This window comes from Faecalicatena orotica (assembly GCF_003149245.1).
Lineage (GTDB): Bacteria > Bacillota > Clostridia > Lachnospirales > Lachnospiraceae > Faecalicatena_A > Faecalicatena_A orotica.
Genome location: NZ_QGDL01000012.1, coordinates 115,344 through 173,014 on the forward strand (window position 1 = coordinate 115,344; position 57,671 = coordinate 173,014).

Sequence of the window (57,671 nt, forward strand, 5' to 3'; positions counted from 1 at the left end):
CCAACGCCGCAGTAGATCGGGCGCTCGATTCCGCAGTCTCTTAAATGCTTTATACATGATTCCAGTGTCGGGTAGTCCGGGTTGATATTTCCGTTTGGTTTTGCCTGCATATATACGAATCCGTTCGATGCTTTTGCAGACTCAATTTCTTCGGGGAGCATATGGAACTGTACATAACAGGAAACTTTCAGTCCGCCCTCCATAATCTGGTTTTTGATTTTCTCATCTTTCAGGCCGACAAGGAGAACATCCTCGAAATCATTTTCCCGGCAGAACTGTATAAAGCGGTCTGCTCCAATTTCCTCCACAGTATTCTCATACGCAAGAACGAGGAAGTGTACTTCCGGAAGCCGTTCCTTGAGGCGAACCATGCTTTCCATATATTTTTCATAGTCATCACAGACTTCCAGCGCTTTTGCCATTCTGTCTGCTATATAATCGCCTTCCAGATATGGGTCCCTGGACGGAAAGTCGATCTCCATCATGCGGCACCCTGCGTCTGCATATTCGATTGCTGTTGAAAAGCTGCTTTCCAGTGTCGGATAGCCGTTGGATAAGTATAAGATAATCTCCATGTTTATTCTCCTTTATATGCCTTAATAAATAATTCTTTGAATTCTTCAATGGTCGGGATGATCGGGTTTGTTTTGGTGCAGCCGTCAGCCTTTGCCATCTCTGCCATTTCTTCCAGAATGGACATGTATTTATCCTCGTCCGGTATAATTTCTTTGAATGAAGACGGGATGTTTAATTCTTTGTTCAGTTCTTCTACCATGACTGCCAGATCTTCCCCGCCTGCTTTTGCGGCGAATTCCTTATAAATGCCCGCAGCCCTCTCATCGCCTGTATTATAGCGAATGATGTATGGAAGCAGCATCGCATCTCCCAGACCGTGGGCAGTATGGAAATAACTACCCAGTGTATGTGCCATTGAATGTACGATTCCGAGGGATACATTTGTAAATGCGATTCCTGCTGTCATGGATGCGTTCAGCATAATTTCCCTTGCCACCATGTCATTGCCATCTTTGAATGCCTTCGGAAGGTTCTCCATAATATCGAGGGCCGCCTGCGTTGCCAAAATGTTGCCCAGATAGTTTGCACGAGTTGACGCAAGTGCTTCCAGGGCATGTGTCAATGCATCCATTCCTGTCTCTGCCGTGATTCTTGGCGGCATGGAACGAGTCACCTCAGGATCGCAGATTGCGATGTCCGGCATCATTTCCATGTTTCCGACACCATGCTTGATACCGGTTTCTGTATCGGAAATTACAACAGAACGGGATACTTCGCTTGCAGTCCCGGCCGTGGACGGGATACAGCAGAAAAGGGCTTTTTCCCTCAGTTTCGGGAATTCATTCGGAGGAAGGATTGCTTCCAGAGAATCCAGCTCGGGATGCTCGTAATATACCCACATCGTCTTGGCCGCGTCCATGACAGAGCCGCCGCCCAGTGCGATAATCAGGTCCGGCCCAAATGTAAGCATTTCTTTTGCACCGCGCATAACAGTCGCGAAAGACGGGTCCGGTTCTACCCCTTCGATCACCTGTGATTCGGCATTGATTTCTGAGAGGTATCCTTTTACTTTGTCAAGAATTCCGCTTTTTACCATACTGCTTCCGCCGATTACAATAGAAGTTTTCTTTGTGTTTAAAGCTTTTATATGTTCCAGACAGCCTTCACCGAACATAAGCTGGCTTCCTGCTAATTTCATTGGTCTCATCATAATAAATCATCCTCTTTTCTTTTTATTTCAGTCCATCCATAACTTCCTTGACCAGATCGTAGGAAATCGGGTTCGTCAGGATCCCGCCCTCTTTCAGGCTGGAACCAATGATTGCGCCGTCTGCCGTCTCCATCTGTGCCTTAATATTGGAAGCCTTGACGCCGCTTCCTGCGAGTACCGGAACCTTCACAACCTTTTTTACACGAGCAATCATATCGAGAGGTGTTTCCTCACCGATTACACTTCCCGTTACGATAATTCCGTCTGCCCCGTTGTCAGCCGCTTCTTTTGCGGATTGTTCGATTGTGATGTACGGAAGCAGCATATGTGCATGCTTCACCTGAACATCGGCCAGAATCTTAACGTGCTCCAAACCGAGCTGTTTTCTAAAGTCAATACATTCTTTCGCAACCGGATTGATAATTCCGTCCGTAAACACAACCGTATCGACAAATACCGGAATCCTGACAAAATCAGCTCCTGCCATACCCGCGATCGAAAGCGATGCCTTGCAGTCATTGAACGCCGCATCAATCCCAATCGGAATCTTCACACTCTGCCTTACTGCATATGCCGCAGCCGACAGGGCCGCAACCTGAGCAGTTGACAACAGCGCAGTAAACGGAGTATCCCCCATATTTTCCACAATCAGCGCATCAACTCCCGCTTTCTCCAATGTAATGGCATCCCTGACCGCATGATCTATAATCTTATCAAAGTCCCCGTCAAATCCTGCAGTTCCGGGCAACGGAAGGCAATGTACCATACCAATCACTGTCGTGTCCCCAACCCTTAAAATTTCCTGACTACTCATCGTCTGTCACCTTTCCTTCCTTTAACCTTCTTTTAAACAAGGGGTCTGACCCCTATGAACAACTGAACCTATAAATCCCCTCTAATGCTACGCGGCAGAGCAGGTCTTCTGCATCTGTCCGTGCCTGCCCCTGAAGTGTTTCTTTCAGGTTCTCCAGTACGGTTGTCATCGTTACGACGCATGTCCTGACTCCCATGAGTCTTCCGACTGTGAGCATACAGGAGGATTCCATGTCAATCCCTGTTACTTTCAGCTTCTTCAGTTCTTCGAATGTCTCTGTCATGTCGCGTCCCCACTCGAGTGAGAACCGGGAATCATGCATCTTACTGTAGAATCCGTCCATTGTGCAGTTCAGGCCGTTTCGGTATTCGGCTCCCATGTCGGTTACGGTCTGGTTCATGCAGTTTACCAGATCGATATCTGCAACGGCCGGATATGTCATGTCCACGTAGGATGAACTGGTTCCTTCTCTTCTCATTGCGGCAATCGGGATAACGAATTTCCCGAGCATGTCATCCTGAAGCGCCATGACGGTTCCCATACGCACTGCCACTTCCATACCGGATTCGTACATTTCCTCCATCGCGATTGCTGCGGACGGGGCTCCTATCCCAGTACTGGTTACTGTGATCTGCACACCTTTGTATGTTCCGGTGTAGGTATTGAATTCTCTCTTGAATGCCACCTTTTGCGGATCATCCAGATATTGCTTCAGTACTTCTACTCTCCAGGGGTCCCCGGAAAATAATACATATTTTGATATATTAGACTTATCAGCCCCTAAATATAATGTACTCATGACTGTCCTCCCTTTTTCACCTGTCTGTATTTCTCTAAAAATGCGTCTTCCGCCGGCAGGTTTGTACAGCAGCCTTCTTTCTGCAGAACAAACCAGGACAGCACGCTTCCCATAACACAGCATTCCTTCGGTGTCTCACCGTTCAGGTAACCATAGAGAAATCCTGCCATATAGGAATCGCCGGACCCTGTCGCGTCTACGACATGCTCAACCGGGCAGATTCCGATCTGTTCAATCTTTACTCCGTCTTTCGTCCGCTCATAGCAGATGCTGCCGTCCTTGCCCATCGTCGTTACGATGATGTCCACCTCACCGATCTCAAAGAGCTCTGTAATATCTTTAAATCCATACAGTTCCTCAATAATGCCGCGCTCTACTTCGTTTGTAAAAATGATCCTGCTGCCCGTGAGCAGTTCCTTTAAGAATTCCTCCGGAAATGCATCAAAATCGTCTTTCATCCCGAATACCACCGGCACATCGTACTCCCTGCATTTCCTGAAAAACACTTCGTTATCCTGTCTGGAAGCGACCGTTATAACCCCGAGCTTCGCATTCTCAAACAGGGCATCATCCATCTCCCCCGCAAACTTCCCATCCATTGACCCCGGATAGAAAATCGTGATATGGTCGTTATTGTTATCCTGCAGAAGATAGCATATGGAAGTAATCTCATCCTCTAAAACAGAAATCCCATCCAGAGGCACGCCGCCGTCTTCCAGAAACTTTTTAAAACCATTGCTTTCATAGTCGCCGCCCACCCGCAGGACCGGAAGGGACTTCTTCCCCAGCCTGCACAGCGCATAGGCGATATTGACGGAACAGCCGCCGTACTGGATCTGGCTGTTGTTTTTATTTGTAACCAGAGAAGTAAAGCCGATCTTCGCAGGCGAGGCTATTTTAATGATATGGTCCATGCTGACATATCCACTGGTAATCACGTCATACTCTTTCATACTTGTTATTCCTTTCCTGCAGGCATTATAAGGTACCCTCATCCAGCATTTTAAATAATGTCTCACTGTCAATCACATGGCCCAGATATTTATCAATATCCTCCAGATGTACACGGTTGACAGTCTCCGAATTCGTTGCCACACAGTCACTGATTACGTATCCCTCATAATCGAGATAAAATGCATCCGTAACGGTAGCCCTGATGCAGCAGTTCGTTTTCGTGCCGACAATAATCACATTTTTCACATCATTTTCTCTAAGGACAAGGTCAAGGTCTGTTGCAAAAAATCCGCTGTACCGCCTTTTTTTAATCACATAGTCGGACTCCTCTACAGGAAGCATCGGGTCGATCTCCTCCCCGCCGCTGCCTTCGATGCAGTTCGGACGCATGGCTGCCGCTTTTCTGTCGAATTTCCCCTTCCGGTTGCAATGCTGGAGATATACAACAAGTACATCCTTTTCCCTGCACTTATCTAAAACCCGTTTGATCTTCGGCAGGATTTCCCGGTTCTGCGGGTAAAATACAAGTCCGTCCGGGTCCGTAAAATCCTTTACCATATCCACGATCAGCAGTGCTGTCTTTCCCATACATGCCCCTCCATTCTTTTTACATTTAAAGTTCATTCTTAAATCCGCGCACCTTGACATTTTTATATTTCACAATCGAAACTACCGCAAGCACTGTTACCATGATGATATATGGAATGATATCGAACAGTCCTGCTGCCGGTCCTGCATAGATACTTAAGTTTACGGCCAGTGACCTCGCAACACCAAACAAAATCGCATAGAGTGACGATAATACCGGTTTCCCCTGTCCGCAGTAGATTGCCGCGATTGCGATAAACCCACGGCCCGCCGTCATATCATTGGTATAAAGGCCGAGGCGCTCTACCGAGAGGTTCACACCTGCCAGAGCACAGCAGAAGGCACCGATCAGGACTGCTGCATATTTATAAAAGTTTGTTTTGATACCAAGGCTCTTCGCAGAATCTTCATTCTCACCGACAACCCGTACATAGATTCCAAACTTCGTCTTATACATCAGAACTGCAAACGCGGCTATTCCGATAAATGCCAGATACGTGATCGGCGGATGGCCGCTTAAGATTGCCCCAATGATTGGGATATCTTTAATCAACGGAATATTAATCTTAAACTTCGCAATATTCACATTCGTCAGGTTGATGTTTGCCGTCTCCATCATCTTCATGACAAAACCTGCAATCGCAGGGGCAATCAGGTTGATGGCAAGACCTACGACGATGACATTTCCTTTATAAGTAATGCCCATAACAGAGAATACCAGTCCGTAAACCAGTGTACTTAAAATCGCCAGAATAACTGCCAGGGCCAGATTCCCGGTAAAGAACATCACCAGTGTGGAAATGAATGCACCGTTTAGCATCATACCTTCCAGTGCGATATTCAGCACGTTCGCCTTATATGCGAACATACCACCTATTACGCAGAGGATAATCGGCGTACTGTGATACACAGTATCATACAAAATGTTGTTAATCAGTTCCATTATGCAGCCTCCTCCCTTTTCTTTGCACTCTTCTTACGGAAAGAAAAATTCGTCCGCTCGGAGATGAATTTCACCGCCAGGAAGAGGATGATCAGTCCCTGGATCAGTGCCACAATTTCTTTCGGAACACTCGTGTACATGTTGATATTATCGCTTCCTGTCTTTAATGCTGCATAGAAGATGGCCGCAATCAGGATTCCCCCCGGGGAATGTCCGCCCAGAAGCGCAATCAGCATACCATCCCAGCCAAGTCCCGGTGTTCCGGAAAAACTTAATGTATACTTGAACTGTTCACTCATCATATAGCCTGATCCGGCAAGTCCTGCCAAAGCCCCGCTGATCAGCATCAGAATAATCGTCTTCTTAGCTACATTCATGCCGGCCGCCTCAGCAAATTCAGGATTCTTTCCGATTGCTGTCAGCTCATACCCAAGCTTTGATTTCTTCATCACAATATACATAATAATTAATACAATAATCGCTATCACAAAAAACATTGTCAGACGGGAGCGCCCGAATCTGGAAAACATCGCGCTCTCCTGAATGGTCGGTGTCGCAACATAACCGGAACTCAAGTCACGGAAAACGCCTGTGGAAAGGTATTCCAGTGCTTTTGCCATTGCGTAGTTCAGCATCAGCGTTACTACCATCTCATTTACCTTGCACTTCGCCTTCAAAAGCGCCGGGATCAGGGCAAACGCCATACCGCAGAGGATACCGACTGCGAAACAGATGACTTTATGTACCAGCGGATTCATTCCGGTAATATACGCACCCGCGATTCCTGCAAAGAAACCACCCAGCAGCATCTGGCCTTCCACACCCATGTTATAGAGATTTGCTTTGAACGTCACTGCGATTGCCAGACCTGTAAGGATCAGCGGTGATGCATAGTGGAGCGTATTCATAAATCCCGTGGAAGATAAAAATGACTTTTTCAGAAGTATCCAGTAAGTTTCCAGCGGATTCTCCCCGATGCATGCAATGACAATTCCTCCGATAATAAAGGCCAGCAGAATCGGCAGGACTGAATTGATTATATTCCTTAAAATATTTCCTTTTTTATTCATGAGCTGCCCCCTTTTCCCCCGGCTGGATACCTGCCATCAGAAGTCCGATACTTGCCGTCGTCACTTCATCCTGACAAACACGTCCGGAGATTTTCCCTTTATACATAACGATCATGTTGTCTGAAAGGCTTAAGATTTCTGAAAGTTCACTGGATACCAGAATTACAGCGTTTCCCTCATCCCTGAACTTTAAAATCTGTTTGTGGATAAATTCGATAGAACCGATATCTACACCACGGGTAGGCTGACAGGCAATCAGAAGCTTCGGGCCCGCAGACAGTTCTCTGGCAACAATGATCTTCTGCGCATTTCCCCCTGACAGGCTGGATACATTCCCATTCAGGTCGCCGATACGGATATCAAATTCCTCGATGTATTTGTCCCTCTTTGCCCGGATGGCCTTCTGGTCAAAGATCCCCCTTTTGCAGACATCCGGACTCCCGTGGTATCCTGCAATACAGTTCTCCGATATATTCATATCCCCGCAGAGTCCCTGCGCATAACGGTCCTCCGGAATGATGCCAACCCCGGATTTCCGGAGCTGTGCCGGCCAGTCATTGGTCACATCTTTTCCAAGAAATGTTACCGTTCCCTTTGTGGACTCCATCAGTCCGGTCATCAGCTTTACAAGCTCCGACTGTCCGTTTCCTTCCACACCGGCTACTCCCAGTATTTCTCCTTTATGGACTTTGAAGGAAATCTCAGATACGACTTCTTTTCCGTAGTCATTGATCGTAGACAGGTCCTTCACTTCATATATGACTTCATCCGCTATTGGTTCTTTTCTCTCATTATTTACGGTCAGTACAACATTTCTTCCGACCATCATCTGTGCAAGCTCCGACTCGTTGGTATCTTTCGTCTTCACATGTCCGATGACCTTCCCCTGCTTGATGACGGTAATGCTGTCGCTTAATTCCATGACCTCGCGCAGCTTATGTGTGATTACAATAATCGTCTTTCCCTGTTTCTTCATGTTCTTCAGGCTGACCATGAGGTCATCTACTTCCTGCGGTGTCAGCACTGCCGTAGGCTCATCTAATATCAGGATGTCGACATTACGGTAAAGCATCTTCAGAATCTCTACCCTCTGTCTTCCGCCTACTGAGATATCCTCGATCTTATCGAGGGGATTTAACTCAAAATGATATTCGTCTATTAACTTCTGTACCTTTTCAATCTCTGTCTTTGAATCTACAAAAGGGGATTTTCCCTTCTTTATCTCAACACCAAGCAAAATATTCTCATACACGGTGAGGCTGGGCACCAGCTTAAAATGCTGATGCACCATACCGATCCCATTTGCTATTGCATCAATGGGGCTGTTCATCTGAACCTCTTTGCCGCGGATCAGGATTTTCCCACTGGTTGGCTGCAATAAGCCGTAGAGCATATTCATAAGTGTCGACTTTCCGGCGCCGTTCTCACCGACGATACATTTGATTTCCTGTTCTTCCACACTCAGGCTTATCTTGTCATTAGCCGTGAAATCGCCGAACTTTTTTGTCAGATCAACCACTTCTATCATGCTCATTTATGTACCCTCATTTCTTATTTACTTAATTGTTACATTCTTGCATGTGCCCGGGTCGAATTCTTCGCCAACCTGTGCATTTGTTACCTTGATTGTCCCATCAGCAATCTGTGCCTTCAGGTCATCAATGTATGTCATGATCTCATCCCATTTTGCCTGTGCCTCATCTGTATCAGCCAGAGCATTTTTGATCTGGGTCAGGTCTGTGATATCTGTTGCGCCTGATGCAAGTGAGAATGTCTGAAGTCTGTCAATGTCATTGATTTTTCCGTCCACATATGCCTTTGTGATATCAAATACCGGAACAGATGTATTCTTAATAACACTTGTCAGGATATATCCCGGCTGCATATCGTCTTTGTCTGCATCTACGTGGATTGCCAGCTTGCCGTCTTCTTTTGCCTTAGATGCAACACCGTCTCCAACGCTTCCTGCTACTGCGTATACGAGGTTTGCCCCCTGGTTATAATAAGTTCCTGCCACTGTGCTTCCTGTTGCCGGATCAGCGAATCCTGCATCATATTTTGCATAGTAGTCATAATTTACTCCGAGGTCTTCAGCTGCCTTGTTGATTCCTTCAACAAATCCATAAGAAAATACTGTGATACCGTTTGAATTTGTTCCGCCTACGAATCCGATTGCACGTCCGCCTTTGTCAAGGTCCGTGAATTTATAATTTTCAGCCGGGAACAGTACATCTTTGTTCTCAAGCACCTGTACGCCGAGTGCCCCTGCTATGTAAGAAGCCTCATGCACATCAAACAGTGCACAAATGACATTATCATGGATTACATTGCCGCTCTCATCTACGTTCGGGTTGTCATTGACACAGACAAATGTTGTATCCGGATACATCTCTGCAATTGGTTCTGAACCGCCGACTCCTTTAATCAAAGCATCGAAATCGTATTCCAGGTTAAAGATAACATTGTATCCATCTTCAGCCAGTGTCTCAAGTGCAGCCGGGATTCCGTTCGTAGGCTCAACTACCTTGTACTCTACTCCCAGTTCATCAGCCGCTTTCTTAGCGCCTTCTACTGCAGTCTGATTGTAACCGTTGTCATTCTGTCCTGCGGAATCACAGACGATTGCAATCTTCACATCACTTTTCTTTCCGGAGTCCGCGCTCTTTTCGTCCTTGCTTCCCCCGCCGCAGGCTGTCAGACAGCCTACTGTCATAGCCGCTGCTAATAACACACTCAACACTTTTCTGCTTTTTTTCATAATGTTCCTCCTTTTTCTTTCACATCTTGAATTTATTTGACCTGCTCAATATAAAACTTATATTGATCTGTCCGATAGTAACATTTGAAGCTTTCAATCGGCAGCTCCTTGCCCTGGACGACTCCGTATGTCGTGCTTCCGAATAATATGACGGGCATCTGTTCATCAATATCCAGATATTCTGCAATTTCTTCTTCCGTCAGGACCGCCTCAATCGTCCTTCTTGACTTCGCAAATCTGACTCCGTACTGCTCTCTGAGAAGATCATATAATGACTGGGTGCTGAAATCATACTTCTCAATCCCCGGAAATAACTTGCGCGGGAGATAGGTGATCGTATAATTCAAAGGCTCCCCGTCTGCCATCGTGATTCTCTCCAGGCGGAACAGCTCATCTCCTACCGCTGTGTTCAGCAGCCTTGCCCGCTTGGCATCCGCCGGAACAATTTCACTGACTGTCACCTTCTTAGAAGGATTCCTTCCCAGCCTGATCACATCATCCGTACAGCTGGTGATCGCGAACAGGTTCTGGCTGTAATCATCGCTTTTTACATATGTTCCTTTCCCCTGCACTTTGTAAAGATAGCCACTTGTCACCAGTTCGTCAATAGCCCTCCTGACTGTGATGCGGCTGACCTGGTACTGCTCCATCAGCTCTCTTTCACTTGGAATTGGGCATTCTGGTTCAAACTCCTCTTCCTCGATCTTCTGGATCAGTTCCTTTTTTAGGACAAAATACTTTGGTACGCGTTCCTCTTCCATTCACTTCCTCCCTTGCTGACGTTATGTCATCATGTCGTTATGTCGTCATAACCAGTTGTAATTATATAATAATCCTATTTTCAAAAAAGTCAACACTTTAACCATTTTTTTATTTACTGCCGATTCATTTTTGTTTATTTTCACATATTTTAAGTGTTTATTTTGTGAAAAGTGCTCAGTAAAAAAGTAAAAAAAGACAGCCTTCTTTATCCGCTTTAGAAAAGCTGAATAAAAATGCTGTCCTTTTTCATAACCAGTCGGGATGTTTCTGAGGAAAATCATCATTTCCTGCCTACAGGGCCACCTGGTCTATATAAAACTTATATTTATCCGTCCGGTAATAGCACTTGAAATTCTCAACCGGCTGTTCCTGTCCGTTGACCTCCCCGTAAGTGGTGCATCCGAACAGTATGACCGGCATCCCCGGTTCAATATCCAGATACTCGGCAATCTCGTCTTTCACGAGCACAGCCTCAACCGTTCTGCGTGCCTTGGTAATATTGACATGGTACTCTTCCCCGAGCACCTGATACAGAGACTCTTTCCCAAAATCATGCTTTTCAAGCCCCGGAAACAGCTTCATCGGCAGATATGTAAGCGTATAGTTCAACGGCTCTTCATTGGCATATAAGACCCTCCCCAGCTGGAAAACCTGATCCGCAGCTGTCAGATTCAGCGCCTTTGCCCTCTTTTTATCTGTCGTAAGAACCTGCGATACAATCACCTGCTTGGTCGGTGTCATCCCCATATTGCGTACAGCCTGGGTACAACTGACTAAAGAGAACAGATCATTGCTCTTCTCATCAGTCTTTACATAAGTCCCTTTCCCCTGTACTTTATACAGGTATCCCTCGACAACCAGCTCATCAATCGCCTTGCGTACGGTAATCCTGCTGACCTGATGCTGCTCCATCAGTTCACGCTCGCTTGGTATCGGCCCGTCCGGAGTATATTCCTCCATCTCGATCTTGCGGATGATCTCCTTCTTTAACTGATAATATTTTGGCACACGTTCCTCGTTCATAACATACCTTCCTGTTCCTTGACTGCTGCTGATAAATTCAACCGGCAATACTCCGCTTTTGTGCAGACAGTTCTTTATATAGATTATAGCAAATCTTTCCGGGCTTTAAAAGGGGCTTTCATTGGGATCACTTAATACTTCATATATTCCCCCTGAAAAAATTTAGCCAGATTCCATATAATCTTCTCCATATCAAGAACAGTATATATCTCTTCATCCGCCAGAATCATCTTCTTCTCTATCCAGATCTCATTGCAGGCACTCTCACTTTCCGGTCTCTGAATCTCAGTATACTTTCCCGGGTCAAGTATATATGGCTCTCCCGAATATAAGATTCCCAGCTGGTAATTCTGGTACTCAAAGATAAAAACAAGCGTCCTCTCCTCCTCCGGCTCTGTCTCTTCTATACACAAAACCGGCACAATCCCGCCTTTGTAATTACAGACCCCGGTAAAATGTTCGGGGAGGCAGGGCATTCTGGATATCTTCAGCTCACGGCATATTTCCCTGATGTCCCTGAACTCAAACGCATAATTTTTCTTCTTCCCGCGTATGCATAGCAGTTCGCGGTCATTCTCTATCTCCATATGTTCCCTCTTTCATATAAATCAAACAGTATTTCCAGGTCAAGTGCCGTACAGATCTTCCCGCTTCCCATAATGCTCATTCCGCTTGCCCCTGTTTTACGCCGGAAGTCGACTCCAAACAGGGCCGGGAGCTGTTTTATAACAATGCGCTTCTGTTCATACATGCTGTCCACAAGCAGACACCCTTCCTTTTCTGTTCCCTTCGCATATACGATGGCAGCTGTATCCGGTGTCTCCCCTCCCAGACTATAGAATTTTCTCAGGTCAACGAGCGGCACCATACGTTCTTCGAACAAAATATAATTACGCCCATTGATTTCTTGTATATTCTGCCTGTTCTTACCATATTCCAAAAACCGGAACACATAACGTGCAGGAATAGAAAACCGGTACTCTCCAACTCTGAAGCGGATACACTCCATCGTTGCCAGTGTAAGCGGAACGACTAGCGTAAAGGTACTGCCTTTTCCTGTCTCGCTCTCAATATACAGGTTTCCTCCGGCATTTTCCAAAACATTCTTTACAACATCCAGACCCACACCCCTGCCGGAATATTCCGTCACTACATCCTTCGTCGTAAATCCCGGGTGGAGAAGCAGGTCCATAATTTCCTGTCTGCTGTACTCTTCTTCTGGTTTGGAGAGGATACCCATACTTCTTGACTTTTCCAGAATCTTGTCCTGGCTTATTCCTCTTCCGTCATCTGAAATCGTAATCAGCACCTCTCCTACTGTGCTTTCCACATTAAACTCTATCTTCCCTTTCGGGTCTTTTCCCGCTGCGATCCGCTCTTCAGGAGGTTCTATCCCGTGATCGACCGCATTTCTTATCAGATGCAGAAGAGCCTCTGAAATATATTCAACAACACTTTTATCCGCTTCTATATCTCCACAGCTAGCCTTAAAATCGACCTCTTTCTTTTCATCCCGGCAGATATCTCTAAGAATCCTGCGAACCTTCGGGACGATCCGTTCAACCGGTACCATGCGCATCTCCATGACTGTACGTTCAACTTCACTGATGAGCCGATTGATCTGGTGGGCGGTGCCTTCTTTCAGGTCACTCATCCCGTTCTCCTCAAGCTGGGCCTCCAGGGACATCATCTGTATGATCATCTCACGGGCAAGGTTCTGCAGACGGTCAAGCCTGTCGCTGCGTACGTTCAAAAAGTCATTCTCGGGATTTGATGCTGCTGCCGCAGGCGCGGCAGGCTCCGGTTCCTTCTTCCCAGCCGCCGTGTTTTCCTTCAGTATCTCACACTGGGCAACAAACAGGCCTCCCCTTAATATATCCATAACCTGTTCTTTGTGTTCGCTCTGGAAACGGATAAAGACTCCGTGTTCAGCAATTTGCTCCGCTTCACTCTGTGCACTTTCCAGATTCGCAGGGAGGGTCTCCAACTCCGTGCACAGACCTGTAATCTGGCGCACAACCATAAATGCGCGGATATTTTCCATCCGGCATCCTTCCTCCAGCCTGATCCTTACGATAACCCCGGGCTTCTCCAACATCTCCCGGGGTCTGTCATCCTCCTCCCCGGCAGATTTCTGTTCTTTTATTTCCCCGCACACCTGCTCACTGCTGATTTTCTTCAGGTAATCTTTTGCCCCTGCTTCCAGTACGGACGTATCTCCCGGTTCGTAACCAGCCAGCACCATGCACTTCATTTCATCTTCAATATAATCTGAAAATGCATACAGCAAATCAAACAACTCCGTTTCCGCCTGTTCGATTCCTTCCTGCTGTTCTCTGAACCAGGAAAATAAATCCTCCATCGTATGTGCCAGCGAAGATAATCCTTTCAGCCCCATCATTGCAGAAGAACTCTTTAGTGTATGCATGATCCGAAATATGTTATGAATATCTTCCCCTGTGAAAGCATTCTTCTTTTCAGTCTCCAGAAGAACCGCACCGAGCTGTTCCGTCAGCTGTTTTGCCTCCATCAGATATACTTCCAGCATCTCCTGTGCATCTTCATCAAAGTATCCCATATTCTCACTCCGCCTGTTCTATGCTTTCATACCATACGCTGCGGTTTTTCCCGTTTCTCTTGCCATAATACAGTGCCTTGTCCGCACACGCGATACATTCCTCGATTCCTTCCTGTTGTCCGTAAACATGGAGCCCCAATGTAATCGTACAGAAAAACTTATCTTCCTTGTTCCAGATTCCAAATTGTTCTATGTCTTTACGGATCGTTTCACTAATCTCAAATGCTTCCTGCTCCGTCACATTGAAAAGCACAATCAGGAATTCTTCCCCGCCCCATCTCACAACTTTATGCTGGCGGCAGTGCGCCTCCATTATATTAGCAATACAAACGAGAGCCGCATCTCCGGCATCATGTCCATATGTATCATTCACTTTTTTAAAATCGTCGATATCGCACAGAATCACAACATTTTTCTTTTCCTCTACCCTGCTGCCTTTGATGTCATCTAACAGATCCCCCACAACATATCTCCTGTTGTAGAGTCCCGTCAGACCATCCTTGAATGCAAGCTCATTCAGCTTGCTCATGGTCGTCTTCAGTTCTGTGTTCATCCTGTTCAAATCGTCTTTCTGGCACTTCATTTTCAAATGCGCTACTACGCGTGACTGAAGCTCACCTTTGACAAAAGGTTTTTTAATGTAATCACATGCCCCAAGCGTAAATCCCTTCACTACATCATCATCTTTATCTTTCGATGTCAGATAGACAATGGAAGCGTTATTCTGATCCCTCATTTTCAGCTTGTCAAAGAGCTGATATCCATCCGTATCCGGCAATACGACGTCCAAAAGAATCAGATCCGGCTGGTACTGTTCTATCATATCCAGCGCCTCTGCCCCGGTATGTGCCTCACAAAGAAATATATCTGTATCCCGAAGCGCTGCTTTAATCTGCTGGCAGATCATAAGACTGTCGTCCACCACCATTACAATTTGTTTCCTTTCCGTTTCCATCATAGTCCCTCCATCTATTGTATCTGCATACTATATCTCATAAATATATCATTTCATGTCTGACTGTACTTATTTCCAGCACACCGTCTTCTGACCGGAAAGTAATCGTCCTTCCATAGCTTCCCCCGGTATCTTCCCCGGCAATCCGGACGCCCTCTTCCTGCAGTGTTTTCTTCACACTCTGTATATTCCAGTACCCGATATCCCAGCCCTTTTCTACGCCGCGGAACATCCTGGCACCGCCTGCAATCTTCGCTGTCAGAGTTCTCCTGCTGGCTCCCTGACTGCAAATCTCACTGATCAGCTCACGAGTCCCTTCCACTGCAAACTTATATACATTCTCCTGATTTACCGCGCGGCTCTTGTCAGGTAAAATCACATGGGCCATTGCAGCTACTTTCGTCTTCGTGTCATATAGACATACTCCTACGCACGATCCCAGTGCGTAAGAAACCAATGCCTGGCCGTTTCTGGCCGTTTTTCCTTCAGCAATTCCCACCACGATTTTTTCCATAGTATTACTCCCTGAGCTTATCCAGTATGGCAGTCATTGCTGTCATCTCCGGCCAGAACAGTATCCGTCCGACATAAGCATGGCCTCCCATACGGAATACATTCTCGATCAACAGCACGTCATCACTGACCTGCAGATGTCTTGCAAGCGGAACACCCAGGATCGCACCTCCCATATCAATGCACATATCGGGTACAGACACATCTGTCTCCATCCCGGTAACCTGTGACAAGGCGCGTATATAGGAACCGCACATAATGTTTCCAAGCTCACTTAACACAGACAGCTCCATTTCATCCAAAGCCGTCAGGTCCCTCTCTTTCTCTTCCAGCATCGCATCCATAACTGCACGCGTAAACGCCTCATCCATCAGGAAGAGGAACATCCCCTTGAGTTCACCAAATACTTGAATCAGAATGCCCGCCTGCAGTTCTTCCTGTATGTCAAGCTCATCAAAAATGTCCTGGTATTTCACGAATCTGAGAGTCGGCACCCCTACTTCAAGCGGATGCTCCATCATCATTGAAAGAGATGCGACCGCATTTCCCGTCCCGATGTTTCCCAGTTCCTTTAATATATCCTTTGCTATATCATCCAAAGCTAAATAATTTTCCATCTGTATCCTTCTTTCCTGTCCCAGTACCGCGTATCATTAATACTTTGCCGGTGCTGTATTAAAGTTCAAACTGTTCTACCAGTTCTCTCAGCATCTGGGCCTGGGCTGACAACTCCTCGCTTGCTGCTGCACTCTCTTCCGATGTGGCAGAGTTACCCTGCACAATATCCGAGATCAGCTCAACACTCTTTCTGATCTGGGCGATTGCATCTGCCTGCTGTTCGGAGAGCCTGGATATGTCCCCGACCATCTCGTTAACGGTCTCGGCACCTTCTACAGATGTCTTTAATGTACGGGCTGTCATACTGGCAGCCTCATAGCCTTCTCTGACAGCCTCTGAGTTCTTCTCCGCAAGGTCTGCAGTCAGCTTGGACGCACTTGCGGTCTTGGCCGCAAGCCGGCGCACCTCTCCTGCCACAACTGCAAAGCCTTTGCCAGCATCACCTGCCCTTGCTGCCTCTACAGACGCATTCAGGGCCAGTATATTCGTCTGAAATGCGATGTCTTCTATCTCCTTGACAATGCCTGTAATTTCTTTCGAGTTTTCCTGAATCTCTTTTATGCTGCCCTGCAGCTTCTCCATCTGCTGGTTGTTCTCCAGAATGCGGTCTCTTACTTCAGACGCATAGTCTCTGGACTTCACAGCTTTCTCTGCGTTGATGCCTACGCTTTCAGCAATTTCATTGATGCTTACGGCAAGCTCTTCGATCGAGCTCGCCTGTTCAGACGCCCCCTGTGCCAGCACCTGGGCCCCGTCAGATACCTGCTCTGCCCCTCCTGACACCAGCTCCGAACTGCTGCTGATCTGCCTCATGGAATTTCTGAGCATCTTTCCAATCTCTTCCATCGATTCACCGAGAGCGATAAAATCCCCCTTGAACTTTATATCACATGTATAGTTCAGCCGTCCGGCCCCCAGAGCGAGCAGGCCTTTTCTCAGTTCCGAAACATAGAGGCTTAAGGACCGTGCTGTGGAACGGATATCATCAGCCAGTTCACCAAATTCATTGGCGGATTCGTAATCCAGTTTCACATCCAGCTGGCCATTTGCAATCTGGCTGGCTGCCCCCTTCACTGCTATAATAGGCTGCACTGTGCTTCTGGTAATCGCAATCCATAAAAAGATGGTAATCAGGACACAAAAGGCCGCAAGCATACTCAAGAATGTAATGACACTGACATTCTGTTTTTTAACGGTTTCCAGACTGGCTTCTGCATCTGCTTTGGAGGCTTCCTCGACCTCATCTACAACACTGATTACAGTTTCCGCCTGTGGCTCGTATTCCTTAAAATAGACATCAAATGCCGCCTGGTCATTATTCTGCTCAAGATATGTATAAACGCGCTGGCGGGCCTCTTTTAATTTTCCATATTCATCAGCAAGCTGGTCTACTTTTTCTCCGCCGCTGATATATCCCGAATTAAGCTCTGTTATCCCTGCATCAACATTGTTCGCTGTTTCCTGAATAATCTGCATGTACTCTTCTTCATCAACCACATTATCCGTTGTAGATATGATTGCAAGATTTTTTACAATCTGTAAAATATTCGTGCTCACTTCATGTGAAGTCTCAACATTTGCAAACGGGCCGCTGTACAGCGCCTCCATTCTTTGTCCGAGATCACGAATGCTCAGAACCGATAATATAACCGTCAGGATATACAGTGCTATGACCGTGGCAAATGCTGCCATCAGCTTTCGCCCCACTCTCAGATTCTTAAAAAGTCCCTTCATAGCTTTTTCCTCTCCTATGTATTAGCTTTCCAGAATATATGCAACTACCTTTTGTAGTTCTTCTTTTTTAAATGGTTTCACTATAAATTCCAGAGCACCGCAGCCAATCGCCTTCTGGATCATCATCTCCTGTCCGATTGCAGAACACATAACGACTTTAGCCTTCGGGTCATATTCAATAATCTCACCCAGTACTTCGATCCCTGACTTTCCGGGCATAGTAATATCGAGCAGAACAAGGTCCGGGCTTTCCCTGCGGTAGATGGCAACCGCCTCATCCCCGTCAGCCGCCTCCAGAATATTATTATATCCTGCCTTTTCCAGTGTTTTTCGTATGGTCGTCCTCATAAACACAGCATCATCTACTATCATTATTTTATTTTCCATATCTTTTCCTCCATCCTTTTTAAAGCCCCTGATCTCTTATGCATTCTCTGACTTTCTGTATACTGCCGGATACACCTGCTCCAGACTTGTCTCTTCCCTGGAGAGCAGTTCCGCGTGACCTATGAACAGATACCCTCCGGGATTCAGGTTTTCCTCAAGCCGTGAAACAAGCTGCTTTCTTGACACCTTGTCAAAATAAATCATGACATTCCGGCAGAATATAACGTCAAACTTTCCATTCTGTCTCATCGGCTCCATCAGATTATGCTTCTGAAACCTTATGTTATACCTGAGGTTTTCATTTACCCGGAAATTATTTTTATCAATATCCTGACAATACTTCTCCCGCCAGGACAACGGGATATTTTCACGTTCCCGTTCCGGATAGATGCCCTGTTCTGCCTTCTTAAGTACTTCCTCCGAAATATCCGTGGCAAGGATTCTCACATTCGGCAGTTGTCCTCCCTGGTCCTGATATTCCTGAAGACACATCTTAAGTGTATAGCATTCCTCACCTGTGGCACAGCCGGCGCACCATATTTGGCAGGATCCATACCTTTTCTTTAGAGCCAGCTCCGGCAGGACCCTCTCTTTGAGTATAGTAAAATGTTCCGGTTCCCGAAGGAAATACGTAAAGTTTGTCGTCAGCCGGTTTACCATTCCGCCTGCAATCTCACCGGTCCGGTCCTTCTGAAGCATTTTCAGATACTCCGCAAACGTTTCTGCACCGCACCGTTCAAGCTCTTTTACCATTCTGCATTCGATTAATATCTTTTTATTTTTAAGATTAATTCCGTATTGTGTACGGAAATATTCCACAATATCCAAAAACTCCTGATCTGTAAGCCTAATCACTTCTTTTCCCCCACACGCCGTCCCCCAACGGCAGTATTGAATCAGTTAATCCACTCCCGGCACTTGCTTCTCCTGTAGAATCACCTGCCATACCTGCAAGATGTCCTTGTTCTGTCCTGAATATGATACCACAGGCAAAACCTCTCGCGCCTTCCGGTAAACACTCTTTATCGCTTTCCACAGACTGGCCATAATACACCACCAGCTCCTCTTCATAAAAAGAAATCCCCATTACCCGGTCAGAGGCCAGCGGCACTCTCAAAATTTGGGGCCGCATCACTACAGCCACTATCTTATCCCTGTCTATATATATGGTCTGCCCTTCCCGCTCCAGTATAAGGTACTGTGCCGCCTCTTCTGCCGGCGTTTTCCATACTTCTGTCCCTTGTTCCTCTGCCGCCTGTATGGGCGTGTCCATCTCTGCTGCCTTTTTCAGCAGCTTTGCGTCCAGCATATAGCCCCAGCGTTCGCCGTCAGCCAGCTGTATTTTCGCCACCGATTTCAGAAAATGGTTCTGACTGTTGATAACCGGCTCCGTCAGCGGGAATTCTCTCAGATAGCTGCTTTCTACAATCCCGTCTATTCTGCTGGCTAAGATTCCTGCCGCCTCCCGGTCAATACAAAAATCATCCGGGCAGGTACTTTGTATATCGTCTGCCTTCAGTAGTATACAATACCTGTGTACAGTATTTCCGCTGTCCGTATGACCTCCTGCGGTATGCAAAAAATCAACAAAAGACAGCTCTGTCACCTGGTCCGCATCCATGATTCTTTCTACACAGGAAAGAGTAAGCAGATAAAAAACCGCATCCACCTCAAACACCAGATAAGAACTGTCCATCTTTTCCATACATAACCGCCCCCTCAAATTCAAGCTAATTTAATCATACTTTATTCCTGACGTAAACACAAGATAACCGTTAGTTTTTGTTAAATATTTTTATATTACAAGTGTTTCCCCTGTGATTTTCCGTCTGTTTTGTTCACCTCTGCAGGTAAAAAAAGAGCCGGCGGCTAAATAGCCGTCAGCTCCTTTTTCTATTCTTCTTCTGCAAGTACCAGTTCTTCCTCAATATCTAGTTCTTCGTCAAAGTCTATCTCGTCATCCATTTCAAATTCCGTGCTCAGTTTAACATCACGGTACTTTCTCATACCTGTACCAGCCGGAATATGCTTACCGATGATTACATTTTCTTTCAGTCCGACCAGATGGTCAACTTTACCCTTGATTGCAGCTTCCGTCAGAACCTTTGTTGTCTCCTGGAAGGATGCTGCCGACAGGAAGGAATCTGTTGCAAGGGATGCTTTTGTGATACCAAGCATAATCTGCTCGCCCGTTGCCGGCTCTTTGCCTTCTGCTTCAAGCTGTTCATTCACTTCATTGAATTCCAGCACATCTGCCATTGTACCCGGCAGGAATTCGGAATCACCGCGCTCCTCGATACGAATCTTCTTCAGCATCTGGCGCACAATAACCTCGATATGCTTATCGTTGATCTCAACACCCTGCAGGCGGTATACACGCTGTACTTCCTGAATCATATAATCCTGAACGGCACGTAAGCCTTTGATCTTCAGGATATCATGAGGATTCACGCTACCTTCTGTCAGTTCGTCTCCGGCCTCTAATACCGCGCCGTCCTGTATCTTGATACGGGAACCATACGGGATCAGGTATGCCTTGGACTCTCCTGTCTCACTATTTGTTACGATGATCTCACGCTTCTTCTTTGTATCGCTGATCACTGCAGTACCTGCAAACTCTGTGATAATGGCAAGACCTTTCGGCTTTCTTGCCTCAAAAAGCTCCTCGACACGAGGAAGACCCTGTGTGATATCGTCACCGGCAACACCACCCGTATGGAATGTACGCATGGTCAGCTGTGTACCCGGCTCACCGATGGACTGTGCAGCAATAATGCCGACAGCTTCGCCGACCTGTACTGCTTCTCCCGTTGCCATGTTCGCTCCGTAACACTTGGAGCATACACCATTCTTGCACTTACATGTAAGCATGGTACGGATCTTAACGCTTTCTAAGTGGTTGCCCTTTGCATCCACACCCTTTTTCATGACTTTCTCCGCACGTCTCGGAGTAATCATGTGGTTTGCTTTTACAAGGACATTTCCATCTTTATCTTTAATATCCTCACAGGAGAAACGTCCTGTAATACGCTCCTGAAGGCTCTCAATCTCTTCATTTCCATCCATGAATGCTTTGACATACATTCCCGGAATTTCTTTTCCTTCTTCCACACAGTCGCTGTCATGAATGATCAGTTCCTGGGAAACGTCGACAAGACGTCTTGTCAGGTATCCTGAATCGGCTGTACGCAGGGCTGTATCAGACAGACCTTTACGGGCACCATGTGCAGACATAAAGTACTCCAATACGTCCAGACCTTCACGGAAGTTAGACTTGATAGGCAGCTCGATTGTACGGCCCGTTGTATCGGCCATAAGCCCGCGCATACCTGCCAGCTGCTTGATCTGTTTATCGGAACCACGGGCTCCGGAATCAGCCATCATGAAGATGTTGTTATATTTATCAAGACCGGACAGCAGCGCCTCTGTCAGCTTATCATCGGTTGCCTTCCATGTCTCAACGACTTCTTTGTAACGCTCTTCCTCGGTGATCAGACCACGCTTGTAGTTCTTTGTGATCCTGTCAACGGTATTCTGTGCTTCCTCGATCATCTGAGGCTTCTCCGGCGGCACAGTCATATCGGAAATAGATACGGTCATAGCCGCTCTTGTAGAGAACTTGTAGCCGATCGCTTTTACGTTATCAAGCACTTCTGCTGTCTGTGTAGAACCGTGTGTATTAATAACCTTCTCAAGGATCTGTTTGAGCTGTTTCTTACCTACATGGAAATCAACCTCAAGTATCAGGTCATTGCCCTCCACTTCACGATCCACGAATCCGAGGTCCTGAGGAATGATTTCATTGAACAGGAGCCTTCCTACTGTTGCCTCTATCACACCCGTCTTCTCGGTTCCGTCAGGCATCATCTTTGACACACGGACTTTGATTCTGGAATGCAGTGTTACATAACCATTTTCGTATGCCAGTATCGCTTCATTCGTACTCTTGAAGAACATACCTTCACCTTTGGCACCAGGTCTTTCCTGTGTCAGATAGTAGATACCAAGTACCATATCCTGTGAAGGAACGGCAACCGGACCACCATCGGATGGTTTCAGCAGGTTGTTCGGTGAGAGCAGTAAGAAACGGCACTCAGCCTGTGCTTCTACAGACAGCGGTACATGGACGGCCATCTGGTCTCCATCGAAATCGGCATTGTAGGCAGCACATACGAGCGGGTGCAGCTTGATCGCTTTACCTTCTACAAGGATCGGCTCAAATGCCTGAATACCAAGTCTGTGAAGTGTGGGGGCACGGTTCAGCATAACCGGATGCTCTTTGATAACTTCCTCGAGTACATCCCATACTTCCGTCTGAAGTCTTTCCACCATCTTCTTTGCATTTTTGATGTTATGCGCGGTTCCGTTTGCAACCAGCTCTTTCATAACAAAAGGCTTGAACAGCTCGATCGCCATCTCTTTCGGCAGACCGCACTGGTAGATCTTCAGTTCCGGCCCTACGACGATAACGGAACGTCCTGAATAGTCAACACGTTTTCCGAGCAGGTTCTGGCGGAAACGTCCGGATTTACCTTTCAGCATGTCAGATAAGGATTTCAGCGCCCTGTTTCCGGGGCCTGTAACCGGGCGGCCGCGGCGGCCGTTGTCAATGAGCGCATCAACAGCTTCCTGCAGCATACGTTTCTCGTTACGCACGATAATGTCCGGGGCTCCCAGTTCAAGGAGTCTCTTAAGACGGTTATTTCTATTAATAATTCTTCTGTATAAATCATTTAAGTCAGATGTTGCGAAACGTCCGCCGTCCAGCTGTACCATCGGACGTAAATCCGGCGGGATAACCGGAATAGCTGTCAGAATCATCCACTCCGGTTTGTTGCCGGATTCACGGAATGCTTCTACTACTTCCAGACGTTTTACGATTCTTGCACGCTTCTGTCCTGTTGCGTTGGTCAGGCCAGCCTGCAGTTCTGCATATTCCTTTTCCAGATCAATAGACTGGAGCAGTTCCTGAATGGACTCAGCCCCCATTCCGACACGGAATGAGCCATAGCCCCATTTTTCTTTTGCTTCCTGATACTCTGCCTCGGATAAGATCTGTTTGTACTGTAAGTCAGTTTCTCCTTTATCGAGTACGATATAAGAAGCAAAATACAGCACTCTCTCCAGTGTTCTCGGAGAAATATCCAGAATCAGTCCCATACGGCTCGGGATTCCTTTAAAGTACCAGATATGGGAAACCGGCGCTGCCAGTGCGATGTGCCCCATACGCTCACGGCGTACGGAGGCTTTTGTTACTTCGACACCACATCTGTCGCAGACAACACCCTTGTAACGAATCTTCTTGTACTTACCGCAGTGGCACTCCCAGTCCTTGCTTGGTCCGAAAATACGCTCACAGAAAAGTCCGTCTTTCTCAGGTTTCAGTGTTCTATAGTTAATGGTCTCCGGCTTGGTTACCTCACCTCTTGACCAGTCCATAATTTTTTCCGGTGAAGCCAGCCCGATTTTGATTGCATCAAAAGTCAATGGTTGGTATTGTTGTTCATTGTTACTTGTTGGCATATAAATGGCTCCTCCTATTCTTCGTCATCTATAAATTCATCAAAGTCGAGCTCTGCATCGTCTTCGAATTCATCGTCCTCAGGTTCCACATCCTCAAGTTCTTCCCCAACAAATTCCTGTTCTGTGAATCCATGTTCCCCGAGAGGTTCATCTTCATCACGGTATCTTCTGTCACCTTCGATAATAGAGTGCAGATCGGTCTCGCCGAAATCTACAGTTTCCATAATCTCTACTTCTGTATTGTCATCACGCAGCACTCGTACATCCAGTGCCAGTGACTGAAGCTCTTTTAAAAGTACCTTGAAGGACTCCGGAATTCCCGGTTCAGGGATGTTCTCGCCTTTAATGATTGCTTCATAGGTCTTCACACGTCCGACAACGTCATCTGACTTCACAGTCAGGATTTCCTGCAGAGTATAGGATGCACCATATGCTTCCAGTGCCCAAACCTCCATCTCTCCGAAACGCTGTCCGCCGAACTGTGCCTTACCGCCCAATGGCTGCTGTGTAACCAGTGAGTAAGGACCTGTAGAACGGGCGTGGATCTTATCATCTACCAGATGATGAAGCTTCAGGTAGTGCATGTGTCCGATTGTAACCGGGCTGTCGAAATACTCTCCGGTACGGCCGTCCCTTAAGCGGACCTTTCCGTCGCGTGACAGTGGGACTCCCTTCCACAGTTTTCTGTGTTCTCTGTTGTCAGACAAATATTCCAGAACTTCCGGAAGGAGCTCTTCGCCGTGTTTCTCCACGAATTCTTCCCATTCCAGATTCACGTAATCGTTTGCCAGATCCAGGGTATCCATAATATCAATCTCGTTCGCACCGTCGAAGACTGGCGTAGAGATATTAAATCCTAATGCTCTTGCCGCGAGGCTTAAGTGAATCTCAAGTACCTGTCCGATATTCATACGGGAAGGCACACCCAGCGGGTTCAGAACGATGTCCAGAGGACGCCCGTTCGGAAGATACGGCATATCTTCTACCGGAAGTACACGGGAAACAACACCCTTGTTACCATGACGGCCGGCCATCTTGTCACCTACAGAAATCTTTCTCTTCTGCGCAATATAGATGCGGACTGCCTGATTCACTCCCGGAGACAGCTCGTCGCCGTTCTCTCTTGTAAATACTTTGGCGTCTACGACAATACCGTATTCACCATGAGGCACTTTCAGGGAAGTATCTCTTACTTCACGCGCCTTTTCACCGAAGATTGCACGAAGCAGTCTCTCTTCGGCTGTCAGTTCTGTCTCTCCCTTCGGAGTTACTTTACCGACCAGGATATCTCCTGCGCGGACCTCGGCCCCGATGCGGATGATACCTCTTTCATCCAGGTCTTTCAGCGCGTCATCGCCGACACCCGGTATATCTCTTGTGATCTCTTCAGGCCCGAGCTTTGTATCACGTGCCTCTGCCTCATATTCCTCAATATGCACAGATGTGTATACATCATCCTGAACCATTCTTTCGCTCAGCAGAACGGCATCCTCGTAGTTGTAACCTTCCCATGTCATGAAACCGATCAGAGGGTTCTTTCCGAGCGCCATCTCCCCATTGGACGTGGACGGACCGTCAGCAATTACTTGTCCTTCCTCTACCCTTTCGCCTTTATCGACGATTGGTCTCTGGTTGTAACAGTTGCTCTGGTTACTTCTTAAGAACTTCGTCAGTTTGTAAGTCTTCTTCGTTCCGTCATCATGTCTGATTGTGATATCTGTAGATGTGGAGCGCTCAATCACACCGGCTCTCTCTGCAACGATGCAGACACCAGAGTCAACTGCAGACTTCACTTCCATACCTGTTCCGACAACCGGGGCTTCTGTTGTAAGAAGCGGAACCGCCTGACGCTGCATGTTGGATCCCATCAGCGCACGGTTGGCATCATCGTTCTCCAGGAAAGGAATCAGGGCTGTAGCCACAGAGAATACCATCTTAGGCGAAACGTCCATGTAATCGAACTTGCTTCTCTCATATTCCTGTGTCTCTTCACGGTAACGGCCAGATACATTCTTATGGATGAAATGTCCTTCCTCATCCAGCGGCTCATTCGCCTGTGCCACGTGATAATTATCTTCTTCATCAGCTGTCATGTAGACAACTTCTTCTGTAACAATCGGGTTCTCCGGATCTGTTTTGTCAATCTTACGGTATGGGGCTTCCACAAAACCGTACTGGTTGATTCTTGCATAGGTTGCAAGTGAGTTAATCAGACCGATGTTAGGACCTTCAGGAGTCTCGATCGGGCACATTCTTCCGTAATGGGAATAATGAACGTCACGAACCTCGAATCCGGCACGGTCTCTTGACAGACCTCCTGGTCCCAGTGCGGAAAGACGTCTCTTGTGGGTCAGCTCACCAAGCGGGTTGTTCTGGTCCATGAACTGTGACAGCTGGGAAGAACCAAAGAACTCCTTAACTGCCGCTGTTACCGGCTTGATGTTGATCAGGGACTGCGGGGAAATGCCTTCCTGATCCTGTGTTGTCATTCTTTCACGGACAACTCTTTCCAGTCTGGACAGACCAATTCTGTACTGGTTCTGGAGAAGTTCTCCGACAGCACGGATACGTCTGTTACCCAGATGGTCGATATCGTCGTCATTACCCATTCTGTATTCCAGATGGATGTTATAGTTAATGGAAGCTAAAATATCTTCCTTTGTAATATGCTTCGGAATCAGATCATGAATATCCCTGCGGATCATGGATTTCAGTTCGTCGATGTCCCCTGCTGATTCTTCCAGAAGTCCTGCGAGTACCGGATAATATACCTGTTCTGTCACTCCCACTTCCTTCGGGTCGATATCTACAACTGCCTGCAGGTCAACCATCATGTTGGAAAGAATCTTAATATTGCGTGATTCATCCTCTCCCTCTACCCACAGGTAAGGCACTGCTGCGTTCTGAATCTCATCTGCAAGTGTTCTTGAAATCACGGTTCCTTTTTCCGCCAGAATCTCTCCTGTCAGCGGGCTTGCAACGTCCTCTGCCAGTCTCTGTCCTGTTACGCGGTTCTTTAAAGCCAGCTTTTTGTTGAACTTATATCGTCCGACTTTCGCCAGGTCATAGCGCCTCGGATCGAAGAACATACTCGTAATCAGGCTCTCTGCGCTGTCTACCGCAAGCGGTTCGCCCGGCCGTATCTTCTTATATAATTCAAGCAGACCTTCCTGATAATTCTCGGCTGTATCTTTGCCGAAACTTGCAAGGATTTTTGGCTCCTCACCAAAGAGGTCGATGATTTCTGCATTCGTTCCGATACCAAGTGCACGGATCAATACTGTAATCGGCACTTTTCTCGTTCTATCTACACGTACATAAAAAACGTCATTGGAGTCTGTTTCATATTCCAGCCATGCACCACGGTTTGGGATGACTGTTGCTGAGTAAAGTTCTTTACCTAACTTATCATGGGCTATCCCATAGTAGATACCAGGGGAACGAACCAACTGGCTTACGATGACACGCTCAGCACCGTTGATTACAAAGGTACCTGTCTTCGTCATAAGCGGCAGGTCTCCCATAAATATTTCATGTTCGTTAATCTCATCGTTGTCTTTGTTGTAAAGTCTGACCCTTACTTTCAAAGGCGCAGCGTATGTTGCATCACGCTCTTTACACTCTTCGATTGTGTACTTTACGTCGTCTTCGCAAAGTGTAAAATCGACAAATTCCAGACTTAAGTGTCCACTGAAGTCAGTGATCGGGGAAATATCATCAAATACCTCTTTCAGTCCGTCATCCAGAAACCACTGGTAAGAGTCTTTCTGGACTTCGATTAGATTCGGCATCTCTAATACTTCTTTTTGTCTGGAATAGCTCATGCGTGAACTTTTTCCGTTTGTGATGGGACGAATTCTGTTTTTCTCCATTGACGTTTCACTCCTCATATATTTTTTGGCGGGCTACGAGTCGCCCTTCGTTAATTCCAGTAATATCGGGAAAGAGCCCTGTGACAGTAAATCGTCACTATAATGGCATACCTTTCCACAATAGTGCATTTTTTACTATATCACAAAGCTCTTCCTGCTGTCAACATATTTCTTACTAATTTCCGAAAAACCTCTTGACATCTGTCGATTTCTGTGGTATTAACGAACTCATCCGGCTTATGGGCCTGCTGTAAACTGCCCGGCCCGTAGGACATACAGTTCCTGTTTCCAAGCTTTCCGGCAATAACCGCCGTGTCCGTATAACCAGGAAATACAGTGATCCCGGGGGGCGTTTTCGTCGTTTCCTCCACTGCCTTTTCCAGCTCTTTCAAGAGGACTGAATCTTCATGTGTCTCCAAGCTCGGCCTGTCACCAGTGATTCTATAGCTTCCATGTACACCGGGCACCTGTTCTTCTCCGTAGCGGATGGCCGACTGTACCAGGTCTGCCGCTTTTTCCGTGTTCATCGGCGGGACCAGCCGCATATCAATCGTTGCCCTGCAGCTGTCTGGAACAACGTAGGGGCTGTACCCGCCGCCAATCTGCCCGAAGGTGACGGTAGAAGGCCCGAGTTCTTCGTGTACAGGGCATTTTTTTATTTTACTTCTTATATAAGTAAGTACAGCTGCCATTCCCGCAATGGCGTCCGCCCCCTTTTCCGGCATACTTGCATGTGCGGTCACGCCCTTTACTTCCACTTCAAACCATGTCCGACCCTTGTGGGACATCTGGATGTTCCCGTCAGTGGGCTCCATATCCACGATCCAGTCATTCTTTGTCACCCACTGTTCAGCAACCACTCTTTCCACCCCCGTCATGTCCCCTTCCTCATCGGATGTTCCGATAAACATGAGCGGGTATTCAGGCACGACAGCGCCCTCTTTTACCACCCGTGCCATTTCCGCAAAAACCGTGAGCGCACACGCCAGACCAGATTTCATGTCGCATGCACCTCTTCCATAAATCCTGCCGTCCTGAATCTCCCCGGAAAATGGATTTTTTTTCCATCCATCTCCTGTGACTACTGTATCCATATGACAGATAAAAACAAGCGCCGGTGTTTTCTTACGCCCTTTTATTACCGCCCTGATATTAAAGCGGCCGTCTTCTCCTTCAGAACGCTCTGGTTCAACGCCTGCTCCCTTCAGATAATCAGATATGAAGGTGCCTATTTCCCCCTCATAGGTCCCTGGATTGGTGCTCTCTATGCGAATCAGCTGCTGTGTTAATGTTACTGCGTCAAAGATGGTTGTATTCATTTTATATCACTCTCCTGATAATCAACTGTTTCTATAGTATAACACGGCCGCCCCTGCAATGAAAGGCGGGCCTTTGCAGTAAAAAACAGACAGGGTTTTACTCCTGCCTGCTTTCTGCCGGGATCCCGGCTGCTATATAGCTTTATCTTCTGAATGCTGCTGCATTCCAGAACAATTCATTCTTAAACTGACGGATGGTTGTGTCTTTATCAATATAAACAGCCTCGATACCCATTGCTGCCGCCCAGTCTCCCATCTGTTCTGCTGTCAGGTCATAGGAGAATGCCGTATGGTGTGCCCCGCCTGCCAGTATCCATGCCTGTGCACCTGTCTTCAGATTCGGCTGCGGCGTCCAGAACGCTGTCGCTACCGGTAATTTCGGCATTGGTTTCTCTGTCTTTTTACAGTCTACGTCGTTAATGATGAGACGGAATCTGTCCCCAAGATCGATCAGTGAAGTTGCAATCGCAGGTCCTTCTTTTGCAGTAAACACAAGGCGGGCAGGATCTTCTCTGTCACCCATGCTAAGAGGCTGTGCCTTGATGCTGACAGGGCCGTCTGCGATCGTCGGGCACACTTCCAGCATGTGTGCCTGGAGGATTCCTTCCTTGCCCGGTACCAGATTATATGTATAGTCTTCCATAAAGGAGGTACCCTTTGCGTCCTTCATTCCCTCTGTCATGATCTTCATGACACGTACCATAGCAGCTGTCTTCCAGTCACCTTCTCCTCCGAAGCCGTAGCCTTTTTCCATCAGCCGCTGGATTGCAAGTCCCGGAAGCTGTTTCAGGCTTCCAAGGTCACCAAAATGTGTAACGATTGCCTGATAGTTTTTCTCCGTCAGGAACCTTTCGAATCCGATTTCAATACCTGCCTGTACGGCTACATGCTCTCTGAATTCCTTTTCGTCTCTTCCTTCCAGAAGAATTTCGTATTTATCATAGTACTCTTCTACAAGTGCATTAATGTCTGCCTGAGATACCTGCGCCACAGCTTCGGCAATCTCATTAACCGGGTATGCATCGACTTCCCAGCCGAACTTAATCTGGGCCTCCACTTTGTCACCTTCTGTAACAGCAACATTTCTCATGTTATCCGCAATACGCATCACGCGGATATGGCTGCTCTCGATCACACCAACCGCAGTACGCATCCAGGAACCGATCTCTGCCTGCACTGCCTTGTCACCCCAGAATCCTACGATCACTTTTCTCTCCATTTGGAGTCGGCTGAAGATATGGCCATACTCCCTGTCACCATGTGCTGACTGGTTTTCATTCATAAAATCCATATCAATCGTATCATACGGGATTTCCTGATTGAACTGCGTATGCAGATGGAGCAGAGGTTTCCTGTACTCCTGAAGTCCGAGAATCCATGACTTCGCAGGCGAGAACGTGTGCATCCATGTAATCACACCCGCACAGCTTTCATCTGTATTCGCCTCGTTGAATGTCTTCCTAATCAGCTCATTCGTAATGAGAGTCGGTCTCCATACTACCTCATACGGAAGCATCCCGGAATCATTCAGCGATTCCACAATCTGTTTAGAATGTTCCGCAACATGTGCAAGACACTCATCCCCATATAAATCCTGTGATCCTGTGCAAAACCAAAATTTGTACTGTTTCTGCTGCATTTCTTTCATCCTCCTAAATTTCTGAATATTCAGACTTTCGGGAGCAAGGGGGTCAGACCCCTCTGAAGAGGGGTCTGACCCCCTTGCCCTCCGTTTTCAGAATTGTCTGTATTTATTGTCCGTAGTATGCGTTCGCCCCGTGTTTTCTATAATAGTGTTTATCCTGAAGTTCCTGTGGAGCCGGCTTCACATCCGGATTGATCATTTCGGTGCGGGCCGCCATTTTAGCCACTTCTTCCAATACAACCGCATTATGCACCGCCTCATGTGCATCCCTGCCCCATGTAAACGGACCGTGGTTCTTGCACAGTACGGCGGGAACGGCGATATAATCTTTGTCCTTAAAGTAATCTACTATTAGAACTCCCGTGTTTTTTTCGTATGCTTCGTCAATTTCTTCTTTTGTCAGATTCCTTACACACGGAACCTCTCCGTACATATAATCCGCCTGTGTAGTCCCGTAGCAGGGGATTCCTCTTCCGGCCTGGGCCCAGCTTGTCGCCCATGCGGAGTGTGTATGTACGATTCCCCCAATCCCGGGAAATGCTTTGTAAAGCTCGATATGGGTCTCGGTATCGGATGACGGGTTGTACTTTCCTTCCACCTTGTTCCCGCCAAGGTCCATGACTACCATATCGTCAGGGGTTAGCCTGTCATATTCGACGCCGCTCGGCTTGATTACGAAAAGTTTGGATTCCGCATCCAGCCCGCTGACATTGCCCCACGTGAATGTTACCAGTCCGTATTTCGGGAGCAGCATGTTCGCCTCGTATACTTCCTGTTTTAATTTTTCCAGCATCTTTGTCTCCTCCTGCTATTTCATGTTAAGAACTGCGGAACGTTCAATGTCAAGCCCGTTTTTATATCTTTCAATAAAGGTCTCAAATCCTTCCACGTCTTTTGCATCCGGCTCCATCTTTGTACCTTCGTTGCCGCCAAATACTTTTTCGGACAGGTAGTGGTCCAGTGTCTCCTTATCCTCTTTCCACACGCTATAAGCTGCCAAAAGGGCAATCCCCCATGCTCCGCCTTCCCCGGCCGTCTCCATGACGGAAACAGGTGCGTTCATCGCAGCCGCCATGATTCTCTGTCCGACGCCTTTTGTCTTAAACAGGCCGCCATGACCTAATATCTTGTCAATCTTGATATACTCTTCCTTTGTCAGAATATCCATTCCCACTTTCAGGGCACCAAGCGCTGCAAACAGGTGCACTCTCATGAAGTTTGCAAGGTTAAATCTGCTGTCAGGCATACGGACAAACAATGGGCGACCCTCATCTAATTCAATGATATTCTCTCCCGAATAATATCCGTAGGATAACAAACCGCCGCATTCCGGGTCTCCTTCCAGTGCCTTGTTGTAGAGAACTGAGAATAACTGGTTCATGTCAACTTCCATGCCGAATGCTTCTGCAAATTCTTTGAATAACCCGACCCACGCATTCAGGTCTGAAGTACAGTTGTTCGCATGTGACATCGCAACCAGATCGCCTGACGGCGTGGTAACCATATCAATCTCTGTGTATACTTTAGAAAGCTCTTTTTCTAATACGATCATTGCAAATACGGATGTTCCAGCGGATACATTTCCTGTGCGGACCGCCACACTGTTCGTAGCTGCCATGCCTGTTCCCGCATCCCCCTCCGGCGGGCATACTGGTATCCCTGCCTCCAGGTCCCCGTCCGGGTCGAGAAGTTTCACGCCTTCCTCTGTGAGGCATCCTGCATCTTCCCCTGCCACAAGAACTTCTGGTAGCAGTTCTTTCACTTTCCACGGATATCCTTTCTCAGATACAAGGGTGTCAAATTTCTCCAGCATGTCTGCCTGGAAGTCCTTTTTCTGTGTATCAATCGGGAACATTCCGGAGGCGTCGCCGACACCCAAAACCTTCTTCCCTGTCAGGCGCCAGTGAACATATCCAGACAGTGTTGTGATAAAATCAAGATCTTTCACGTGCTCTTCCCCGTTTAAAACCGCCTGATACAGATGTGCAATGCTCCAGCGCTGCGGAATGTTATACTGGAAGAGTTCTGTCAGCTTCGCTGCCGCCTCACCTGTAATCGTGTTTCTCCATGTTCTGAACGGGACAAGCTGTTTTCCGTTTTTATCAAATGCGAGATAACCATGCATCATGGCACTGAATCCCATTGATTTCGTACGTTTTAATGTAACACCATACTTCTCCTTAACGTCTTCCTTCATCTTCCTGTAGCAGTCCTGAAGACCTTCCCATACATCCTCCATTGTGTAGGTCCAGACACCATTGTCATAGCGGTTCTCCCAGTCATGACTCCCGGATGCGATCGGTGTAAAGTCCGTACCGATCAGAACAGCCTTGATCCTTGTTGATCCAAATTCAATACCGAGCGTTGTGCTGCCCTCCAGAATTTCATTTTTCACATTGTTTAAATCACTCATATGCTTTCCTCCTGCTTAAATTATTTAAATTTGTTATTTGCTTCCTATTATTCACTGCGGGCTGCCGTACCCAGTTCTTCAGGTTCTGTGAGAATACGGACTGACTTACGGATTACCAGTTCCGGCTTTAGTTCCACACTCTCTTCCCCGCACGATCCCTGCAGCATTTCCAGCATCCTGGCTGCTGCAATCCCCGCCAGTTCCTTCACCGGGTTCCGGGCCGAGGTCAGCGGAATCTCACATCTTCCCGCCAGATCGGAATTATCGATTCCTACGATAGAAAGATCCTCCGGAATTCGAACCCCCGCCTCTTTACAGATGCCTACCAGCTGGCTGGCCACTTCATCGTTGTAACAGACACAGGCCGTACAATTCGAAATCCTTCTTAAATATCTTGCGGCATCTTCCTTCATTTCTTTCAGTTCACATGTATCGAACCATGCAATCCGTGTGCCTTTCACTTTAATCTCCTGCTCCATCAGCGCGTCCATATAACCGGCATAGCGCTTATGCCCCTGGCCGTCGTCTGATTTGAAAATGCCGGCTATCTTCCGGTGACCGCACTGCAGCAGGTGTTCCGTCACCATCTTCCCCGCCAGATAATCATCCAGACTCACATGTACCGCATCCAGCTCCGGATAAGAACTATTCAAAAACAGCACCGGAATATTCTTCCGCTCCAGTTCCCGGTAAATCTCCAGATTTGGATTCGGCAGGCCGCTTTTCGTCGGCTCTGCGATAATCCCGTCGACTGTACCTTCTTTCAGGAAACCTTTCAGTATCATGCGTTCTTTCTCAACCGTGTTATGGGTAAACGCGATCTGCAGTGCATATCCTGCCAGGGAAAGCCGTCCCTCCATCTCTTTAAGCATACTCGGGAAAATGTACTCATCCACGTAGGTTGTCATGATTGCGATCCGCATCGTCCTGCCGGACCTGCCCGTTTTTTCTCCCCCGCTGATGTAAGTCCCACTTCCACGCTTCCGTCTCACAATCCCCCGTTGTTCCAGTACGGATACCGCATGCCGGGCTGTCTGACGGCTCACGCCAAACATGGCAACCAGTTCATTTTCAGAATAGATCTTCTCCCCGGGCTGCAAGGTCCCTGCCCTTACCTCTTCCATGATACAGTCGGCGATCTCTTCATATTTTGCTTTTTCTTCCGCCATAAAAACTGCTCCTTGCGTCTTTTGAATGGTATTTCATCCAAACTTCTTTACTACTACTGTACTATACAGCCCTGCCAAATTCAAGACGGATTGTTCGACAAATGTACATACAACTTTTTGCTCATTTTTTGTAATTCGTGAACAAAATGTCATAAGTTGTGTATATACAACTTTGTTTCTATCCCACAAACACAAAGAGAACCTTTCCTGCAGAGATAACATAAAATCTGCTAAAAAGGCTCTCTTCCAAGGGCTTTTTAATTCCATATTCGCTTTTTCAATTGCCACGCCTCTTAATACTCTCCGACCAGCGTCGTCTTCAGCAGATTTGTATTCCCGGACTTTCCAAGCGGTACCCCGGCAGTCAGCACAACAACCTCGCCGTTTTCTACATAACCTTTCTTCTCCGCCGCCTCCGTGGCATGCAAAAACAAAATCTCCATACTATATTCTTCCCGGATCCTGACCGGCAGGACCCCCCATGACAGATTCAGCTGCCTGTAAGTATGTTCATCCGGTGTACAGCCCACGATCATACAGCCCGGACGGTATTTTGAAATCATGCGCGCGGTATGTCCTGATTTGCTCACTGTGATGATTGCCTTTGCTTTCAGGTCAATCGCAGTCATGCACGTGGCATGGGATATTGCAGTCGTCATATCAGACCGGCTCTCCTTGCTGCGGATGCTGAACAACTGGTTGTAATCAATATCGCTTTCGGTGCGGACCGCTATCTTCACCATCGTGCGCAGCGCCTCCACTGGATATTTTCCCGCTGCCGTTTCTCCGGAAAGCATGATGGCACTTGTACCCTGATAAATGGCATTCGCCACGTCCGTCGTCTCTGCCCTTGTTGGCCGGGGATTCTTCATCATGGAATCCAGCATCTGCGTCGCTGTTATCACCTGTTTCCCGGAATTGTAGACCTTTCCTATGATGGATTTCTGAATGACCGGTACATCCTCCAGCGGGACCTCCACACCCATATCCCCTCTGGCAATCATGATTCCGTCAGCCGCCCCGATGATGCTTTCTATGTTGTCAACGCCCTGCTGGTTCTCTATTTTTGCAATAATATTAATGGAATCCCCGCCATTCTCTTTAAGAATCTTCCGTATCTGCCGTATATCCTCTGCACTGCGGGTAAAGGATGCAGCGATAAAATCAAACCCCTCCTGAATGCCAAACAAGATATCTTCCCTGTCCTTCTGGCTGATAAACGGCATATTCACCTCCACCCCCGGGAGATTCACCCCTTTATGGTCAGACACCATTCCCCCGTTGATTACCCGGCAGTGCACCTCTTCTCCTTCTATTTTTTCTACGCACAGGCCTACCAGGCCGTCATCTATCAAAATACTGTCGCCGGGTTTCACATCCCGGTACAGCCCGGAATAAGTGACGGAAACAATATGGTCCGTCCCTTCTGTTTCTTTTGATGTTAAAATGAACTCCTGCCCCTCGGTCAGTTCTTCCTTCCCATTCCGAAACGTACACAGACGTATTTCCGGCCCCTTAGTGTCCAAAAGCGCGGCAATCGGCCTGTCTAGGCGTTCCCTGATTTCCTTGAGCTTGTCAAGGCGCACCTTCTGTTCCTGATGTGTTCCGTGTGAGAAGTTGAATCTGGCTACATCCATACCGCCTTCCGCCAGCTGTTCCAGCACACCCTCACCATCTGTCGCTGGTCCCAGTGTACAAATAATTTTTGTTCTGCGCATCACAATTCCTCCTTTCTCCTTCTCGCCTTATGCGAGGAGGATTCCCTCAAACTTACTTACGTTTTCTGACTTTCCTATGACTACGAGTACATCACCCTTATTAAAAACGTACTCCGGCTCAACCTCTGTTTCCGTTTTCCCCGCATGCTCAACCGCTATGATATTCAATCCATATCTCTGGCGGAAACGAAGCTCCTGCAGGCTTTTCCCGATCATCCTGACTGGTACCATCACTTCCGAAATCTCTACATTATTATTCAGGGAAATGGAGTCCATCACACTGCTGACGAGCATTTTCTTCGCAAGCCTTAACGCCATATCTTTTTCCGGATAAACAACTTCTGCCCCGATCTTCTCCAACACCTCCCCCTGGTCCTTGCTGATTGCCTTGGCAATCACCCTCTTTACACCCAGATTCACCACGTTCAGCGTTACAAGAATGCTTGTGTCGATCTTCTCTCCGATACAGACAATCACCGTATCACAATTCTGGATCCCGATTTCCTCCAGAACTTCTTTCGTCAATTCATCCGCGACATAAGCAAAATCCGTATAGTTCCGAAGTTCCTTTACTTTATTCTCATTGCGGTCTACTACAATCACCTCACGGCCCGCCTCCGCCAGTTTTTCTGCAAGTGCTGTGCCAAACCTTCCTAAACCTATAATACCATAACTTTCTGATAATTCCTCTTTCAACATGATCTCCATCTCCTAACCAATTGTTATATTTTCCTCCGTATACACCGCATTAGCCGGCTGCTTAAAGCTCCACATCGTAATAATCGTGAGAGTCCCGAGCCGCCCGATGAACATTGTCAGAATTATGACCAGTTTCCCGGCGGTGCCTAAATCCGGTGTAATCCCCGTCGAAAGCCCTACAGTTCCAAATGCAGATGTGCATTCAAAAAGAAGCTGCAGGAATGAATATTCCGGCTCCAGCACACACATCACGAGTGTGGAAATACTGACAACCATGAGTGATAAAAAAGTAATCATAAATGCTTTAAATACCACTTTATCAGGAATCTTCCTCCTGAATGCAGTACAGTGCTGGTTCGTTGCTGTACTTTTCACACTATTGAGCAGTACAAACAGTGTACTCGTTTTGATACCTCCTCCTGTAGACCCGGGCGAAGCGCCGATAAACATCAGGATCGTCAGGATAAAAAGCCCGGCCGAAGTAAAATTTCCGATTGGGTATGTGGAGAACCCGGCTGTTCTGGCCGAAACACTCTGGAAAAAGGCACCCAGCCATGTTATATTTTCCGTACATTTCAGAAGTACCGTACCGGTTACAATCAGGGCAATGCTTGTCACGATTACGGCTTTCGAATGGAGGCACAGTTTCTTAAAACACCGGTTCCGGATAATGTCCAGAATAACCAGGAACCCAAGGCCTCCAAATATAATCAGACCGCATGTTGTCAGATTCAAAAGTACATTATCCTGATACGGAATCAGGTTCTTAAGACCGCCCAGAATATCAAACCCGGAATTATTAAACGCCGCTACAGAATGAAACATGCTGATCCCCAGCGCATCCAACGGCGAATACTTCTGCACGAACACAAGATAGCTCAGAATAGTCCCTGCCGTTTCAAAACACAATGTCATGATGAGAACATACTTTACAAGGACGACCATCCCTTTAAACCCGTTCACATTCAGGGCCTCTTTTACCAGAAGCCGTTCTTTGAAACCAATCCGTTTCCCTGCCGCAAGAATAATGCCGACACCCACAGATGTCACACCCAGTCCGCCTATCTGTATCAGCACGGCAACAACCGTACGCCCGAACACCGTAAAATGCTCTGCCGTGTCTATGGCAATCAGGCCAGTTACGCAAACAGCACTTGTTGATGTAAACAGCGCATCAATCCAGCTCACCCCGGCCCCGTCCCTGACAGACACTGGCAGTTTCAAAAGTATTGTTCCCGCAAGGATAACAAATGCAAACCCAAGCGTAATGAGTCTGGCCGGTGACTGATTTTTAAAAAAGTTTTTCCCACCCTGCAATATTACATTCAAAATAATAACGCTCCCTTTCATATCTATATTATAAAATCAAATGGAAAGGGCCATCCTTTTCTTTCCATCCTGCCGGTGGATAAATCCGCAGTTAATCCGACGCAGGAACATATACACGTTTTTCGCAAAATGGCATAAAAGAAAAATTACGCATGGGATAACAGCTATTTTGAATAAAACAGACAAAAAAGAGTCAATGTAGAGTCTTGCGTCCCAAAACACAGAATCTTGTTTACGGAGCGCTGAAAAAACAGAGATCCCTGATCTCTGCTCTGAAATGAAATTATCTGAAGAATGGCCCGCAGCACACAGTACCTGTGCCCCCGCTTCCTGTATTGCATCCGCACTGACTCCGGCATGCACACCAGCTTCGGAACAACCACCCTGTCGCATGCTGATTCCAGCCTCGATCAGCGTAACCGAATGATATAAACCATTCATAATAAAAACTGTGAAAAATAAAACTAAAACCAACCGGCCCACGCTATAAGCCGTCCTGTTTTCTGCCTTATTCTTCATTTGATTCACCTCTGCCCGGATACACATACTTCAGGTCCATACCTCTCGCTCTTAATAGTTATATGCATTATAGGGCGGAAGGTGACAGGCGTCAATTTTATATCCAAAATCTGAGCGAAACCTTAACACGGCTTTTTAGATAGGAATTTCCTGTATAAAAAAAGTACCACAGAAGGTTCATCCCTCTGCAGTACTATGTTTTTGCGCTTTATACAAAAGTGCCTGAATTATTTCAGGTTAACTTCTGCTCCCTGCTCTACAAGTTTAGCTTTCAGTTCTTCAGCTTCTGCCTTAGAAACGCCTTCCTTAATTACCTTAGGAGCTCCGTCTACTAAGTCTTTAGCTTCTTTTAATCCAAGTCCTGTTACTTCACGAACAACTTTGATAACTTTAACCTTAGAAGCACCTGCTGATACTAACTCTACGTCAAACTCATCTTTCTCTTCTGCTGCGCCTGCTCCGTCTCCAGCTGCTGCTGCAACTACAACACCTGCTGCTGCAGATACACCAAATTCTTCTTCACAAGCTTTTACTAATTCATTTAATTCTAATACTGATAACTCTTTGATCGCTTCGATCATTTCAGCTGTTGTCAATTTAGCCATTTTTATATCCTCCATTTTAGATTATTTCAGGATTATTCTCATCCTCTTATTTTAGTTTCTTATTACTTATTGTACCTTGACGGTTCAATGAGGTAAACCTTAATCCCTCAGGCTTATGCCCCTGGAATTCTGTCCCGGCTTACTCAGCCGGTGTCTCTGCTGCTTCTACAGCCGGAGCTTCCTCTGCTGCTTCTGCAGGAGCTGCTTCACCGCCCTGCTCTGCAATCTGCTTAATAACACGAGCAAAATTGGTGATAGGTGACTGCATACTTCCAAGTAATCTGGAAAGTAATTCTTCTCTTGAAGGGATCTTTGACACTTCTGTTAATCCAGCAACATCATAGACTGTTCCTTCAACGACACCGCCCTTTAATTCAAGCTTGTCTGCTGTCTTAGCAAACTTGCAGATAATTCTTGCCGGTGCTGTTGCGTCATCTTTGGAAATAGCGATTGCGCTTGGTCCTTCAAGACAATCAGTAAGTCCTTCGAATTCAGTTCCTTCAAAAGCTCTCTTCATCATGGTGTTCTTGTAAACTTTGTAAACGACACCTGCTTCTCTAAGTTGTTTACGAAGTTCTGTGTCCTGAGCTACTGTTAATCCACGGTAGTCAACAAGAACAACTGACTGAGCGTCTTTGATCTCTTCTGAAATTGCCTCAACGATTGGTTGTTTTAATTCAACTTTTGCCACGTTCTGGTACACCTCCTTATTTTATTTGTGCGTGTACTGCCAAAAATAAAAAAGCTTCCATGCCCGAAAACACGAAAGCTCACAAATTCATATTAAGAATTCTGATCTTCCTCGGCAGGCGTTCATAACTTATGCCTTACGGCACCTGCTGTCTTCGGCAGTTAATTGCTTTAATAGATTAACACTAATCTATACACTTGTCAATAAGTTTCCACCAATTTATTGATAATTAATTGATGTTTTAAAATAATTATTTCCCATATTCCCTATTTCAGTTTATCTGGTCAAACGAATTGTATAATTATATATATCAGCCCGATTATACATTTTCGAAAATTCAAGTACGTCACCATCCGACGTATATGTCTTACGTTCCAGATACAGTAAAGGATCATCCACAGAAATCTCTAACCGTTCTGCTATCTCAGGAGGACACGATATTGCTTTCAAAGATTCATCTGCACAATCAATGATAATATGATGTTCCTTCTCCAAAATACTATATAATGAAATTGACTGATTATCCAATTGCTCCTGCAAAGAGCCTGAAGTAATGCTTTTAATCATGATATTACTGTCAAGGATATTCAAATTATAGTAGCTGTCATGCATACTCATTACAATGCTATTGACAGTACGCAGCCTTACAATATGCATCAGTGGAGTTACATCAGGCACTTCCATTTGTGCAGCTATTGCAGGATTAGACAAAACTTCCAATGTGATTGTCTTTGAACCCGGTATGCAATTTTTCTGTATAATATCTTCTGAAAAACTAGTAAGCTTAGGCAGATGATATGAGAATTTTGGGGGAGCGACAAAGGTCCCCTTTGCACGTTTTTTTACAACATAGCCTTCATTCTCCAGCAATTCAAATGCATGTCTCACCGTAATCCGGGAAATCCCCAGTAACTCCTGTAACTCCGTTTCTGTAGGAAGTTTTTCTCCAACTGTCCATTCGTTATTTTTAATCTTCTCTAAAATATATTCTTTTAGCTGTAGGTACAATGGAACTTTTGAATCAGGATTAATATTCATTTTCACATTCCTTTCATGCTGCCTAAATGTAAAAACCAATCGATTCGAGACTAAGTTATCACATTATCAGGAAAATCAACATACGATATAACTTAAAATATTATAACAAAGTTTATTTTAAAATGATAGACTGATTTTACAAATATTGGCAGCCTTACGGGTTCTAAAACATTATCAGGTGGCGTTACTGTCTACAGACCTGACCATAGACAGCTACTGCCTTTCCTTTGTTATTCTGTACAACAATAGTTTGGTGCTTCTTTTGTAATATTAATATCATGTGGGTGGCTTTCCTTTAATGATGCCGGAGATATCTTTACAAATCTTCCCTTTACTTTTAATTCCTGGATTGTCTTAGTTCCACAGTATCCCATACCTGACTTGATTCCTCCCAGCAATTGGTAAACTGTATCTTCCAGCATTCCGCGATATGCAACTCGCCCTTCTACTCCCTCCGGAACCAGTTTTTTTGCATCCTGCTGAAAATAACGATCTTTTCCCCCGTTCTCCATTCCTGCTATTGAGCCCATACCACGATAGACTTTATATTTCCTTCCTTGATACAGTTCAAATTCTCCCGGACTTTCATCACACCCCGCTAACAGACTTCCCATCATACACACATTAGCCCCGGCAGCAATTGCCTTCACAATATCCCCGGAATACTTAATACCGCCGTCTGCAATTAATGGCACCTGATATTTTTTTGCCATTTCATAGCAATCCATTATAGCAGTAATTTGGGGAACACCTATGCCGGCCACTATTCTGGTTGTACAAATAGACCCCGGCCCTATCCCTACCTTTACAGCATCTGCTCCTGCCTCAACCAGCATTTTAACAGCTTCCGAAGTCACTACATTTCCTGCAATAACCGGGACGTTTGGAAATGCACCTTTTATCATACTGATACATTTAATTACATTTGCTGTATGTCCATGAGCTGAATCTACCACCACAACATCGGCCTGTGCCTGTACCAATGCTTCAACCCGTTCCAGAACATTTGCGGTAACACCAACTGCCGCCCCGCAAAGCAAACGGCCCGTTTTATCCCTTGCAGAATTGGGGTATCGAATTGCCTTTTCAATATCTTTTATAGTTATCAATCCCTTTAACCGGAATTTATCATCCACTATCGGTAGTTTTTCTTTTCTTGCTTCCCCTAAAATACGTTTGGCCTCTTCAAGTGTGATTCCTTCCCGTGCAGTAATCAGCCCGTCCTTAGTCATGCACTGGGAAATTTTTTTTGAATAATCTGTCTCAAATTTCAAATCCCGGTTTGTTATGATGCCTACTAATTTATCTCCCTGTGTGATTGGGACACCTGAAATCTTATACTTACTCATAAGTTGTTCAGCATCTTTCAGTGTATGCGCGGGAGACAGGTAAAAAGGATCTGCAATTACCCCGTTTTCCGAACGCTTTACCTTGTCAATTTCTTCTGCCTGTCTTTGGATGTCCATATTTTTATGAATAATCCCAATGCCGCCCTGTCTGGCCATAGCAATCGCCATGCGGTGTTCAGTTACCGTATCCATTCCAGAACTCATCAGAGGGATATTCAACATGATATCCTTAGTCAAATATGTTGACAGTTCAACCTGTGACGGCAGTATTTCCGAATATTCCGGTACCAGCAGGACATCATCAAATGTGATTGCTTCTTTTAGTATTTTTCCCATAACCACTCCTTATTTTTACAAATTCTCACGAATCTCAAAAACTTTATTCATAAAGCGCATTGTCCGGTCGCGGTCAACCGTATTCGTCCAGATTCCATCCTTTTTAAAATAGCTTGCCACAATACCGCCGTCCGCCACACGCATAATCCGTTCTGCGTTCTCAGGGGTAATCCCGCTTCCTACAATGACCGGAACATCCGGATTTACTTTTATGCTTAACATTTCTTCATCCGTAGGTGCATCCCCTGTTCTGTTGCCAGTACAAATCAATACATCCGCACAGAAGAACAACGAATCCTTAGCCTGCTCTTCAATCGAACGGTCCGCAACGATTGCATGACTCCCATGCTTAACATGTGCGTCCGCAAATATTGTAATATCATCGCCTTTAATAGCTGAGCGATAACGCAGTACTTCTCCCGCCATCCCTTCCACAAATCCTTCGTTTGCAATATAGGCATTCACAAATTGATTTATCCTTACAAATTGTGCGCCAATTGCCTTTGCTATTGCCAGTGCAGGTATTGCTGCATTAGCGAGACAATTAACGCCGAGCGGCAGTCCATGTGCCTTGACCTTTTTTCCTATCTCTGCCCCGAGATAGGACATCGCGGCTACTGTTTCATACCCAAATTTATCCGGCTTTACAAAAGGTATATCTCCATGATTTTCAATAATAAAACCGTCCACTCCACATTCAATAAGAGTATCAACCTCTTTCATGGTATATTCCAAAATCTTATCCATAGATTCTCCTTTGTAGAACGGAGCTCCCGGCAAAGACATCAGATGCAGAGTCGGAATAATTGGTTTTTTTACATGGAACATTTCTTCCAGTTTGTTACTTTTGCTGTAAACTAACTCATTCCCCAACGAATCCACCTCCTATAAAAGTTTCCGCAAATACGAAGCAATCTTAGGCACATCTCTTGCAGCCGGCTCATTACTGTCATATTCGATAGAAATATATCCATCATAACACTTCTTTTGCAATATCATTTTGATTTTTTCATAATCCAGAATTTTATCGCTGCCATCTTCTCTTATATCAAAAAATTTAGCATGAACTACAGCCGCATCTGGAAGAGCCTCTTCCAGAAATGCATATGAATCTTCTTTATCCAGGAAACTACCATTGTCTAATATTACTTTCAGTTTTCCATCGCTTATTTCCTTCATCTTCTTCACATCTGCCACGTTCTGGACTACCCCTGGTTCCTGATTTTCAATTCCCACTGTAATCTCTGGATACTCCCCTTCACATATCACCTCTGTAATGCTGTCAAATACCTTAATTTGCCGTTCTGCATCTCTTAATCTCTCCCCTCCTACTGATATCCTCATAATAGAAGCGCCAAGATAATCGGTGGCCTTCAGCCAATCACGCATTGTACTTTTAGCTGCATTAATTTCATCATCACTAAATCCTCCAAATACGCATTTAGTGGCAACAGAATATACAGGCAGGTTTAGTTCTGCAGCTTTTTCTTTTATTTTCTGCAGATAACTCTCATCGAGACTCTCGAAATGATTATTCCAAATTTCGGCCCCATCGAGCAGGCAATCATTTTTGCAATGCTCCATCCATTTAAATATATCCATTTCCCCGTTTGCAAAACTATTTCTGTGGGACCAGGAAATACATCCTATTTTCATTCAAACCACACTACCTTTCTAATAATAAACTTATTATGCTTTTCTACACCCCTGTTCCATCTTCCCCTTGAATATGCTCTTAGGTATAATGTTCCTGATAAATGCCCTCTACGCCTGCAGGTGTATGCATTGAGGCCTGCGCCCCTACGGAGGAAACTGTAAGCGCACCGGCAATGCATCCGTAACATAGTGCCTTATAGCTCTCCATCCCCATTTCATGGTTTACTACAAAAGCTCCGGTAAAAGCATCTCCCGCACCAACCGGATCTACAGGATTAACCTTTAAGCCTTCTGCATAATAAATATTTTCACCTTCTTTTAGCACCGCCCCATGTTCGCCAAGAGAAATCAAACATAAACCACACTTGCCAAACTCCCTTTTTTCTAACTCTTCCATAATTTCTTTTGGACTGTCTCCCTGTATACCAAGCAGCATCCGGGCCTCTCTTTGATTTGCAATCAATGCATCTGCTTGATTAATCAGTTCCGGGAGACACTTTTCGGCAGGTGATAAGCTAAGATATGTATAAATACCATGAACTTTTGCATATTCCATCACCTTTTTGACGGTATCAATATTCATTTCCAATGAAATGAGCAGAGCATCCAGCCCATCAAGCTTTTTAATTATTCTTTCGGCCACCTCTGCCTCGTTTGCACCGAAGCTCACAACACTAAAATAATCGTTGTTACCATCCACCAAAAACATGTAAGTCTGCCCTGTTGGCGCATTTGGATTTTTCATTAATAATTCTATATTGCAGCCTTTTTCTGTTAAATAGCTGGAAATCCGCTGTCCTACATCATCCGCCCCTACAGATCCCATTATATATATCCCTCCGCTGTACCGCGCCGCTTCCACAGCCTGATTAGCGGCCATCCCGCCTATACAGCTACCCATAAAATTCCCCAGGACCCTCTCTCCTTTTTGAGGAATGGATTCTGCATGGAATATGTTATCTAAAGCGATACTGCCTAAAACACCAATCTTCTTTTTCTTGTACATAACCGTTTATTTCCCTTTTAAACACTGGACAATCTGATCACATAAGGCCATCGTTTTCACGTTGTCCCTCGCATCACATATAGGATTTTGATCTTTTTCTATACAATCAAAGAAATGTTCCAGCTCCCCTACATAACCATTCAGGTATAAATCACGCCATCCTCCGGAACTTGAAGTATTAACCGGTGCCAGCACCGTGTCTTCCTCATCTAATGTTTTCCAGCGTGCCCCGGCTGTTTTGACAGGTTTATCAAAGTGGTACCGGACCTGCATCATATTATCCACTTTAACAAAACCATTCGTCCCAGTTACACAAATCTCTTCCCAATGTCTCTTCCACGCCGGGATACCCCCAAAAAACATGCTCCCTATCATGCCGCTGTCAAAACGCATGGTAAAGATATTATCAACCTCTACATCAACGCTGTTCGTATATCCATGTATGTCCTGAACCTCCCCAAACAAGTCTCTCATCAAATCTACATAATGTATCCCCCCTACTTTTGTAAATACATTATTATCCCATCCAGGCCTTCCTGACGTAATTGCAAACATTCCCATAAATGAGAGAGCGGTTCCGAAGTCCTCCTTGTTATTCATAATTCTTTTCATAGCTATATATGAAGGAGAGAAACGTTTCATAAAACCTACCATAACTTTTTTATTCATCTCATCCGCCAAATCAGCTATCTCCAAAGCTTCCTGTTCGTTCATACCGAGGGGTTTCTCAACAAATACATGCAGTCCCCTTTGCAGGCATTCTTTTACGATATCTGCCTGACTTGCCGCTTCTGTTATTACAAAAACTGCATCTAATTCTTCCTGATCCAGCATTTCCTTATAATTCCCAAAAGCCTTATCAATTCCAAAGCGTGCTGCAGCCTCCTGCGCCCTTTCTAAATGTCTTGCACACACAGCCTTCATTGGATATCCCATCATGTGAAGACTGGAAAATATATTTGCTTTTGCGTGAACACCACAGCCAATCATTCCTAATTTTAATCCTTGCATTTTTCTTCTCCTTATAATTTGAATTCACTTTTTATATTTTTACTAAACAGAATCTTATCTGCTTTTATTTTTTTCTAAACTGTTCAAGCAGAACTGCTAATATAATAACCACACCTAAGAGTAACTGCTGGTAATAAGATACGATGTTAAGGATTGAAAGCCCATTATTAATCGTCCCTATCAGTATGGCTCCAAATACAGTCCCTACCAGAGAGCCAACACCTCCCAGAAGGCTGGTCCCGCCTATTGCAGTCACAGCTGTTGCATTTAGTTCAAGCCCCTGTCCAACTGTAGGCTCACTTGCACCCAGGGTACAGACATACAGTACGCCCACCACCGCTGCACAAAACCCACATATGGAGTATGTTATAGTTTTCATTTTTCTTGTATTAATACCTGACAATCTGGTTGCCTCTTCATTGCCGCCCAGACAGTAAACGCACCTTCCCAGAAAAGTATAGTTTAAAATTATATAACCAATTATAAACATAAGCAGCGCAATAATTGTGATAATCGGAACACCTAGCATTCTTCCATTCCCTATTTTTATTAATAGTGAGTCCGTCACAAAAATAGAGCGGCCGGATGTCAATATGTATGTCAGCCCCCTTGCTATACTCATAATACCTAAAGTACAAATCATAGGCTGTAGTTTGAAGTAGCTGATGAGTATACCGTTAAACATTCCAAATAAAGTCCCTGTCAGAAGTCCGATAGCCAATGCTAAGTATACCGGCATCCCCCACTTGGTAATCGCAATTCCTAACATCACACTGGACAATGCCGCTACCGACCCAATAGACAAGTCAATTCCACTGGTTAATATAGCAAAGGTCATTCCAATTCCGGCAACCATTACGATGGATGACTGCTGTAACAAAAGAAGAAGATTGCTTATTTTGATAAAATGCGGAGACAAAAAAGTCAATACTCCCCACAAAACGGCTATAAAACCTACTAACAGAAAATTCCTTGCTTTCATTCTCCTAAATCTATCTTTCATTGTATCCATACTTCAGCATCACCTTTCTCCCTATCTCCTTTAACTAAATCCCATACATTGTATCCAGCATACTTTTTTTAACGCAGTCTTTGGAAAGCAGCTCGCCCTTAATTCTTCCATCATACAGAATAATCACACGGTCACATGTATCAATAATTTCCTCTACTTCGGATGAAACTACCAGAACAGCCTTCCCTTCCTCTGCTAAATTCCTAATCATTTTGTGTATCTCCCGCTTTGCCCCTATATCAATACCTCTGGTAGGCTCGCACATGACAAAAACCTCAGCATTTTTAAGCAGCCATTTCGCCAAAACTATCTTTTGTTGGTTCCCTCCGCTCAAGGTGTTTACAAGCTGTCCTAAATCAGATATCTTTATGTCCAGCTTTTTAACCATTTCTTCCGCACTTTTCTTTTCCATTTTTTGATTAAGAAAGCCAAATCTCGACCATTGTCTGCTCATTGTTAATACAATATTATTCTGAACATCCCCTTTCAGATTCAGCCCCTCTACCTTCCGGTCTTCCGAAATAAAAGCAATTCCTTTTTGTGCGGCGATCTCCGGGGAGAAAGGCTCTGCCTTCTCACCTTTAATATAAACCTCACCTCCGCTAAGTTTCTGAACTGCAAATAGGGTCTTTGCTATTTCAGTGGCACCACAACCAATCAATCCTGTAATGCCCAGCACTTCTCCCCTGTATAAATCAAATGAAATATCCTGGAATATCTTTCCCGACGAAATATGATTGCATGAAATTAGCTTTTCTTCAGTTTTATTACTAATATTTACTGACGATATCTGCTCCTCTTCTGTTACACCGGTTAGCTCCGTTACAATCTCCTTCATTGTTATCTGGTCAATTGCCTTTGTGGTTACTCTTCTTCCTTCCCGCATTAACGTAACCCTGTCTGCTGTCTCAAGGATTTCGTCCAAGCGATGCGTAATCCAGATAATAGAGACACCCTGACCCGCCAGCATCTTCATAATACCAAAGAGACGATCCGCCTCCGCATTATTTAATGCAGCCGTTGGTTCATCAAAAATTAATACCTTTGTTTTCCTGCTGATAGCCTTTGCGATCGCTATAAGCTGTTGTTTGGAAACCCCCAGTTTACGAACAGGTACAGTCAGATCGATATCTATCCCAAACCCACTTATAATCTTTTCTGCTTCTTTTCTTCTCTTCTGCGCATCTATTAACCCCAGTCTGTTTCTAAATCTGTTTTGCCCTAAAAAAATATTTTCATCCCCACACAGGTCTGGAATCAAATCGAGCTCCTGATATACCATACCGATACCTTTTTTAATTCCCTCCTGAGGTGATGTCAGATTTATTTCCTCCGAATCCAGAGTTATTGTTCCTGAATCTTTCCTGTATGCCCCAGATATAATCTTAACTAAAGTAGATTTTCCTGCACCGTTATGGCCTAACAGGGCATGTATTTCTCCTGTCTTCACTTCAAAGGATACATCGTCTACAGCTCTTACCCCCGGAAATTGTTTAACAACATGCTCTAAACTAAGCATCACTTCATCCCGCAAATGCTTTCACCTCCTAGTGTTCCCGCGGCAGCAAGCCAAAGCCATGCTAAACAGCTCTGGCGGCTGCCTCAATGAACCTTATTCCTTTATTCCTTCAATTGGTAAATAAATGTTTTTGTTAATATCAAACATCTCTTTCACGGGCTTAGGAGCTTCTTTCATTGCCTCTGACACATTATCAGATGTAATCAGTCCGGGAGTTAAATCGTAATCTTCCAGAGTATCTTTACCTTCTGCAACTGCTTTCACTGCCGCATGAACACTAAAATATGCTATCTGCCAGGCAACACCGTCAATCGTGGCAGCCATTTCATTATTCTGGATTGATTCATATGCTTCATTTGTTCCGTCATCTCCTATTACAAGGACATCCTGCAATTTTTCCGCCTGATTCAGTGCTGCCACACACCCTAACGCCATCGTATCATTTAAAGCATATATTGCCTTAATATCAGGATTTGCCTGAAGAATTCCTAATGTAACATCCTTCGCTTCTTCTCTCAGCCAATCCGCCGGCTGTGATGCAACTATTTCAATCCCGCTTCCTTCCAGAGCCTCCTTGAATCCAGCTATTCTATCATTCGTTGCCGTAGTACCCGTCAACCCTTCAATAATGGCAACTTCTCCTTCGCCCCCGAGTTTATCAACAACATACTCTCCGGCAATGACTCCTTCATCATGAAAGCTTAGCCGACAGTTACATGTAACCTTCGCATCGTATTCCTTAAGGACTTCTTCATCCTGAAGTTCACTCACCACAATCCACGGGATGCCCTTTTTGTTTGCATCAGCAATTGCCGGTATTAGATTCGTGTTCGTTATTGAAGCCGCAACAATGGCATCATAGTCCTGATTAACCATTCCACGCGCTACGTCCAATTGTCCGACATAGTCATCCTCCGACTTAACATCCCTTATATCAATCTGTACCCCTAATTCCTCAGCAGCAGCTTCCGCTCCCTCCTGATAAGTTTGCCAAAACGTGTTGCTCAGACATTTGACTATATACCCAATCTTAATGTCTTCTGCCTTAACAGTTTTTTCCGTTTCTTTCTTATCCGTTTTCTTACTGTCTGTTCCCTTCGCACCTTGTGCACAGCCACACATAAGTAATACCGCTGTTAAACTGACAGCTATAACAGATTGTATCGCTTTTCTTTTCATACACTTCTCCTTCCAACTCATAGTATCCCGTTTCATATTGTAATGACTTTTAAAGATATAACGTTATAACCTTTATGGTTATACCATATCACAGCAATTATATATTGTCAACAAATTTCTCTTTCAATTTTACTTTTTAGTTTCACTTCTCTTTCTTTATTCATTATAATACAAAAATTATGTAAACTAAACCCTGTCCTAAACTTCAACAGGGCAGGGATAATTCAAAAATATTAGCTTTTTAGATTTAATATTTACACTTTTACCAACATCAAAAAAACTGCTGCAGTATCGCTGATTCCTCAGAAATACTACAGCAGTTCTCTATTTATCACACTATTTCATCAAATCTATATACAAATTAAGCAAGCTTCATTGGGTTGATTTTCACACCAGGTCCCATTGTTGATGTCAGTGTAACACTCTTCAGGTACTGACCTTTTACAGCTGCCGGTTTTGCTTTGATGATTGCATCGATAAGCGTCTGGAAGTTGTCCGCTAACTGTTCTTCGGTAAATGATGCTTTACCGATCGGCACATGGATAATGTTTGTTTTGTCCAATCTGTACTCAATCTTACCAGCTTTGATGTCGTTGATAGCTTTTGTTACATCCATTGTAACTGTTCCTGCCTTCGGGTTTGGCATCAGACCTTTTGGTCCGAGTACACGTCCGAGACGTCCAACAACGCCCATCATGTCAGGTGTAGCAACAACAACGTCGAATTCGAACCATCCTTCGTTCTGGATCTTCGGAATCAGTTCATCTCCACCTACGTAATCTGCTCCTGCCGCCTTTGCTTCTTCAGCTTTAGCATCCTTAGCAAATACAAGGATACGAACCTTCTTACCTGTTCCGTGCGGCAGTACAACTGCACCACGGATCTGCTGGTCTGCATGACGTCCGTCACAACCTGTTCTGATATGAGCTTCGATTGTTTCGTCAAATTTAGCTACTGCTGCTTTTTTTACTAATGATACTGCTTCTGCCTTCTCGTAAAGATTTCCTCTCTCGATCAGTTTCGCAGCTTCGATATATTTTTTTCCTCGTTTCATTTCAAATAACCTCCTTGTGGTATTGGCGGGATCTTGCCCCTCCCACTTATTTCAACTTCGTTTAGTCTTCAACAACAACGCCCATAGAACGGCAGGTTCCAGCTACCATGCTCATAGCTGCCTCTACTGTTGCAGCGTTTAAGTCAGGCATCTTAGTCTTTGCGATCTCTTCTAACTGAGCCTTTGTAATCTTAGCAACTTTGTTCTTGTTCGGAACGCCTGAACCTGATTTGATGTTGCAGGCTTTCTTGATCAGAACTGCTGCCGGTGGTGTCTTTGTCACGAAGCTGAAGCTTCTGTCACTGTATACTGTGATAACAACAGGGATGATCAGGTCGCCCTGGTCTGCTGTTCTTGCGTTGAACTGCTTTGTAAATTCAACGATGTTAACACCGTGCTGTCCAAGTGCAGGACCTACCGGTGGTGCTGGTGTAGCTTTACCAGCTGGAATCTGTAATTTAATATAACCTTGTACTTTTTTTGCCATTTTTAATTACCTCCTTGTGGTATTGGCGGGACATGTATCCCTCCCACGGTTTTTAATCCATCTTTCTTACTTCTGCGAAACCTAGCTCTACGGGCGTCTCACGACCGAACAGCTCTACATTGATAGACAGGCTCTGCTTCTGCTCATTCAGTGACTGAATGACTCCGACAGTTCCTTCCCATGCTCCGCTTAACACGGTCACGGTGTCGCCAACCTCAAAGCCTACTATGACGTTCTCCTGCCTGATTCCGAGTCTGTTCATTTCCTCTTCCTCAAGCGGCACCGGCTTGGATCCAGGACCAACAAATCCTGTCACGCCTCTGGTATTACGAACTACATACCAAGTGTCATCATTCATAAACATATGAATCATAACATATCCCGGGAACATCTTTTTCTGGCTTGCTTTCTGGACACCATTCTTCAGCTCAATAACTTCCTGCATGGGAACCCGAACCTCCAGAATCTGATCTTCCAGATGACGATTCTCAATTGCCTTATCAATATTAGCTTTCACTTTGTTTTCATACCCGGAATAGGTATGAACTACATACCATTTTGCCTCTGACATAAAATCACCTTTCTGCTACGGCTGTTATTTAACCAGTAAATCAATTCCATACTTTAGGATTGTATCGATTATCGTAATCAATGCACCTAACAGTAAAGAAACTGAAACGACTGCCGTGGTCTGTTTTGCAAGTGTTTTCTTGTCTGGCCAAATGACTTTCTTAAACTCTGCCTGAAGCCCTTTGAACCAGCTCTTCTTCTGAGTTTTGGCTGTTTTTTCACCCATGACATCCACTTCCTTCCAACGACTATTTCGTCTCTTTGTGCAGTGTGTGTGATTTACAGAACTTGCAGTACTTCTTAGTCTCCATGCGCTCCGGATGTGTTTTCTTATCCTTGGTCATGTTGTAGTTACGATGTTTGCATTCTGTACATTCCAATGTGATTCTTGTGCGCACAACTTCCACCTCGCTTTTTTCTTATTCACTACGTGTTACATGATGGTTGCGAAGCCATCTAATTTTAGGCATAAAAAAAAGACCTACTTCCATTCGCTAGAGCATTGTACCATAGAGAACATATAGAAGTCAAGCCTTTTTCTTTAATTGGGGACGTAGACTTTTGCAATTATACTACGTCCCCAACTGACTTTAGTGGTGTACCAAAACGGCTTTTTTACTCTGTTATATACTATCCCACAGTTTCCATATACCCGATCTCCTCCAGAACCCGATCTATGACTTCCGCTGTCTTAACGGAAAATTCATTTGATACAAGAGGATCCTCTCCGTCCAGAATGCACCGGCCGAACTGTTCTGTCTCCAGCTGGTAATTGCTTTTGACTGATACGTGGCATGTCTCGGTCATGCCATCTTTATGGATATAATATGTAACATCACCTTCCTGATTATACCTTACAGGTGCTTCGATGGTTCCTTCCGTTCCATATATGAAATAGCGGTCTGCACGCTGCGGGGAGCACATTCCCTGAAGAGCGCTTGCCTTTGCCCCGGATGGGAATGTGAAATATGCGGCAGAAAAATCGTCCACTCCCGTTCCCATAAAACTGCCCAATGCCTTAATCTGGCTGGGCATTTCCCCAAACACTTTCAGAATCAGGCTGATATTGTAACAGCCCAGATCATAGGTTCCGCCCCCATACGTTTCTTTTCTCATGCGTATGTTGTCATTTGTATAGTCTGTTGTAAAGAAACAGGACTCCATAAACCTCGGCTCCCCGATTACTTTGTCGTGTACCTTCTGCAATATTTCCTGCGTCACATCACTGTGCAGATAAGCAAACGCCTCCATCAGGAGTACCCCTTCTTCTTTACATACCTTCACAAGTTCTTTTACATCCTGTGCCGTAACTGCAAGCGGTTTTTCACAAAGAATATGCTTTTTCTTCTTCGCCGCTTTCTCTGCCCATTCCCTGTGAAGCTGGTTCGGAAGCGGTATGTAGACGGCATCCACTTGATCGTCATCAAGAAGTTCCTCGTAGGAATCGTACGCTTTTTCGAATCCAAACTCTTCCTGAAACTTTTTTACCTTTTCAGGATTTCTTCCTGCAATTGCGTATAATTCACAGTTATATGCTTTCTTCATTCCCGGCAGGGTCTGCTCCCATGCAATATTTGCAGTGCCTAGAACACCCCATTTCACACATGCTTTTTCCATTCTTCTACCTCCACATTTTTTTGTCTAAAGCTATCTGCCATTGTCTATTATAAAATATCTTGAATAAATTACCTGAATCTGTTATTATAAGAATACAAAGAGAAACAACCGCCCACAAGGGGTTGGCCAGATATGAAGATAGAAAACCACCCGCAACTGCCAAGTATCAGGGTGGTTTTTCTATGTAGTTACTTACAAAACGTAAAAACGAATGTAAGCAATGCCAAAAGGAATAGACCAAAGGTCATAATATCCTTAAAATCAAAATGATTTTTCATAGGCATCACCCCCATTCTAAATAGAATGAGGCCAACACACCCTATAACACGATTGTTTCTTGAAATCAATATAGCATAATTTACCAAGGGTGTCAATTGAAGCAGTTCTTTCTATTTAAAATATTATTGAATATTAGAAAGATATACGTTATAATTTATTTGTCAGGAAAATTCCTGAGGATTGAAATAATAATATTTTAAATAGAGAAGAGACTGCCCCAAAAACAATGGCAGACTCTTCTTTATTTTTCATAAAAATAACTAATTTTGTTACCGTACTATTGTTGATTGCAATATGTTTGCTTACACAAAGAATTAAACCGCAATCTTACTTGGAATTAACAGAAATATTTATATTGCAAAGATTTTACTCTCTCAGTACTAACCCGCTACACCTTGCCATGCGGGCGTTCCACCCGCCAAGCTATCTGCCCTTTTCTAGGTGCACCTACCCCTTAACGGCTCCTGCTGTTACTCCCGCCACCATATATTTTTCCAAGAAGATAAATACTAATGCAATCGGTATAATAGAAATTGCCGCTGCTGCCATGACCTCCCCCCAGATAATCGTATACTCGCCCATGAGGGATGAAATTCCCACCGTGATCGTCCACTTGCCGGGCTGGGTAATGAACGTGCGGGCAAATAAAAATTCACTCCACCCAAGTATCGCGGAATATGTGGCCGTTGCCGCAATCCCTGGGGCCGCCAGAGGTACGATTACCCTGCGCACTGCCTGAAGCCGGCTGCATCCGTCTATTCTCGCTGCTTCTTCCAGTGTATGGGGGATACTGTCAAAGTACCCCTTCATCATCCATGTGGAAAATGGGATAATGAATGTAATATTGCTGATGATCAGTGAGGCGTAATTATTAATCAGTTTCATGTTTGTAAACATCATATACAAAGGCACTACGAGAAGTGTTTCCGGAAGCATCCTGACAACCAAAAGGAAAAACCCCAGAAAATTCGTGGATTTATACTTATATCTGGACATGCTGTAGGCCGCCATTGTAGATACAATAATTGCTACAACCGTGCTAAATGCCGTGACAAAAATTGAGTTTCCAAACCAGGTCAGTATAGGATGGGTATCCAGAATTTTCGTGAAATTGCTCCATGTCATATTTCCTAATTTGGGCAGTACTCTTACATTTTCAAGCAGTGCACTCCTTGTTGTAAATGATGTCACAACCATCCAGTACAGCGGAAATGCGAGCACTACTACCGCAAGGATGATTAAAGCATACATTCCCATACGTCTGGCTTTTTGGTTATGATATGTATTCATACCTTTTCCCCTCCTCTTCCTTAATAAAATTGTTTCTTGAGAGACGGCATCGCCAGAACTACAAACACGGAACACACCAGAAGGCTTATCATCCCAATTGTAGATGCATACCCCATGTTATAGTATTTGAATGCCTGATTATACAAAAGGAGCGGCAGTGTCTCTGTTGCCTGATTCGGCCCGCCGCCGGTAATCGTATAGACCAGGTCGTAGTTGCGGAATATCCAGAGACCGTTCAGCAAAAGGGATGTCACAATCACGGACTGAAGCGCAGGAAGTGTAATTTTTGTAAACCGGTGCCATGCATTTGCCCCGTCGATGCTTGCCGCCTCATAGTAGTCTTCTGAAATCCCCTTCAGCCCCGCGAGCAGGGTCAGTGTAAAAAAGGGATAACTTTTCCAAATGGCTGCCGTTATGACAGTGATCATTGCAGTGTTTCCGGTGGAGATCCATTTTACATTCTGGTCAATCAAATGTAGGGATTTTAGTATTACATTTATGATCCCATAGTTCCCGTCAAACATCCAGGTGAACAGAAGGCCCACGATTACACCGGGAATCGGCCATGCAAGCAGAATCAGTGTGCGTACGAGCTTTTGAAAATGGAACTTCTTGTTCAGCAGCAGTGCAAGTCCGAGTCCTATCAAAAAAGATACCGATAATGCAATGAATGTGAATAATATGGATCTTCCCAATGCACTCCAGAAATCAGAATTTGCAAACAGTTTTGTATAGTTTTGAACTGTAAATCCAGATGTATCGTCTGTCAGGCTTCCGATAAATTTTACATTTTGAAAACTTAATTTTATCGTTGTAAATAAAGGATATATAATCAACGCAAGAGAAAAGACTGCTGCCGGCAGAGCAAACGCAACCGCCATTGTATGATTTTTTCTCTCACTTTTCGTTTTCGGAGCTTTTATTTTAGTAGTCAAGTGAAACACCTCCATTATCTTTATCCTGGTGATCCGGAATTTAAGTTCCGGAAATCCGTGTCCGGCGGTTACCCCGTTAAAAATCCGGGCTGCCATTTCAGGCAGCCCCTTGTTCTACTCTCCCAATTCATTTGTAATCTTTGTCTTCATATCATCTAATGTTTTGTCGACATCTGCGTAAGGGTCTGTCACCATCGTCATCACACCATCGATGATATACTGTGTAAATTCTCCATAGTCTTTTTCATAACCGGAAGGAAGGATTTCCTGCGCTTTTTCTGCATCCTCTACAAACTGTCCAAGGAACGGGTTTTCTTTCAGTATCTCATCGTCAATTGCCGTTTTGCTTGGAGACGGGGAACCCACTTTTTCCATATACAGTTTCTGGAAGTCATCTTCTGCAACCATCTGGATAAATTCCCATACAAGTTCCTTCTCCTCGTCGCTGATTGTCGCCGGGATATGAAGGCTATTGCTTACAGAACCCGGAACATTTTCAAACGGAATCGTGGATACAAGAAGGTTCGGCTTGATTTCATCGGAGGCGCTGTCAATCAGGGATGCAACCCAGGGTCCGTCAAAGATCATCGCCATTTTGCCCTCTACAAAGTACTGGCGTTTCTGTTCCACGGAAAGGCCTACCGGAGTATAATTGTTTTGGAATAAAGACTGGTATAATTTCAGGGCCTTTTTTGTAGGATCTGAGGTCATAGGAGAAAGGTCACCGTCTTCCGACCATTTTCCGCCCATACCTACGACAAAAGAAGTTGCCTCGTTATAAAAATTTGTATCCGTAACCTGGCATGCACCAAATCCATATACTTCCGGATCCCCGTCGCCATCTTCATCTTTGGTCAGCGTTTTTGCCGCCTCCATAAATGAGTCGATGTCAGTCGGGATCTCAATTCCTGCTTCGTCGAACATCGCTTTGTTATAATACATAGAGTAGCCATTTCCGAGCAGAAGTACCCCATAATATTCCCCATCCGCCTGAAGTCCGTCCTGAAGACTGCTCCAGTTGGTCAGTATGTCCGTTTCCTTTAGTCTGTCACTCAGCGGTTCAAACCAGCCCATATCCGAAAACTGTGCAAAATAACGGGAAGGGATATGTGTAATCTGCGGTGCAGTGCCTGCCGCATACAGTGTCGTAAGTGTGTCTACATAACTGTCAAATGGCACCTGGTATAAATTAATCTTTACATTTTCATGTCTTTTTTCAAACTCCGCCACCGCTTCTTCCCAAAATTCCTGAAATCCCGGCTCTGTAGCCTGCCAGCTTGGAAATTCCAGCACGACTTCTTCCGCAGAAGAATCGCTCTTTTTTTCTTTTTCAGATGAACCACATGCTGTCATACCGAACGCTAATGCCGCACATAATACCAGACTCAATATTTTCTTTTTCATTCACTTTCTCCTCTTTTCCTGTTTGTAAATACTCCGGGACCCCTTTCATCCTAGTGCTGCGGATTATCCGGGAATGCCCAGTCATGTTTTTTGGTTACTCTATCACAGCCCCATCCTTCTTTAACACTGCCTGTAAATGTTTGATATCGAGATTTCTCGGTACCTGTCCCTGCTCTGCCGCCATTGCTGCCGCTGTTCCTGCTGC

Annotated in this window: 53 protein-coding genes and 1 other annotated feature (2 of these 54 cut by a window edge); all 53 genes read right to left on the reverse strand. The window is 45.3% G+C overall.

The genetic code is table 11. The features are described 5' to 3' along the window. Nucleotides 1-575, reverse strand: the 5' portion of a protein-coding gene (locus tag A8806_RS18690) for a tryptophan synthase subunit alpha (RefSeq protein ID WP_109732685.1). It extends 139 nt beyond the left edge of the window; 575 of the gene's 714 nt are visible here — the first part of the coding sequence; its start codon is at nucleotides 573-575; the stop codon falls past the left edge of the window. A 2-nt stretch (nucleotides 576-577) separates the two neighbouring features. Then, nucleotides 578-1,726 carry an iron-containing alcohol dehydrogenase gene (locus tag A8806_RS18695; RefSeq protein ID WP_109732686.1) on the reverse strand — a complete coding sequence of 383 codons (1,149 nt, stop codon included), beginning with the start codon at nucleotides 1,724-1,726 and terminating at the stop codon, nucleotides 578-580. 22 nt (nucleotides 1,727-1,748) lie between these two features. Continuing rightward, nucleotides 1,749-2,540: a BtpA/SgcQ family protein gene (locus A8806_RS18700; RefSeq protein ID WP_109732687.1), complete on the reverse strand. Its 792-nt coding sequence runs from the start codon at nucleotides 2,538-2,540 to the stop codon at nucleotides 1,749-1,751. A gap of 52 nt (nucleotides 2,541-2,592) precedes the next feature. Further along, entirely contained in the window at nucleotides 2,593-3,339 is a 747-nt protein-coding gene (locus tag A8806_RS18705; protein ID WP_109732688.1) for a nucleoside phosphorylase, read from the reverse strand. Further along, nucleotides 3,336-4,292 (reverse strand): carbohydrate kinase family protein, encoded by a 957-nt coding sequence (locus A8806_RS18710; protein ID WP_109732689.1) that lies wholly within the window; start codon nucleotides 4,290-4,292, stop codon nucleotides 3,336-3,338. The genes A8806_RS18705 and A8806_RS18710 overlap by 4 nt, the downstream gene beginning before the upstream one ends. 25 nt (nucleotides 4,293-4,317) lie before the next feature. Further along, nucleotides 4,318-4,881: a cysteine hydrolase family protein gene (locus A8806_RS18715; protein WP_109732690.1), complete on the reverse strand. Its 564-nt coding sequence runs from the start codon at nucleotides 4,879-4,881 to the stop codon at nucleotides 4,318-4,320. Nucleotides 4,882-4,906: 25 nt separating this feature from the next. After that, nucleotides 4,907-5,824 (reverse strand): ABC transporter permease, encoded by a 918-nt coding sequence (locus A8806_RS18720; RefSeq protein WP_109732691.1) that lies wholly within the window; start codon nucleotides 5,822-5,824, stop codon nucleotides 4,907-4,909. Next, nucleotides 5,824-6,894, reverse strand: a complete 1,071-nt coding sequence (locus tag A8806_RS18725) for an ABC transporter permease (protein ID WP_109732692.1) — start codon at nucleotides 6,892-6,894, stop codon at nucleotides 5,824-5,826. Before A8806_RS18725 ends, A8806_RS18720 begins: the two co-directional genes overlap by 1 nt. Continuing rightward, a complete protein-coding gene (locus A8806_RS18730) occupies nucleotides 6,887-8,428 on the reverse strand; it encodes an ABC transporter ATP-binding protein (protein WP_109732693.1) in 1,542 nt (513 codons plus the stop codon). Before A8806_RS18730 ends, A8806_RS18725 begins: the two co-directional genes overlap by 8 nt. Nucleotides 8,429-8,449: 21 nt before the next feature. Further along, nucleotides 8,450-9,652 (reverse strand): BMP family lipoprotein, encoded by a 1,203-nt coding sequence (locus A8806_RS18735; protein ID WP_181368784.1) that lies wholly within the window; start codon nucleotides 9,650-9,652, stop codon nucleotides 8,450-8,452. Nucleotides 9,653-9,684: 32 nt separating this feature from the next. Continuing rightward, nucleotides 9,685-10,413, reverse strand: coding sequence for a GntR family transcriptional regulator (locus A8806_RS18740; RefSeq protein WP_109732695.1), 729 nt, complete (start codon nucleotides 10,411-10,413; stop codon nucleotides 9,685-9,687). A gap of 292 nt (nucleotides 10,414-10,705) precedes the next feature. After that, nucleotides 10,706-11,437, reverse strand: a complete 732-nt coding sequence (locus tag A8806_RS18750) for a GntR family transcriptional regulator (RefSeq protein ID WP_109732697.1) — start codon at nucleotides 11,435-11,437, stop codon at nucleotides 10,706-10,708. A 131-nt stretch (nucleotides 11,438-11,568) separates the two neighbouring features. Beyond that, entirely contained in the window at nucleotides 11,569-12,024 is a 456-nt protein-coding gene (locus tag A8806_RS18755; RefSeq protein ID WP_109732698.1) for a chemotaxis protein CheW, read from the reverse strand. Beyond that, nucleotides 12,015-14,015: a chemotaxis protein CheA gene (locus A8806_RS18760; protein ID WP_109732699.1), complete on the reverse strand. Its 2,001-nt coding sequence runs from the start codon at nucleotides 14,013-14,015 to the stop codon at nucleotides 12,015-12,017. Before A8806_RS18760 ends, A8806_RS18755 begins: the two co-directional genes overlap by 10 nt. A 4-nt stretch (nucleotides 14,016-14,019) precedes the next feature. After that, complete coding sequence (locus A8806_RS18765; RefSeq protein ID WP_109732700.1) at nucleotides 14,020-14,970, reverse strand: GGDEF domain-containing response regulator; 951 nt, start codon at nucleotides 14,968-14,970, stop codon at nucleotides 14,020-14,022. A 37-nt stretch (nucleotides 14,971-15,007) separates the two neighbouring features. Further along, complete coding sequence (locus A8806_RS18770) at nucleotides 15,008-15,484, reverse strand: chemotaxis protein CheD (protein WP_109732701.1); 477 nt, start codon at nucleotides 15,482-15,484, stop codon at nucleotides 15,008-15,010. A 4-nt stretch (nucleotides 15,485-15,488) separates the two neighbouring features. After that, nucleotides 15,489-16,100 (reverse strand): chemotaxis protein CheC, encoded by a 612-nt coding sequence (locus A8806_RS18775; RefSeq protein ID WP_109732702.1) that lies wholly within the window; start codon nucleotides 16,098-16,100, stop codon nucleotides 15,489-15,491. A 58-nt stretch (nucleotides 16,101-16,158) separates the two neighbouring features. Continuing rightward, nucleotides 16,159-17,835: a methyl-accepting chemotaxis protein gene (locus A8806_RS18780; protein ID WP_109732703.1), complete on the reverse strand. Its 1,677-nt coding sequence runs from the start codon at nucleotides 17,833-17,835 to the stop codon at nucleotides 16,159-16,161. Between the two features lie 21 nt (nucleotides 17,836-17,856). Further along, complete coding sequence (locus tag A8806_RS18785; protein ID WP_109732704.1) at nucleotides 17,857-18,222, reverse strand: response regulator; 366 nt, start codon at nucleotides 18,220-18,222, stop codon at nucleotides 17,857-17,859. 36 nt (nucleotides 18,223-18,258) lie between these two features. After that, a complete protein-coding gene (locus A8806_RS18790; protein WP_109732705.1) occupies nucleotides 18,259-19,077 on the reverse strand; it encodes a CheR family methyltransferase in 819 nt (272 codons plus the stop codon). Then, nucleotides 19,070-19,927, reverse strand: a complete 858-nt coding sequence (locus A8806_RS18795) for a hypothetical protein (RefSeq protein ID WP_109732706.1) — start codon at nucleotides 19,925-19,927, stop codon at nucleotides 19,070-19,072. Before A8806_RS18795 ends, A8806_RS18790 begins: the two co-directional genes overlap by 8 nt. A gap of 188 nt (nucleotides 19,928-20,115) precedes the next feature. Next, nucleotides 20,116-23,745 (reverse strand): DNA-directed RNA polymerase subunit beta', encoded by a 3,630-nt coding sequence (rpoC, locus tag A8806_RS18800; RefSeq protein WP_109732707.1) that lies wholly within the window; start codon nucleotides 23,743-23,745, stop codon nucleotides 20,116-20,118. Nucleotides 23,746-23,759: 14 nt separating this feature from the next. After that, entirely contained in the window at nucleotides 23,760-27,617 is a 3,858-nt protein-coding gene (gene rpoB / locus A8806_RS18805) for a DNA-directed RNA polymerase subunit beta (RefSeq protein WP_109732708.1), read from the reverse strand. A 140-nt stretch (nucleotides 27,618-27,757) separates the two neighbouring features. After that, nucleotides 27,758-28,936, reverse strand: coding sequence for a M20 family metallopeptidase (locus tag A8806_RS18810; RefSeq protein WP_109732709.1), 1,179 nt, complete (start codon nucleotides 28,934-28,936; stop codon nucleotides 27,758-27,760). Between the two features lie 142 nt (nucleotides 28,937-29,078). After that, a complete protein-coding gene (araA, locus tag A8806_RS18815) occupies nucleotides 29,079-30,575 on the reverse strand; it encodes an L-arabinose isomerase (RefSeq protein ID WP_109732710.1) in 1,497 nt (498 codons plus the stop codon). 112 nt (nucleotides 30,576-30,687) lie between these two features. Continuing rightward, nucleotides 30,688-31,374 (reverse strand): L-ribulose-5-phosphate 4-epimerase, encoded by a 687-nt coding sequence (locus A8806_RS18820; RefSeq protein ID WP_109732711.1) that lies wholly within the window; start codon nucleotides 31,372-31,374, stop codon nucleotides 30,688-30,690. Nucleotides 31,375-31,389: 15 nt separating this feature from the next. Beyond that, on the reverse strand, nucleotides 31,390-32,994 hold the full coding sequence (locus A8806_RS18825; protein WP_109732712.1) for a xylulokinase: 1,605 nt from the start codon (nucleotides 32,992-32,994) through the stop codon (nucleotides 31,390-31,392). 47 nt (nucleotides 32,995-33,041) lie between these two features. Continuing rightward, the gene (locus tag A8806_RS18830; protein ID WP_109732713.1) at nucleotides 33,042-34,163 is read right to left on the reverse strand and encodes a GntR family transcriptional regulator; all 1,122 of its coding nucleotides are present in this window, start codon (nucleotides 34,161-34,163) and stop codon (nucleotides 33,042-33,044) included. Between the two features lie 293 nt (nucleotides 34,164-34,456). Then, nucleotides 34,457-35,881: a pyruvate kinase gene (gene pyk, locus A8806_RS18835; RefSeq protein ID WP_109732714.1), complete on the reverse strand. Its 1,425-nt coding sequence runs from the start codon at nucleotides 35,879-35,881 to the stop codon at nucleotides 34,457-34,459. Between the two features lie 27 nt (nucleotides 35,882-35,908). Beyond that, complete coding sequence (locus tag A8806_RS18840) at nucleotides 35,909-36,577, reverse strand: potassium channel family protein (RefSeq protein WP_416388175.1); 669 nt, start codon at nucleotides 36,575-36,577, stop codon at nucleotides 35,909-35,911. Nucleotides 36,578-36,592: 15 nt separating this feature from the next. Beyond that, entirely contained in the window at nucleotides 36,593-37,909 is a 1,317-nt protein-coding gene (locus A8806_RS18845; protein WP_330405405.1) for a TrkH family potassium uptake protein, read from the reverse strand. Nucleotides 37,910-37,945: 36 nt separating this feature from the next. Further along, nucleotides 37,946-38,428: a hypothetical protein gene (locus A8806_RS18850; protein ID WP_181368785.1), complete on the reverse strand. Its 483-nt coding sequence runs from the start codon at nucleotides 38,426-38,428 to the stop codon at nucleotides 37,946-37,948. Nucleotides 38,429-38,655: 227 nt separating this feature from the next. After that, the gene (gene rplL, locus A8806_RS18855) at nucleotides 38,656-39,033 is read right to left on the reverse strand and encodes a 50S ribosomal protein L7/L12 (RefSeq protein ID WP_109732718.1); all 378 of its coding nucleotides are present in this window, start codon (nucleotides 39,031-39,033) and stop codon (nucleotides 38,656-38,658) included. A gap of 139 nt (nucleotides 39,034-39,172) precedes the next feature. Continuing rightward, on the reverse strand, nucleotides 39,173-39,724 hold the full coding sequence (rplJ, locus tag A8806_RS18860; RefSeq protein WP_109732719.1) for a 50S ribosomal protein L10: 552 nt from the start codon (nucleotides 39,722-39,724) through the stop codon (nucleotides 39,173-39,175). A 38-nt stretch (nucleotides 39,725-39,762) separates the two neighbouring features. Beyond that, nucleotides 39,763-39,900, reverse strand: a sequence feature (ribosomal protein L10 leader region). A 100-nt stretch (nucleotides 39,901-40,000) separates the two neighbouring features. Further along, entirely contained in the window at nucleotides 40,001-40,762 is a 762-nt protein-coding gene (locus A8806_RS18865) for a GntR family transcriptional regulator (RefSeq protein ID WP_109732720.1), read from the reverse strand. Between the two features lie 230 nt (nucleotides 40,763-40,992). Beyond that, nucleotides 40,993-42,447, reverse strand: a complete 1,455-nt coding sequence (guaB, locus tag A8806_RS18870) for an IMP dehydrogenase (RefSeq protein ID WP_109732721.1) — start codon at nucleotides 42,445-42,447, stop codon at nucleotides 40,993-40,995. Nucleotides 42,448-42,462: 15 nt separating this feature from the next. Beyond that, entirely contained in the window at nucleotides 42,463-43,320 is an 858-nt protein-coding gene (locus tag A8806_RS18875; protein ID WP_207657871.1) for a BtpA/SgcQ family protein, read from the reverse strand. A 12-nt stretch (nucleotides 43,321-43,332) separates the two neighbouring features. Further along, nucleotides 43,333-44,049, reverse strand: coding sequence for a sugar phosphate isomerase/epimerase family protein (locus tag A8806_RS18880; protein ID WP_181368786.1), 717 nt, complete (start codon nucleotides 44,047-44,049; stop codon nucleotides 43,333-43,335). A gap of 133 nt (nucleotides 44,050-44,182) precedes the next feature. Next, the gene (locus A8806_RS18885; RefSeq protein ID WP_109732723.1) at nucleotides 44,183-45,109 is read right to left on the reverse strand and encodes a carbohydrate kinase family protein; all 927 of its coding nucleotides are present in this window, start codon (nucleotides 45,107-45,109) and stop codon (nucleotides 44,183-44,185) included. A 6-nt stretch (nucleotides 45,110-45,115) separates the two neighbouring features. Continuing rightward, on the reverse strand, nucleotides 45,116-46,120 hold the full coding sequence (locus tag A8806_RS18890; RefSeq protein WP_109732724.1) for a Gfo/Idh/MocA family protein: 1,005 nt from the start codon (nucleotides 46,118-46,120) through the stop codon (nucleotides 45,116-45,118). A gap of 64 nt (nucleotides 46,121-46,184) precedes the next feature. Next, nucleotides 46,185-47,132, reverse strand: a complete 948-nt coding sequence (locus A8806_RS18895) for an ABC transporter permease (RefSeq protein WP_109732725.1) — start codon at nucleotides 47,130-47,132, stop codon at nucleotides 46,185-46,187. A 34-nt stretch (nucleotides 47,133-47,166) separates the two neighbouring features. Beyond that, nucleotides 47,167-48,666, reverse strand: a complete 1,500-nt coding sequence (locus A8806_RS18900; RefSeq protein WP_109732726.1) for a sugar ABC transporter ATP-binding protein — start codon at nucleotides 48,664-48,666, stop codon at nucleotides 47,167-47,169. A gap of 78 nt (nucleotides 48,667-48,744) precedes the next feature. Further along, a complete protein-coding gene (locus tag A8806_RS18905) occupies nucleotides 48,745-49,830 on the reverse strand; it encodes a substrate-binding domain-containing protein (RefSeq protein ID WP_181368787.1) in 1,086 nt (361 codons plus the stop codon). A gap of 361 nt (nucleotides 49,831-50,191) precedes the next feature. Then, nucleotides 50,192-50,884, reverse strand: a complete 693-nt coding sequence (rplA, locus tag A8806_RS18910) for a 50S ribosomal protein L1 (protein ID WP_109732728.1) — start codon at nucleotides 50,882-50,884, stop codon at nucleotides 50,192-50,194. A gap of 61 nt (nucleotides 50,885-50,945) precedes the next feature. After that, nucleotides 50,946-51,371, reverse strand: coding sequence for a 50S ribosomal protein L11 (gene rplK / locus A8806_RS18915; RefSeq protein ID WP_109732729.1), 426 nt, complete (start codon nucleotides 51,369-51,371; stop codon nucleotides 50,946-50,948). 52 nt (nucleotides 51,372-51,423) lie between these two features. Then, on the reverse strand, nucleotides 51,424-51,942 hold the full coding sequence (nusG, locus tag A8806_RS18920) for a transcription termination/antitermination protein NusG (protein ID WP_109732730.1): 519 nt from the start codon (nucleotides 51,940-51,942) through the stop codon (nucleotides 51,424-51,426). A gap of 24 nt (nucleotides 51,943-51,966) precedes the next feature. Continuing rightward, a complete protein-coding gene (gene secE / locus A8806_RS18925) occupies nucleotides 51,967-52,167 on the reverse strand; it encodes a preprotein translocase subunit SecE (protein WP_109732731.1) in 201 nt (66 codons plus the stop codon). A 22-nt stretch (nucleotides 52,168-52,189) separates the two neighbouring features. After that, a complete protein-coding gene (gene rpmG, locus A8806_RS18930; protein ID WP_109732732.1) occupies nucleotides 52,190-52,339 on the reverse strand; it encodes a 50S ribosomal protein L33 in 150 nt (49 codons plus the stop codon). A gap of 232 nt (nucleotides 52,340-52,571) precedes the next feature. Continuing rightward, entirely contained in the window at nucleotides 52,572-53,558 is a 987-nt protein-coding gene (locus tag A8806_RS18935; RefSeq protein WP_109732733.1) for a Gfo/Idh/MocA family protein, read from the reverse strand. A 726-nt stretch (nucleotides 53,559-54,284) separates the two neighbouring features. Further along, nucleotides 54,285-55,127 (reverse strand): carbohydrate ABC transporter permease, encoded by an 843-nt coding sequence (locus A8806_RS18945; RefSeq protein WP_109732735.1) that lies wholly within the window; start codon nucleotides 55,125-55,127, stop codon nucleotides 54,285-54,287. Nucleotides 55,128-55,147: 20 nt separating this feature from the next. Continuing rightward, a complete protein-coding gene (locus A8806_RS18950; protein WP_181368788.1) occupies nucleotides 55,148-56,062 on the reverse strand; it encodes a carbohydrate ABC transporter permease in 915 nt (304 codons plus the stop codon). A gap of 114 nt (nucleotides 56,063-56,176) precedes the next feature. Next, nucleotides 56,177-57,466 carry an ABC transporter substrate-binding protein gene (locus A8806_RS18955; protein WP_109732737.1) on the reverse strand — a complete coding sequence of 430 codons (1,290 nt, stop codon included), beginning with the start codon at nucleotides 57,464-57,466 and terminating at the stop codon, nucleotides 56,177-56,179. Between the two features lie 94 nt (nucleotides 57,467-57,560). Beyond that, nucleotides 57,561-57,671: the 3' portion of an FAD-dependent oxidoreductase gene (locus A8806_RS18960; RefSeq protein WP_181368789.1), read on the reverse strand. The gene runs 1,230 nt beyond the window's last position; 111 of the gene's 1,341 nt are visible here — the last part of the coding sequence; its start codon lies beyond the right edge, outside the window; the stop codon is at nucleotides 57,561-57,563.

What these genes read in the sequence shown, in the direction of transcription:
- A8806_RS18775 (WP_109732702.1), bottom strand. Translation starts at nt 16,100, where the DNA reads ATGGAAAATTATTTAGCTTTGGATGATATAGCAAAGGATATATTAAAG.
- A8806_RS18935 (WP_109732733.1), bottom strand. Translation starts at nt 53,558, where the DNA reads ATGGAAAAAGCATGTGTGAAATGGGGTGTTCTAGGCACTGCAAATATT.
- A8806_RS18740 (WP_109732695.1), bottom strand. Translation starts at nt 10,413, where the DNA reads ATGGAAGAGGAACGCGTACCAAAGTATTTTGTCCTAAAAAAGGAACTG.
- rplL (WP_109732718.1), bottom strand. Translation starts at nt 39,033, where the DNA reads ATGGCTAAATTGACAACAGCTGAAATGATCGAAGCGATCAAAGAGTTA.
- A8806_RS18890 (WP_109732724.1), bottom strand. Translation starts at nt 46,120, where the DNA reads ATGCAAGGATTAAAATTAGGAATGATTGGCTGTGGTGTTCACGCAAAA.
- A8806_RS18760 (WP_109732699.1), bottom strand. Translation starts at nt 14,015, where the DNA reads ATGGGATACTTTGATGAAGATGCACAGGAGATGCTGGAAGTATATCTG.
- A8806_RS18770 (WP_109732701.1), bottom strand. Translation starts at nt 15,484, where the DNA reads ATGGAAAAAATCGTGGTGGGAATTGCTGAAGGAAAAACGGCCAGAAAC.
- A8806_RS18880 (WP_181368786.1), bottom strand. Translation starts at nt 44,049, where the DNA reads ATGGATATATTTAAATGGATGGAGCATTGCAAAAATGATTGCCTGCTC.
- A8806_RS18865 (WP_109732720.1), bottom strand. Translation starts at nt 40,762, where the DNA reads ATGAATATTAATCCTGATTCAAAAGTTCCATTGTACCTACAGCTAAAA.
- rpoB (WP_109732708.1), bottom strand. Translation starts at nt 27,617, where the DNA reads ATGGAGAAAAACAGAATTCGTCCCATCACAAACGGAAAAAGTTCACGC.
- rpoC (WP_109732707.1), bottom strand. Translation starts at nt 23,745, where the DNA reads ATGCCAACAAGTAACAATGAACAACAATACCAACCATTGACTTTTGAT.
- A8806_RS18730 (WP_109732693.1), bottom strand. Translation starts at nt 8,428, where the DNA reads ATGAGCATGATAGAAGTGGTTGATCTGACAAAAAAGTTCGGCGATTTC.
- A8806_RS18780 (WP_109732703.1), bottom strand. Translation starts at nt 17,835, where the DNA reads ATGAAGGGACTTTTTAAGAATCTGAGAGTGGGGCGAAAGCTGATGGCA.
- A8806_RS18785 (WP_109732704.1), bottom strand. Translation starts at nt 18,222, where the DNA reads ATGGAAAATAAAATAATGATAGTAGATGATGCTGTGTTTATGAGGACG.
- A8806_RS18820 (WP_109732711.1), bottom strand. Translation starts at nt 31,374, where the DNA reads ATGCTGGAAAAATTAAAACAGGAAGTATACGAGGCGAACATGCTGCTC.
- rplA (WP_109732728.1), bottom strand. Translation starts at nt 50,884, where the DNA reads ATGAAACGAGGAAAAAAATATATCGAAGCTGCGAAACTGATCGAGAGA.
- A8806_RS18810 (WP_109732709.1), bottom strand. Translation starts at nt 28,936, where the DNA reads ATGAATACAACCATCTTTGACGCAGTAACATTAACACAGCAGCTGATT.
- A8806_RS18700 (WP_109732687.1), bottom strand. Translation starts at nt 2,540, where the DNA reads ATGAGTAGTCAGGAAATTTTAAGGGTTGGGGACACGACAGTGATTGGT.
- A8806_RS18765 (WP_109732700.1), bottom strand. Translation starts at nt 14,970, where the DNA reads ATGGAAACGGAAAGGAAACAAATTGTAATGGTGGTGGACGACAGTCTT.
- A8806_RS18705 (WP_109732688.1), bottom strand. Translation starts at nt 3,339, where the DNA reads ATGAGTACATTATATTTAGGGGCTGATAAGTCTAATATATCAAAATAT.
- araA (WP_109732710.1), bottom strand. Translation starts at nt 30,575, where the DNA reads ATGCAGCAGAAACAGTACAAATTTTGGTTTTGCACAGGATCACAGGAT.
- A8806_RS18725 (WP_109732692.1), bottom strand. Translation starts at nt 6,894, where the DNA reads ATGAATAAAAAAGGAAATATTTTAAGGAATATAATCAATTCAGTCCTG.
- A8806_RS18715 (WP_109732690.1), bottom strand. Translation starts at nt 4,881, where the DNA reads ATGGGAAAGACAGCACTGCTGATCGTGGATATGGTAAAGGATTTTACG.
- A8806_RS18695 (WP_109732686.1), bottom strand. Translation starts at nt 1,726, where the DNA reads ATGATGAGACCAATGAAATTAGCAGGAAGCCAGCTTATGTTCGGTGAA.
- rplK (WP_109732729.1), bottom strand. Translation starts at nt 51,371, where the DNA reads ATGGCAAAAAAAGTACAAGGTTATATTAAATTACAGATTCCAGCTGGT.
- A8806_RS18750 (WP_109732697.1), bottom strand. Translation starts at nt 11,437, where the DNA reads ATGAACGAGGAACGTGTGCCAAAATATTATCAGTTAAAGAAGGAGATC.
- A8806_RS18830 (WP_109732713.1), bottom strand. Translation starts at nt 34,163, where the DNA reads ATGGCGGAAGAAAAAGCAAAATATGAAGAGATCGCCGACTGTATCATG.
- A8806_RS18850 (WP_181368785.1), bottom strand. Translation starts at nt 38,428, where the DNA reads ATGAAGAATAAGGCAGAAAACAGGACGGCTTATAGCGTGGGCCGGTTG.
- A8806_RS18710 (WP_109732689.1), bottom strand. Translation starts at nt 4,292, where the DNA reads ATGAAAGAGTATGACGTGATTACCAGTGGATATGTCAGCATGGACCAT.
- A8806_RS18755 (WP_109732698.1), bottom strand. Translation starts at nt 12,024, where the DNA reads ATGGAGATAGAGAATGACCGCGAACTGCTATGCATACGCGGGAAGAAG.
- A8806_RS18735 (WP_181368784.1), bottom strand. Translation starts at nt 9,652, where the DNA reads ATGAAAAAAAGCAGAAAAGTGTTGAGTGTGTTATTAGCAGCGGCTATG.
- A8806_RS18895 (WP_109732725.1), bottom strand. Translation starts at nt 47,132, where the DNA reads ATGGATACAATGAAAGATAGATTTAGGAGAATGAAAGCAAGGAATTTT.
- pyk (WP_109732714.1), bottom strand. Translation starts at nt 35,881, where the DNA reads ATGCGCAGAACAAAAATTATTTGTACACTGGGACCAGCGACAGATGGT.
- A8806_RS18795 (WP_109732706.1), bottom strand. Translation starts at nt 19,927, where the DNA reads ATGGAAAAGATGGACAGTTCTTATCTGGTGTTTGAGGTGGATGCGGTT.
- A8806_RS18945 (WP_109732735.1), bottom strand. Translation starts at nt 55,127, where the DNA reads ATGAATACATATCATAACCAAAAAGCCAGACGTATGGGAATGTATGCT.
- A8806_RS18825 (WP_109732712.1), bottom strand. Translation starts at nt 32,994, where the DNA reads ATGAGTGATTTAAACAATGTGAAAAATGAAATTCTGGAGGGCAGCACA.
- A8806_RS18955 (WP_109732737.1), bottom strand. Translation starts at nt 57,466, where the DNA reads ATGAAAAAGAAAATATTGAGTCTGGTATTATGTGCGGCATTAGCGTTC.
- A8806_RS18885 (WP_109732723.1), bottom strand. Translation starts at nt 45,109, where the DNA reads ATGTACAAGAAAAAGAAGATTGGTGTTTTAGGCAGTATCGCTTTAGAT.
- secE (WP_109732731.1), bottom strand. Translation starts at nt 52,167, where the DNA reads ATGGGTGAAAAAACAGCCAAAACTCAGAAGAAGAGCTGGTTCAAAGGG.
- A8806_RS18905 (WP_181368787.1), bottom strand. Translation starts at nt 49,830, where the DNA reads ATGAAAAGAAAAGCGATACAATCTGTTATAGCTGTCAGTTTAACAGCG.
- A8806_RS18720 (WP_109732691.1), bottom strand. Translation starts at nt 5,824, where the DNA reads ATGGAACTGATTAACAACATTTTGTATGATACTGTGTATCACAGTACG.
- nusG (WP_109732730.1), bottom strand. Translation starts at nt 51,942, where the DNA reads ATGTCAGAGGCAAAATGGTATGTAGTTCATACCTATTCCGGGTATGAA.
- guaB (WP_109732721.1), bottom strand. Translation starts at nt 42,447, where the DNA reads ATGGGAAAAATACTAAAAGAAGCAATCACATTTGATGATGTCCTGCTG.